Origin of the sequence: Bacillus luti, from assembly GCF_001884105.1 — a bacterium.
Taxonomy (GTDB): domain Bacteria; phylum Bacillota; class Bacilli; order Bacillales; family Bacillaceae_G; genus Bacillus_A; species Bacillus_A luti.
Genome location: NZ_MACI01000088.1, coordinates 1 through 56,919, shown reverse-complemented (window position 1 = coordinate 56,919; position 56,919 = coordinate 1). Strand labels below are relative to the sequence as shown.

Here is a 56,919-nt window from a genome sequence, read left to right as displayed (position 1 = left end):
ATAGATATCCGCACAGGGATTTTTCGTTGTGCAATCGGGTCAGATTGTTGAAAAAGAGATACAACAAATTATATAATTTGTTGTAAACTGCATGCAAACCATTATGATTATAAGGAAATGTAATTCGGAGGACTAATATGACAGAGAATAAAAATGTGCTACCGGTAGAACAACGTGAAGAACTAATAAAAGTATTACAAGCTCGTTTTGAGAAAAGCATGAATCGCCATGAAGGTCTTGAATGGGCTAAAGTTGAGGTAAAGCTGAATGCTAGCCCTGAAAAGTTATGGTCACTTAACGAAATGGAAGTAACGGGCGGTGAACCGGATGTTGTTGGTTACGATGAAGAGAAGGACGAGTATATTTTCTGCGATTGCTCAAAGGAGAGTCCTAAAGGCCGCAGAAGCCTTTGTTATGATCTTGAAGCGTTAGAATCAAGAAAGAAGCATAAACCAGAAAATAACGCTATTGATGTGGCAGCCGCTATGGGTATTGAACTATTAACTGAAGAACAATATCGGGAGTTACAACAACTTGGAGATTTTGATATGAAATCATCGAGTTGGGTACAAACACCTTCAGATATTAGAGAACTCGGTGGTGCTCTATTTTGCGATTACCGCTTCGGGCACGTTTTCGTGTACCACAATGGAGCAGACTCCTATTATGCTGCCAGAGGATTCCGTGGCTCGTTAAAAGTTTAAATTAGGATGAATAAGAAAAAGAGCCTATACTCAGGCTCTTTTTCTTATTTATATTTTAAGAGTAAACTGTTACTACGCAGTTTTACTTAATTTATATGTTCCGTGGTTGTTTTTACGGAAAATTTTAGGGAAAACATAGCCATCTAATCCAATACGTCCAGCGTTCTGCCCTGCAACTAAAATGAACATAGTCAAAATAAGCAGGTTTGGGTTTACACTAACAGTTCCGCTTAATAAAAATGAAAGATTCATTATGATTCCGAAAAATGCAGCTGTTTTTGTTAATCCGCCTAAAATTAAACCTAGACCTACTAAAATTTCTCCCCATTGAACTAAAAAGCTAAATAGGTCTGCGTTTGGAAGGACAAAATGTTGAAGAAAATCTGCCCACCAACTTTGTACTGCAGGGTGATCACCTGATGCTTGAGCGATAGCGCCCTTTAGAAAACCACTTGCGTCAAAAGATTGTCCGAAGACTTTGCCTATCCCAGCAGCGAGCCATGTATATCCTATGTAAAGCCGTAAAAGTAATAATATGAAAGTAGCACGTTTATCAGTTCTTAAAAAATTGATAACCATTGAAATCCCTCCAATATTGTATTTACAAGTTTATTATATATCCAATGTGAAAAAATTCACAATGGATATAATGTGAACAAGTTTATGATTTTTTATTTGTAAAATTGTACATAAAGCATTTTGAAATTTATTTTTGGAAGGTGAAGAATAAATGTGGTATGGGAGCTATCTATTTTAGTAGAGAGCTCCCAGAGTAAACAGATTCATGTAGTTTTTTTGTGTATCTGGGCATTACGTATTATTTCTCTGGTTTTATATAAGGAACAACTTGCGCAGTCACCCCTACAGAAGCACCGCGAATAAAATCTTGATTTTCTAATGCTTTAAAGTTTTCCGTTTTTCCTGTTAGCATAACACCTAAAATTTTCACTTGATCGAATGGTTTGTTTTTGTTTGCTTTTAAGAATTTCTGGATATCTTCGTCATGCCCACCGTCATCGTATTGGTTGAGTGAATCAACGAACTCTTTGTACGCTTCTTTAGGGGACGTGTCTGGATTGAATCCGTAAACTGGCATACCGGCAGGTCCTTTACTTTCATCTCCAATGGTTGAGGTCATATATAGCCATACGATATTTAAGTTATCTGGTATTTTTGTTTGAACTTCTTTTAATGTATAGGGTTGATTGAAAGAGATGGCAACTTCGGCAACATAGTTGTTCATTTGTGAAACTTCACCTAATTCATTTTGGACACCATCATGATAATCTTTAATATTCGGGTTATAAAATGTCGCAAATTTATTCTTTGTTTGTTTATCGTACTCATAAAATTCTGCATTGGACCTGGACCAATAGAAACCAGGAGTTAACTCATTGAAGTCAATATGAGTCAGGAACCAACCATAAGAGCTTGTTAATGTGTTCCATGGGACTACATAACCGTTAACATTTTTGGAACGGTTTGATATAATATTGCCGCCAAACATAGATGAATTACTCGTTACTTGAGAATCAATTTGCACATTCGGTTCTGCAATTGCGTTATGTAAAAAGAGATTTTCGTGAAGCTTCGTAGAGCTTTTCGCTGCGAAGTAATTGCCAACCTTGTACATTATAGGGATCAGCATGATTACAACGATAATAGAAGTAATGATGATTTTTAGTAACTGTTTTCTTTTAGCTTTTTTTAATGCATCTTTTAAAGAAGTATCCATTAAGGTTTTCCTCCTACTGTAGAATGAATTGTTTTACGTGCACGATGTAATTTTTGTTTAACACTGTTCACTTGAATATCTAGTATTAGGGCGATTTCTTCATATGAAAAATCATAATAATATTTTAAAAAGAAGGCTTCTTTATATTCTAGTTTTATATCTTTTAATAAATAGAAAATCTCATCTTTATTTAAAACAGCATCCAATTCTCGGTCTGTATATTGTAGTTTTGAATAAATTTCTTCAGTTAAATAGATATTTTGTTGCTCTTTTTTTCTCTTCAAGTCAATGTATTCATTTAATGCGACCCTAAAAAACCATGGTCGTATGCTACTCTCGGTTAGGTCATCTAGCAACGTATATACTTTATAGAAAGTATTTTGGATGATGTCTTCTGCATCTTCTTTTATAGCCCCTTTCGCTAATAATAGTTTGAACACTTCCTCTCCTAAATTGATAAGATAGGAGGTCAATATATTTTCTTTTCCCATCATTTTTCCTCCCTACACTTATACAACGAATAGATAATAGTAAATGTATACACTTAAATTCAAATTCGTTATTAACTACGGTTTATAGTACATGATACTTCATGAATAGGAGTAATTATTTCGTTTTTTGAAATATTAAATCTGTAATGTTAAAATAAAATTGGAGATATATGGAGAGGAGACAAGGACTTAATATGTGGATGAACTTGTAATGATTCGAAAGTAGATAGATGAATTTTTCTCTCATAAGTGAGGGTTTATTTAGTTATCTGTAAATCATGCAAGGACTGCATATTTAGCTTGTACATCCCTTTGTAAGGATAGATGCCTCTGTGGGAAAATTTTATATCTCTTATAGAAAATATGCGTCCTTTAAACTTGGAGGAGTATATGATGAACCAATTAAAACATAAAGTAGCAGTTGTTACAGGTGTAAGTCGTCTAGATGGTATAGGAGCAGCGATTTGTAAAGAATTAGCTGAGGCAGGATACGATATATTTTTTACGTATTGGACAGAGTATGATAAAGAGATGCCTTGGGGCGTTGAGCAAAACGAACAAATACAATTAAAAGAAGAGTTATTAAAAAATGGCATCAAAGTATCGAACATGGAGTTAGACTTAACTCGGAACGATGCACCCCAGCAGCTTATAAATAAAGTTACTGAACAACTAGGATACCCTCATATATTAATTAATAATGCAGCGTATTCTACGAATAATGATTTCTCTAATTTGACTGCCGAAGAACTAGATAAGCATTACATGGTAAATATTCGTGCGACTACATTGCTCAGTAGTCAATTTGCCCGAGGATTTGATAAAAAATCTGGTGGTAGAATTGTAAATATGACTTCGGGACAATTTCAAGGGCCTATGGTTGGAGAATTGGCGTATGCAACAACGAAGGGAGCTATTGACGCTCTTACTAGTTCGTTGTCAGCTGAGGTAGCTCATTTAGGAATAACAGTGAATGCAATTAATCCAGGTCCAACTAGTACAGGGTGGATGACTGAAGAGATAAAGCAAGGATTAAAACCAATGTTTCCTTTCGGTAGAATTGGTGAGCCGAAGGATGCAGCAAGGCTTATTAAGTTTTTAGTAAGCGAAGAAGCAGAGTGGATTACTGGACAAGTTATTCATTCAGAAGGTGGATTTAAAAGATAAAAAGAAGGTATCTCCCTCTAGTGAGATACCTTCTTTTTTAATCTTTTTTCAGTCTTCGTGCAACACCATTTCCTAAAGATTGTAATCCTTGAACGAGGATAATTAGAATAAAGACTGTTGCATACATTACTTCAGGTTCGTAGCGTAAATGCCCGAAGCGATATGCTAAGTCACCTAGCCCGCCAGCACCTACAAGACCAGCCATTGCTGTTGCGCCGATTAAGCCAATCGTTGCAATTGTTAACCCGAGTACAAGGGAGGGACGTGCTTCTTTCACCATAACGTGCCAAATGATTTTTATAGTAGAAACGCCCATCGCTTGGTAAGCTTCAATAACACCGCGATCTACTTCTAGTAAAGCTGTCTCCATTAAACGTGCGATATAAGGGGCTGTGAAGACGACAAGCGGTACGATAACACCTTGCACGCCAATGGATGTTCCCATTAGAAACTTTGTGAAAGGTAAAATAAAGAATAATAGAATGATAAATGGAAGAGAGCGAATGACATTAATAACCGTATTCAGAATAGGATAGATGATTTTATTTTCATGCTGTCCACCAGGTCTCGTTAAAACAAGTGTAACACCAAGTGGCAGTGCAATAAGGATCGAGATAAGTAATGAAATAGATGTCATTTGAAATGTTTGGATTGTTGCTTCCCATATGACTTTACCCCATTCATCCAAAAAGGACTTGTTTCCCATAGTCTGTTCTACCTCCTTCTACGATGATTCCTTGCTCTTGTAAAAATGATAAAGCACGGTTTACCTCATTTTTTTCACCCTGCATATGAACGACAAGTTTCCCATATGCCTCATGTTTTAACTGTGTAATATTACCGGACAAAATATTCGGATATACTTGGAAACGTTTCGTAGCGACAGCTAATGCTGGCTCACCTGAAGAATGTCCTATAAAAGAAAGTGTTACAATTTCACCAGTAGTTTGTAGTTCTTTTTGTACCTCTTCTGGAATTTTTGCTGCAAATGCGCTATTTACAAATTTCTTCGTTGTTACATGTTGTGGGTTTGTGAAAATATCTTTTACAGTTCCGCTTTCGACTACAGATCCATGTTCCATAACAGCAACGCGGTCACATATACGCTGGATAACATTCATTTCATGTGTAATGAGTAAAATCGTAATTCCGATTTCTTCGTTAATCTTTAATAGCAAATCAAGGATGGAATCGGTTGTTTCTGGATCTAATGCACTCGTTGCTTCATCACTTAATAACACTTCAGGTTCATGTGATAGTGCACGAGCAATCGCAACACGTTGTTTCTGGCCACCAGAAAGCTCACTTGGATATGCATCTTTTCGATTAAAAAGATCGACAATGCGTAAATACTTTTCTACTCTTTTTTCAATTTCCGCTTTTGGAATGCCAGCAAGGCGTAACGGTAATGCGATATTTTCATAAACGGTAACAGTTTTAAGTAAATTGAATCCTTGAAAAATCATCCCGATTTTTTGTCTTGCTTTTGCTAGTTCTTTTGCCGATAAAGTTGTTAAGTCTTGATTGTTTACAATGATATTTCCTGTTGTTGGTTTTTCTAATAAATTTACACAGCGGATTAATGTACTTTTACCAGCACCGCTATATCCGATGATTCCAAATACTTCGCCCTTTGCCACTTTAATAGAAGTTGACTTAAGAGCTTCGACATTCCCCTTTTTTGTTGAAAATACTTTGGAAATATTTTTTAATTCGATCATTATAGTCAGCTCCTACCAAGACGGTAAAACAGAACCATCAAATTTTTTCTCGATAAATTCTTTTACTTCTTTAGATTGATAAGCTTTCTTTAATTTATTTACAACAGCATCATCTTTATTTTCAGTACGAACAACGACCCAGTTCACATATGGTGAATCTTTTCCCTCACGGAAAATAGAATCTTTCGCTGGACTTAACTTTGCACCTAATGCAAAGTTTGTATTGATTGCAGCTGCTTTCACTTCACTTAGTTGTGTCGGTAATTGAGATGCCTCTAATTCAACAATCTTTAATTTTTTTGGATTTTCAATTACATCTTTCGCAGTTGCCTTTTCTGTGGCCTTTGGATCAACCTTTAAAACCCCTGCTTTTTCGAATAGTTTCAAAGCTCGAAGTTCATTCGTCGGATCGTTTGGTACAGCAATCGCATCGCCCTCTTTTAATTCTTTTATATCTTTTAAGCTTTTAGAATATACACCCATAGGGAATGTTACTGTTGAAAATACTTCAGTTAATTTCATATTGCGTTCGGCTTTAAATACATCCAAATAAGATTTCGTTTGATAGCTATTTACATCAAGGCTTTTTTCATCTAAAGATACGTTTGGTGCTACATAATCATTAAATACTTTTACCTCAATTTCGAGACCATCTTTTGCTGCAACTTCTTTTACCTTTTCAAAAATTTGTTCGTGCGGTCCACCTGTTACACCGACAGTAATCTTTTTCTCATCTAATGCTTTGACTTCTTTATCTGAACCTGCGCTACAGGCACCTAATAATAGTACAGCTCCACTTACAATGCTTAGTAATACTTTTTTCATCTATAATTCCCCCTTAATATACGTTCCAAAATAAAAAGCACCTCTCAAAATAAGAGAGGTGCCGAATAGACGAAATAGGTTCCTCTCTTATCTTCCAAAACGAAAACTCGTTTTGCAGGAATTAGCACCTTAGCTTATACGTTATAAGCTCGGTTGCCGGGCATCATCGGGCCAGTCCCTCCGCCACTCTTGATAAGAGTATGTGTATGTAGTTTTTTTAATATGGTACTAATAGTAAATCTTACAAAAAGAATTGTCAATGTTATTTTCAGAAAATATTTTATTTTATGGTAATCGAAACGTTCCCTTTTTTGCGCCCTGTCTCTACGTACATATGGGCTTCTGAAATTCCTTCTAACGGGTAAGTTCTATCAATAACGGGCTTTAAATTTTCTGTTTCAGTTAGTCTTTTTAGTAGAAACATATCTTCTTTACTTACTTTTGCCATCATGCCATTAACAGATACATATATACCATTAGGCGTTAATACCTTTTTTCCAAGGGATTTATTATGTTTTCCAACTGCATCAAATATAATATCATAGTTTATCCCCTGCTTAGTAAAATCCTCTTTCGTATAATCGATTACTTTATCCGCTCCTAAAGATTGCACTAGTTCAAAATTTGAATGACTACAAACAGCTGTAACGGTTGCGCCGAAATATTTAGCAAGTTGTACGGCAGCTGTTCCTACTGATCCAGATGCGCCGTATATTAGCACTTGTTGCCCCCTTTTTATCCGGGCCTTTCTTAGGAAGTGTAGTGCCGAAGTTCCGCCAAAGGGAATAACTGCTGCTTCCTCATACGTCACATTATTAGGTTTTAATGCTATTAATCCACTTTCATGTACACATGTATATTCTGCATAGCCACCGACATTAAGCTCTGTTAATGCAAAAACTTGGTCTCCTTTTTTAAATAGAGTTACATCCGTTCCAACTTCTTCGATTTCACCGGATAATTCTACGCCAAGTATAGGTTTTCTCGGTTTTTTTAAACCTAATATAATCCGCATAGGAATCCAAAATAAGGGTGGGCTATTAAAATCGCGTATTCTACAATCTCCAGTCGTTACACTTGTTGCATGAATTTTAACTAATACTTCGTTCTTTTTAGGTGTAGGTTTTTCTACATTTTGGAGCTTTAGAACATTAGGTGGTCCATACTTTGTGCAAATAATCGCTTTCATAATGACCTCCTGAAATTAGTTGTTTTCTTTACATCATATTTGAAATTTTCCTCAAACATGTTGTTATATAGCGAATAAATTTAAGGAGAAATATTACGAATTATATGGATTTCGTAAGAAAAGGGATGATATTATTTTGGGAAGGAGGGGACGTTATGAAGAAACTTATTTTAATTTCAAGCTTAGCACTTACAGTTGGTCTAGGAGTAGGGTGTAGTAATGAGAAAACGACAAAAACTGATGAACCGAAGAAAGAATCAGTTCAGAAAGAAAAGGAAGTAGCAGCAAAGGATGTTTTCAAGAAAGCGAATGATGCTTTTAAAAATGAAGAAAATGTAACGATGACATATGATGTGGGGATAAAAGCTGAAGGAACAGAGATGAATGTAATGAAGGCGAAAATGCAATTAGAGCCGAAGAAAAAGAATTCTCGTTCTGAAATGAATGTGTCTGGTACAGATATTGTAGTTTATACAGTGGATGGCAAAGTTGCTGGTCAGGTGAAAAATCCTAATACAGGAGAAGTTATATCTGTACCGGAGGAGCAATTAAATGCGGGCGGAATGAAAGCAACGCAAGATATTGTAGATAATTTAGAAGTGCCAGCAGTAGTTTTAGATAAAATGAAGATGGAGAAAAGCGGAGATAAATATAAACTGAAATTCACATTAAAAGGACAAGAAACAGAAAGTATGTTAACTAGCATGGATGAAACGCAGAAGAAAATGTTACAAGCACAAAATGCAAAGATAGCAGAAGTGGATGCAGAATATATTATTACAAAAGACTTTAAATATGAATCAGCAAAGATAGATATGGTTATGAGTAGTAATGGTGAGGATAAAGCACACATTATTACGGATGCAAAATTCACATCGTATGAGAAATTTGATCCAATACAGCTGCCAGCAGCAAAGTAAAGACTTGTAAGAGAGGTACCTGAAAGAAAGGGTATCTCTTTTTGTTGCCAATAAGGAGAGTGCCATTTGAAAAAAAGAAAGATAGTAGTTGTCGTTATAGCGTATACGGTGTTGTTAACAGCATCTATACATACGTATAAAAAACAGCTCAATCATCCTACTATGAGTGATGTAGGTAAATTACTTCCGACAAAAATAAAACGTGTTGAAAGTGCTACAGAGGAGCAGTCGTTAATAAATTTAGTGCGAGATGCAAAAGTTTCAGGAGAGAAGATCTCTATTGCAGGTATGCAACATAGCCAAGGCGGACAGACGTATTATCCGAACGGTACGATGCTTGATATGAAAGGATATAATGAAATATTAGAGTTTGATCCAGAGAAAAAGAGGATTAGGGTACAAAGCGGTGTTACATGGAATGATATTCAAAAGAAAATAAATCCATATGGTCTTGCGGTTCAGGTGATGCAGTCGCAAAATATTTTTACGGTTGGAGGTTCATTAAGTGTTAATGTACATGGTCGTGATATTCGTCATGAAGCATTGATTGATACAGTTGAATCATTTCGACTATTAATGGCAGATGGTACTGTACGCAATGTAAGTAGAGAAGAGAATGCGGAATTATTTCCTTATGTCATTGGCGGTTACGGGTTATTTGGTGTCATTTTAGATGTGACCTTGAAGTTAACAGATGATGAATTATATGAAATGCATACGAAAATGCTAGATTATAAAGAATACACGTCTTATTTCAAAGAGAAAGTGAAAAAAGATGAAAATGTTCGTATGCACTTAGCTCGTATTTCTGTTGCTCCAAATTCATTTTTAAAAGAAATGTATGTGACAGATTATGTATTGGCAGAAAGTCAGCAGAGGCTGGAAGAATACAGTGAGTTAAAAGAAGAAAATATTATAGCTGCACCGAAGTTTTTGCTTGGGTTATCACGTTATAGTGAGTGGGGAAAGAATACATTTTGGGATATACAAAGAAGTTATTTTGAACGTACAGACGGACAGTTTGAGACACGAAATAATGTTATGAGATCAGATAGTGCCTTTATGGAATATGAAAATCCGAACCGTACAGAAGTGTTACAAGAATACTTTGTTCCTGTAGATTCCTTCACAGAATATATAGATGATTTACGTACCATATTAAGTGAAGAAGAACTGAATTTGCTCAATATTACGATTCGTTACGTGGAAAAGAATGAAAATGCAGTTTTATCCTATGCGAAAGATGATATGTTTGCGTTAGTTCTTTTAATTAATCAAGGACGCTCTGAAAATGAGATAAAGAAAACAGAAGGTATCATTCGGAAGATGATCGATGTTACTTTAAAATATCACGGTAGTTACTATTTACCGTATTATTCTTATCCAATGAAAGATCAGTTAAAGAAGGCATATCCTCGTATAGAAGAATTTCTTCAGAAGAAAAAGGACATAGATCCAGAAGAGCGATTTGTGAATTTATTTTATAGGGAGTATACGAAATGACATATAGAAGATTTGTAGCCTCACAAAGCATCATTATGATGGCGGGAAGTATGGTATTTCCTTTTTACATTCTACTGCTTCGAAATGTTGGAAATAGCTTCTCGCAGTTTGGCTGGGCTTATGGCTTATTTGCTTTAACTGCAGCACTTGTATATCCACTAGTAGGAAAGGTGTCTGATAGAGTAGGAGATAGAAAATTATTAATCATATACGCTTGGTCCATGGCAATAGTAATGCTTTGTTTTCCTATTGCGAGTGAAGTTTGGCATGTATATATTCTTCAAATTGTGATGGGGGTTTTAGGTGCTGTGCAGCGTAATACAGAAAAAACGTCACTAGCACGAAAGGTTGCGCAGGAAAAGGCTGGTTATGAGATTGGAAAATACCATGTGTGGACATCGATTGGCGGGGCATTAGCGATTATTGCAACGGGATATTTAGTAGATTTCTTTACGATTGGTACGATTTTTTACATTGCATCTATCTTATATGTAGTGAGTGGCGTTGTATTAAGTAGTAAAAAAATATAATCATTCCCATTTTTACCTGATTAACCTTTATTTGTTATACTGAAAGGGAAAATAAAAGAAAAGGGGACATTGCCTTTGATGAAATTTTTAGTTTTAGCTATTCTCACTTTGTTTTTGATTCCATGGACACGAAGCGGTAGTAATAAACTTCGAGCGGTGGATCAGAAAGGGGATGAGAAGGTTGTAAAGGGTAAGAAATCATCCATTTTAGTTATCCCTATTTTATTTTGGATAGGTATAGCAATCTATGAATATCTTTGGTTAATTGATGATCGAGTAGATTCGATTCTTACTCATTATTCTGTTGCAGTAGCAATTTTAATTGGGCTTGTTTTATTTTCACAAGATAAGATAGGGAAATTAGAAGGCACGTTAAAAGGACTTCTAATGTTTATTTTACTAGCAAGTTACGGCTATTTTGGTTATTTGCATGATGTAGTAATTACGCAAACGAAATATGATTCGGTTGTTAAGATAGAGAAAGAGATTTCGGAACCATTTACTGAAAATGATCAGCCGTTTACAGTACCGCCAAAGACAGCGGAGAATAAGATGAAAAAAGTATTTGGGGATATTCCGAAAGTAGCTTATTTTGAGCTAGGAGAATTAACGCCACAAATGGTAAATGGTGAAGCTTTATATGTAGCGCCGATTGAAGTTTCAGGATTTTTTAAAGCGCGTAAAGCTGAAACAATCCCAGGGTACGTTACGATGTCAGGTACGAATCCTGATGCTGAAGCGAAACTACACCTTGGTTATAAAATGAAATATGTGCCAAGCATGTTCTTCGGTAATAATTTAGAGCGTGTTGTAAGGCAAGCGGAACCAAATTTAATCTTTAAAGGGAAACCTAAATTTGAAGTTGATGATAAAGGGAAACCGTATTATACAATGACGTATGGTGAATTTATTTCAGGAAGATCTGGATTTGAAGTAGAGGGCGTTGTAGTAGTAGACGCACAAACAGGCGAAGTGAAAAGATACGACAAAGGAAAGGCACCTAAATTTGTTGATGGCGTATTAAATCACGAGACCGCATCTACATTAAATACGTATTTCGGTAAATATATTCACGGATTTTGGAATACGAAATTCTCGCAAACTGATATGAAGATCCCGACTGAGTGGGGAACGAAAGAAGGAGTTACGCCAATCTTCGGTAAGGATGGAACATTATATTACTTTACTGATTTCACCTCTCCGAAAGAAGGAGTAGATTCTGCATTAGGTTACTCGCTTATTGATGCGCGTACAGGTAAGTTGTATTACTATAACGGAAAAGAAGTAAAGGGAATTATGGATGGTTCAGCTGCTTCGGAAGTAGTGGATAATTCCTTTAAGAGAGAGAAATGGCATGGAACGATGCCGGTTATTTATAACGTGTACGGTAAACCTTCTTGGATTGTACCTGTTATTGATGACGGCGGATTAGTACGTGCTCATACAGTTATCTATGCTTCTAATGCAAAAATATTTGCAACTGGTTCGACGCAAAAAGAGGCGCTGGAGAATTATAAAAATGCGCTGAGCGGAAGTGGAGATTCATTTAGACCGACTTCAAATGGAAAAGAAGCGCAAAAAGAAGGTATTGTACAACGAGTATATAAAGAAAAATCAGGTGAAAATACGATCGTATACGTACTGTTAGAAAATGAACAAAAAGTATTTATGATACCTGCGAAAAAATTCCCGTATGCTATGTTTACAGAAGTGGGAGATCCAATTCAAATCACATATTTAGATACAGGAGAGGCGATGTCTTCCGTATCTAAATTTACAAATAGTAATTTGAACAAGTAAAGTGATAGAGATTCTATCGCTTTTTTTTTACAGAATTAAACAGGAAAATGCGCTATACTTGACGTATGTTTATGTTGTAACTATAATTGTTACGATTCAGTATGTATAGGAAAGGGTGAACGGAAAAAGTGAATGGAGTTAATCAGGAAATATATAAGCCTGTAAAGACAAACAGGTTATGGATGATTCTTGTACTAGGGACACTTACGGCGATTGGGCCATTATCTATTGATATGTATTTGCCTTCGTTACCGAAATTAACGGATGACTTGCAAACAGGTGCATCCCTAGCGCAGCTTACATTGACGGCTTGTTTGCTTGGGCTTTCAGTAGGACAATTATTCATCGGTTCAATTAGTGATATTTACGGAAGGCGCAAACCTCTTATTATTGCTCTTATTATTTATGTAGCTTCTTCTTTACTTTGTGCTGTAGCGCCATCTATTTGGAGTTTAGTGCTTTTACGTTTCTTACAAGGCGCTTCAGGGTCTGCCGGTATCGTTATATCACGTGCAATGGTACGTGATATGTACTCAGGTTCTGAAATGACGAAGTTCTTCTCGCTGCTCATGTTAGTAAATGGAGCAGCACCTATTTTGGCGCCGATTATTGGAGGACAATTGTTACAGTTCACAACATGGCGCGGTGTCTTTATCGTTCTTGGAGCAATTAGTGTATTCATGTTAATATCAGCGACGTTCGTATTGCGTGAAACGTTACCTCCTGAAGAAAGAGAGACAGGTGGTTTGTCAGGGACATTGGCAACATACGGAAAGCTTCTGAAAGATCGCTTGTTTATGGGATATGCATTGTCACAGGGATTAGTAACGGCGGCAATGTTTGCGTACATTTCGGGCTCACCATTTGTGTTACAGAACATATACGGAGCATCACCACAGCAATTTAGTTTATTCTTTGCAATCAACGGTATCGGTATTATTATTGCTAGTCAGGTAACGGGTCGTTTAGCGGGGAAAGTGAATGAGAAGACATTATTTGTTGCTGGTATTATTATTGCAGCTGTTGGTGGTTTATCTTTACTACTGACAATCTTATTAGGAATAGGATTAATTGGTGTGTTATGCTCGTTATTCCTCGTTGTATCAAGTGTTGGGGTTGTATCAACAACTGGTTTCTCTTTAGCGATGAGAAATCAAAAACAAGCAGCAGGAACAGCATCGGCTTTATTAGGTTTATTACAGTTCATTTCAGGAGCACTTGTAGCGCCGCTAGTAGGTATTGGTGGAAGTGATACAGCATTGCCGATGGGAGTTGTGATAGCTCTTTGTGAAATTGGTGCTGTGCTATGTTATTTATTTATGGCAAGAAGAAGTGAAAAGCAGTTTGAACTGCAACAAAAACAAAATGTAGAAGCTTAATAAAAAGAGCTGATTCAAAGGGAATATTTGAATCAGCTCTTTTTTAATTTTTTTGAAATAACTCTTATCTATGTGCAAGTTGATAGAGTAAAGTGATGCAAAAGTTATTTGCATAAAGTGACGATACTGTGACAAAAATGTTGGTATATATATTACGATATCGTCTTAAGTGTAAAAAGTAGGATGTTCTCGGTATAATAACAAGTGGAGATAAAAGAAACTATAATGAGTAATAGTTGTAGATAAAAGGAGAATTAGAGATGAAGAAGGTTTTGGGTATTGCTGTAATGGGAAGTATGATCCTTCTAGCAGGATGTAATGGAAATAAAGATACGAAAGAACCAAAAGAAAAGGTGGAGCAGTCTACTGAACAAACAGAAGAGATGAAAGAATACCGTGCAGTACATGAAAAATACGATTTGAAAATGAATAAAGAAATTAATAAAGCACTGCAGTTATTTGAAGTGGCAAAAGAAAAGGGCGGTAAGGAAATAACGAATGCTACATATAAAGAAGACGTGCAAAAGGTAACAACGAGCATGTTAGAAGATATTGATAATATACGTAAAGAAATTCATGTTCCAAAATCGAAAGAGGAAGAACATGAGTTATATGTTGGCTTCTTAAAGGAATCGGAACAAGCGATGAAAAAATTACAAAAGTTAGCTAAAGAAGAAGATTCATCATTGATTCGTGATATAGAAATTAACTTTGCAACAGCATCGACATACTATAAACGTTTTCAAACAGAAGCGAAAAAATAACCTTGCGTGTGCAAGGTTATTTTTTCTTCTTGCCATCTCCGTCTTCATCCTCAGATACTAATACTTTCTGTTCTTCATGAAATTCTGAAATAGTTTGTCCAGTAATGTTATCGAAGGGTGTGTAAAAAGAGGTGATACTTTTCTTCTTAATGAAAAGTTTATAAAATCCAATGATAACAAGGATGACGATTGTTAACGGTAATCCTATAGTTGCCAGAAGTATCGGATCCATCGTATAACTCCTTTAATATAATTTCTTTTTATTATAAGTGAAAAACTGCGATTTAGATAAAGGGCTCTATCAAAAACTGATTTTTCTAAATATATCCAATTTGATTGACTTTTCATTTTTTCAGAATTATAATTCGAAATATACAATTTGAACCAAATAATAATATAGCAATTTACTTATCCAGAGAGGTAGAGGGACTGGCCCTATGACACCTCAGCAGCGGGTTCTGTAACAGGAACACCGTGCTAATTCCAGCAAGCAAGTCTTGAAAGATAAGTGATGGGCCTTTGTTTATTAAGCCTTGATCTTATTTTTTAAGATCAAGGCTTTTTGTATTCTAAAAAGAGAAAAGGGAGTAATGGGAAAAGCACATGAATAAAACAAAGTAAATTTATGAGTTTAGGGGGTTATTGGAGTGTATGTTGTTAAAAAACTATCAGTTATGGTATTTACACTATGGATTATTACAACAGTAACATTTTTGATTATGCACATTATTCCGGGGGATCCATTTTCATCAGATGCAAAGATCTTTCCAGCAGAAGTTGTGCAGAATATGAGAGCGAAGTATCACCTTGATGAACCGTTATGGAATCAATATGTTGCGTATTTAGACGGCGTAGTTCATTTTGATTTTGGTGAATCTGTTCAATCAACCGGGCAAGGTGTATCAGAAATTATAACAACTGGCTTTGGTCCATCAGCAATTATTGGTCTACAAGCACTTGTTATTTCGTTGCTAGTCGGAATTGCTGCAGGTACATTTGCTGCTCTCTATCATGGGAAGGTAATTGATTATGGTGTGAGTTTACTTGCAATCCTTGGTATTTCTATTCCGAGTTTTATTTTAGCACCACTATTTATACAAATACTCGCTATTCAATTTGAGCTCTTACCAGTAGCGTCTTGGGGGACATTCGAACATACGGTGTTGCCATCCTTTGCATTAGCGTTAGGGCCAATCGCGGTTATTACAAGGTTTGTTCGTTCTAATATGATCGAAGTACTACAGAGTGATTATATTAAGCTAGCAAGAGCAAAAGGTATACCGATTAAGAAGATTATTATGAGGCATGCCCTTCGAAATGCAATTGTTCCAGTACTTACATTTGTTGGACCGTTAATGGCTGGACTTTTAACAGGGACTTTCATTATTGAAAAGATCTTTGCAATTCCTGGTCTCGGAAAATATTTTGTAGACAGTATTTTTAACAGGGATTATCCGGTGATTATGGGAACGACAATTTTCTATAGTGCATTATTAATTTCTTGTATTTTCATTACAGATATTATTCATCGTATTGTTGATCCGCGTATTCGTTCTATTACGTAAGGAGGGGGGCATATTTAAATGGGAGCTTATGAAATTAATAAACAGTTATTAACGAATGAAGAGAAAAAAGAACTAACGATACATAAAGAGCAGCAAAAGATTAGCCAGAAAAAAGAAGTGTTTCGTAAATTTGTATCAAATCCAATCGCGGTTCTAGGGACGGTAACATTATTGCTCATTATTATTTTCTCTCTTATTGGTGAAAGTTTAACTCCTTTCACTGCAAGTGAACAAATAAAAGAGGCGACAAACTTACCACCTAGTAGTGAGCATTGGTTTGGAACAGATGATTTAGGTAGAGATATTTGGGCGCGTACTTGGGCTGGTGGGAAAATTTCACTAGTAGTTGGATTAGTAGCAGCTGTTCTTGATATAGGACTTGGTGTACTGATCGGAGGATTTAGTGGATATGTGAGAGGGCGTAATCGCCTTGGCACGTTAATTGATGAGTGGATTGTAAGAGGGATTGAAGTATTATACGGTATCCCATATTTATTAATTGTTATTTTACTATTAATCATTATGAAACCAGGACTTTTTACAATCATTATCGCTCTTGCATTAACAGGATGGATTGGTATGGCACGTCTTGTTAGGGCGCAAGTCTTATCTTTAAAGCAAAGAGAATTTGTTATTGCAGCGGAGCGATTAGGCACATCACATATGAAAATTATATACGGACATATCATTCCGAACCTAACTGGCATTATTATCGTGAATTTATCATTTACAATCCCAGCAGCAATTTTCTCGGAATCATTTTTAAGTTTTATCGGACTTGGGGTGCAATCACCGGCAGCGAGCTGGGGGACGATGACAAATGATGCGCTTGGGACATTATTGAGCGGGGAGTGGTGGCAACTATTTTTCCCATCGCTAATGATTGCTCTCATCATGTTCGCATTTAATGCAATTGGTGATGGTTTACAAGATGCAATTGATCCAAAAATCGTAAAACGGAATCGAAAGGAGAAAAAACATGGGACAGCTCTTATCTTTAGAAAACGTAACGTTAGCCGTTGAAAAAGAGAATAGTAAGCAAGCAATTGTGAAGCATGTTTCCTTTTCTATTAGCGAAGGTGAAATAGTTGCACTTGTAGGAGAAAGTGGTTCAGGGAAAAGTGTTACAGCACAATCCATTATCGGATTAAATCAAGAATCTATTCACATTGATGATGGAAATATATCTTTTGAATCAGAGGAATTAACTAATCTACAAGAATCAGAATGGAATCAAATTCGTGGGAAAGATATTTCTTTTATCTTTCAAGACCCACTTTCATCTTTAAATCCGACGATGAAGGTGGGACGGCAAATTACAGAAGTAATTTTGCAACATGAGAAAAAATCGAAAAGAGAAGCAAAGAAAATAGCGATTAACTTGTTAACAGATTTAGGGATACATGAACCGGAGAAACGCTTTGAACAGTACCCACATCAATTAAGCGGGGGTATGAGGCAACGTATTTGTTTAGCAATTGCATTTGCTTGCCACCCAAAGCTCGTTATTGCGGATGAACCTACGACAGCATTAGATGTAACGATTCAAAAACAAATTATGGAGTTATTAAAGGAAAGAAAGGAAAAGCAAAATACGAGTATTTTATTAATTACTCACGATTTGGCGCTTGTACGTGAAGTAGCGGATCGAGTAGTTGTGATGTACGGGGGACGTGTTGTTGAAAAAGGAACGATACAGGAAGTGATAGGTTCCCCTAAACATCCATACACGAAAAGCTTATTACAAGCAATTCCGAATATGGACGATTCCGAAAAAGTATTACGTGCAATCGAAGGAACGACACCTTCCATTGAAACATTAAATAGCTTTGGGTGTCCTTTTGTAAATCGTTGCCCGGTAGCAATAAAAGAATGTATTCATCGTTTCCCGGAGAGAACAACATATTCTGGGGAGCATAGCTCACATTGCTGGCAGCATATTCTGGAGCATGATAAAGCGAAATCAAAAGAGAAGGTGAATGCCTCATGACGACAGACTTAATTACTGTAGAGCAAGTAAGGAAAACGTATGGAAGTAAAAATAAAGAAATTACAGCGTTAAAAGATATATCACTTTCTATTCCTAAAGGAACAACACTTGGCATTATTGGCGAAAGTGGTTCAGGAAAAACAACACTTGGAAAGCTCATAGCTGGGATCGAGAGTCCAACGTCTGGTGAAATTGATTATAACGGTCAAGTTGTTCACAAGCTGAAGGCAGCTCATAAGCGTGATTTCTTGCAGAAAGTACAGTTTATTTTTCAAGATTCGACAGCTGCATTAAATCCACGCTGGAAAGTACGCGATAGCGTAACAGAAGGCTATATTTCATTCGGACTCGGTGATAAAGGATTGAAGGATAAAGTAGCAGGTGATGCGCTAGAGCGTGTTGGATTAGATAGACGATATATTGATCGCTATCCACATGAATTTAGTGGAGGACAACGCCAACGTATTGCTATTGCAAGAGCCTTATTATGTGAGCCGGAAGTATTGATCCTTGATGAACCAATTTCAGCATTAGATGTTTCACTGCAAATTCAAATTGTGCATTTGCTGCAAAAAATTCAAAAGGAGCAAGGCTATACATATTTATTTATCGCACATGATTTACCGATGGTTCACTATTTATGTGAAAAAGTGGCTGTCCTATATAAAGGAGAACTTGTTGAATTTGGAAATACGGACGAAGTATTCCGTAATCCACAACATTCTTATACAAAAACATTATTAGCATCAACACCAAAAATTTCAGGGTAAAGGGGAATGTAGGATGAAGAAGTTTTTATTATTTGTCATTATGACCGTATTAGCAATTACTTCTGTCGCTTGCGGCAAGAAAGACACTTCAAAAGCAAGTGCTAGTAAAGGAGAGCGTTTCGTAACGAATCTTGGTAGTGATCCTTATACGCTAGATTCAGCAATTTCAACAGATAATAACTCTAATTATGTAATTGAGCACTTATTTGCAACTTTGTATAGACAGACAAGTGATGGGAAATTTGAAAAGGATTTAGTAGAGAAAGAGGAAGCTGGGGCAGATGGAAAAGAGTATACGTTCTATTTGAAAAAAGGATTAAAATGGTCTGATGGTTCCCCATTAACAGCAAAAGATTTTGAATTTGCTTGGAAGAGAATATTAAACCCTAAAACGGGCTCTATGAATGCAACAGAACTATATTTCATTAAAGGTGGAGAAGCATTTAATACAGGGAAAGGTGAAGAAGATGCAGTAGGAATTCAAGCAGTAGATGATGTAACTCTAAAGTTACAATTTGAACACCCAGTGACATCTATTAAAAGAACATTATCCCAGTCGTTATATATTCCGCTGAATAAAAAATCTATTGATGAAAAAGGTAAATTAAAAGTAGATCCAAAAGAATTAATTACAAATGGTCCTTTCACATTGAAAGAATGGAAGCATAATCAAGCGATTATTCTAGAAAAAAACAAAGAGTTCCATGATAAAAAAGTAGCATCAAAAGAAATTGAATTCCGTATTATTCCAGAAGGTAAAACAGCGTATCAATTATACAAATCTGGAGAACTAGATTTATTATCTCACATACCAACGGATTTAGTTGAGAAGGAACAAAACAATAAAGAGTTTAAAAAAATGCAAGACTACTCAACTCATATTTACTCATTTAATTCAGAGAAACCACCATTTACAAATGCTAAAATTCGTAAAGCTTTTGCATTAGCTGTAGATCGTAAGTTTATCGTAGAGAAAATATTAAAGAATAATGCAAAAGAAGCATATGGCTTTGTTCCAGAAGGAGCAAAAACAGAAGGTGGCCGCGACTTCCGTAAAGAGAAAGGTGATTATTTTAAATATGATCCTGCAGTAGCTAAGAATCTATTAGAAGAAGGTATGAAGGAAGAAGGATGGGCTACTCTTCCAGAAGTAACAGTAAAATATTCAGATAAGAAGAAAATAGCTGAAACACTTCAAGAAATGTTTAAGAAAAATCTTGGTGTAGATGTGAAAATAGAAGGTAAAGAGTGGAAAAGTTATATTGATATGTACAAACAAAGTGACTTCCAAATTGCATACATGGGATGGGGAGGATCTACATTAGATCCAGCTGCTCAATTAGAAATTTATGCAGGTGATGGACCAAATAACTATGCGAAATGGTTTAACAAAGACTTCGATAATTTAATTAATCAAGCAAAATTAGAACAAGATGAAAATAAACGCTTTGATTTATTACATCAAGCAGAAGATATTATGTTTACAGAATATCCTTTAATCCCACTTGTATTCCCAACAGATTCTTATTTACAAAAGTCATCTGTATCTGGATTAGAATACTACGTAGGATCTCAACCAAGCTTACGATATGCTAAGAAATAAAATAAAGAAGTAGGCAATCGCCTACTTCTTTATTTTATTTCTCGTTTATATTCTTTTTTCGTTCCATCAGAGAAAACAACTTCTAAATCGAATTTTTGATAGTCCTTATCAAGTTTAAACACGTTTACTACTTGATCGATTACTTCTTGGTCAGGAGTATCTTTATCAAATTTTAATTCTTGTAGAAGGGGGCTTAATTTTGTAATAGCCTCGTCACCTGTGAACTTTGCATTTGTTTTATGGTCTTCAAGCTTTGCCTCCATTTTCTTATCAGCTGCTAAGTTTTTATAATCAGCCTCATAGTCTTTCTTCGTATCTTGATAGTCTGCATCTAAACTAAATTCATTAAAATTAAGTTTTAAATCTGCAGGAGCCTCATTTTTTGCTTCTTCCGTCGTTTTCTTATCAGAAGTTGTATCGTCTTTTGCAGGAGCTTTACATCCTGTTAATGCAGGTACTAGCATAAGAGCTAATAAAAGGGATAGTAGAGTTTTCATTATAAATTCCTCCTTATGTAAATTTGTTCTATACAAGTTTTTCCAAAAAACGTGTAATTATGTATGAGTTGAAAATAAATTATTATCCTGTAGCCACATGGGCTAATCAGCAATTTAAATCAAAAACAATTTGTATGTATATGGTAAATTTAAGTTGTGAGGAGGTACTAAAATGCATGAAGAATATAAAGAGATGATAAAAAAAGCAATTAAATATATAGAGGATCATTTAGATGAGGAGCTTACAACAGAAAAAGTGGCATCTCACAGTGCGGTGTCAATGTACCATTTTCATCGTATTTTTCAAAGTTATATTGGGATGAGTGTAACGGATTACATTCGAAAGAGAAGATTAACTCATGCTGCACAGGCTTTAGTATCGACTGAAAGAGCTGTTATTGATATTGCAATGCAATATGGTTTTTCCTCACAAGAGGCATTTACGAGAGCTTTTAAAAGAATGTTTCAATTGCCACCAAAAAAATATCGAAAGTACTTCCAGTCATTTTATATAGAAAGAGAGGGTGTTTCAATGCAAAAGGGTATACCGAAAGGATGGATCTTAAGTGGAAGCCATCCTGCTGAATATGAGATGGGTTTAGATTATGAAGTTGTCCATCAAGGGAAAGTATCTGCATACATAAAAGCAAAAGAGAATGTTACGCACGGAGGATTTTCAACATTAATGCAAATGTTCCGAGCGGATAAATATGTAGGGAAGAGGTTACGGTTTACAGCATTTGTTAAGAGTGAAAACGTAAGAGATTGGGCGGGATTGTGGATGCGAGTAGATGGAAAAGATACAGAACCCCTCGCTATGGATAATATGCAAAATCGTCCAATTAAAAGTACGAATAACTGGCAATCGTACTCGGTTGTATTAGATATAAAAGAAGAAGCACTTGGTATTGCATTTGGTGTTTTATTATCAGGAGAAGGTTGTGTGTGGCTAGATAGTATTCGATTTGATGAAGTAGATGAAAAAATTCCTTCAACAGATTTGGCAGAAAACTTTTATGAAACACTTTTAGAAGAGCCGGTGAATCTACAATTTGAAGAAGTAGAAAAATAAAAAACAAGGAGAAAAGATATGCTCAAATATGTAAAACTAATAAGTATTAGTTTAGTAATATCGTCTTGTATTATGGGAATTAACTATTTAGTTAGCTATCTTTGGCCAGGGCATATACCTTCTTTGACGTGGAGAACATATTTGATGTTTGTGTTTATATTTATGATGAGTTTTGGTTCAATGCAAAAGGAAGGTAAAGAGGATTATTGACGATAGTCTTCTTCGCCTTTCTTTCATTAACACAAATGTGCATAGCTGTTTTCGGAAATGCAGGTATGATCTTTAATATAATTTCGCTATCGTTACAACTCGTAAGTTCGGGTGTAATCGTACCACATGAGATGCTTTCTAAAACATATCAAACAATCGGCGAATTATTTCCCGCAACCTATGCAGCAAATGGCTATTATACAATAATATTTTGGGGAGTTAGTTTAGAGAAAAATATTATTTCATTATTAGTCATTATATTAGTCACGCAATTGGTAGCAGTCATTACTGTATCTATAAAAGGAATAGTGGAGAGAAGAAGTCATGTAGTTAAAGAAGTATAAAATAAAAAAGGTATCCTGTGATTGGATACCTTTTTTATTTATTATTTTGCAACTTCTGTCCACTTATAGTTAAATTCACCGCCGAAGTCAGTTGTTACAAGTCCTTTAATGAAAGAGCGTTGTAAGTAAGAACGACCTTGTTGGTATAAAGGAGCGACAGCACCGTCTTGTAATAAGATTTTTTCAGCTTGCTTCATTGCTTCAAAGCGTGCTTTTTCATCGCCAGCTAAATCTGTTTTCACTTTATGAATTAGCTCATCGTACTCTTTGTTAGAGTATTTATCAAAGTTATAAGCACTATCTGTTGTAAATAAATCTAAGAATGTAATTGGATCAGCGAAGTCAGGGCCCCAACCGTCAATACCGATTTCATAATCACCACTTAATAGTAGTTTCAACTGTTGTTTACGTGGTTGTGGTTTTAAATTCACTGTTAAGCCATCTAGATTCTTTTCGAGTTCACCTTTTAAATATTCACCAGTCTTTTTAGCTAAAGCATTATCACTAGTTAATAGTTCGATTGTTACTTTGTCAGTACCGAGTTCTTGTTTCGCTTTTTTCCAGTTTTCTTTTGCCGCTTTCACATCATCTTTGACTAGGTTTCCGTTTTCTTTACGGAAGTCATTGCCTTCTGGACTTTTTGCGAATTTCGCAGGAACCATTCCTTCAGCTGGAACAGCACCGTTATTTAAAATTGTTTCTACGTATGCCTTTTTATTCATTGCACCGTTAATAGCAAGGCGTGCATGTTGATTTTTTAACGTTTCATTCTTTTGATTTAGTCGTAAAAATTGAATGCCAACTTCAGCGCGTTCTTTGAAGTTTGGATCGCCCTTATATTTATCAACAAACTCCGCAGTTAAAGCAACACGATCAATTTGTCCTGAATCATATAAGTTCACTTCTGTAGACTTATCTTTAACGACATTAAAGTTGATTTCTTCTAATTTTACCGTTTTAGCATCCCAATAGTTAGGATTCTTCTTCAATTGGAAGCTTTGTTCGTGTTTCCAGTTATCTAATGTGAAAGCACCGTTGTAAATTAAATGATTTGTTTCTAAACCGTATTTATCACCTTGAGATTTTAAGTACGCTTCATTAACTGGTAAGAATGTCGAGAATGTCGTTAAGCTTAAGAAGTAGGGAACAGGACGGTCTAGTTGTACTTCTAACGTTTTATCATCAAGAGCTTTAACTCCTAGTTGATCAATTGGCAATTGTTTTTGGTTTATTTGTTTCGCATTCTGTATATCGAAGAATAAGAATGCATATTCAGCTGCTGTATCAGGATTTACGGCACGTTGCCAAGCGAAGACGAAGTCTTTTGCTGTAACAGGAGTACCGTTTGACCATTTTGAATCACGCAGGTGGAATGTATATTTTGTCTTATCGGGACTAACGTCAACCGACTCAGCGACACCAGGAATCGGTGTATTATCTTCTCCCATTGCATATAACCCTTCAAAAACATTGCGCATTACGTTCATGGATTCCCCATCCGTTGCTTTTGCAACATCCATTGTTGGAATTTCTGAAGCGAATGATAAGTTAATTGCCTGTTTATCAGGTGCTTTATCATTTGCTTTCGCTCCGCTTGCATTATCTTTATTTCCCCCACAAGCAGTTAGTAGTAGACTTGCCCCTAAAACAGATGCAACAACAGGTACGACTTTTTTCTTCATTGTTCTTTCCTCCCTAAATGTGTTGTTCGTAACGTCATAATGTCCATGTCTTGAAGTAGCTATAGAAGGAGATAAAACCTATTATGAATATTTGTTTATAGGTAATCAGGTGTTCTATATGTATATACATGTTGAACTATAATCTATCGTTATATGTTTCAACATAGAGACATTATATTTTGATGGTGAAATATTTCGTTTCTTTGATTATTTAGAATATTAACACTGGAAAGAACTATATGTCAATAATAAAAATAGAATGTTAATTTCTTGAAATAATATATTAAAAAAGTAGATTCCCGTGTATTAAGGAACCTACTTTTAATGCGTTTTGCGAAAAAATAATTAGTATGGTGGAATAACGTTGGTCAAAGTTACAGTTTATTTTTCAATTTTTGCCCATTTGAAGTTTAATTGACCTGCAAAGTCTACTTGCACAATTCCTTTCACATAAGAACGTTCTAAATAAGATTCTCCCTTTTGATAAAGAGGAGCGATAACAGAGTCTTTAAATAATATTTTCTCGGATGCTAGTAATGCTTCCCAGCGAGCTTTTTCATCACCAGCTAAAGTTGTTTTCACTTTTGCTATTGTTTCATCGAACTCCTTATTAGAGTAATGATCTAAGTTATAAGGGTTATTCGTTGTAAATAGCTCAAGGAATGTAATTGGATCCGCAAAGTCAGGGCTCCAGCCATCAATTCCGATTTCGTAGTCACCTTTTAATAAAAGCGAAACTTGTTGCTTACGCGGTTGCGGTTTTATATTTACTGTTAAGCCATCTAAATTCTTTTCTAGTTGTCCTTTTAAGAATTCACCAGTTTTCTTCTCAAGGTCACCATCACTTGTTAATAATTCTAACGTTATTTTTTCAGATCCAAGTTCTTGTTTTGCCTTTTTCCATAATTCTTGTGCCGATTTTGTATCAACCTTTGTTAAATCGCCGTTTGCAACGCGGAAGTCTGTTCCGTCAGGTCCTTTTGCAAAGTTTTTTGGAACGAGACTAAAGGTTGGTGTAGAGCCATCATTTAATAACGTATTTACAAAGGATTTTCGATCAATCGTTTGATCAATTGCTTGGCGTGCAGAAACGTTTTGCAGCACTTTGTTTTGCTGATTCATACGTAAAAATTGTACGCCTACGTTCGGACGTTCTTTAAAGTTACCATCCTTTTTATATTTATCAACAAAATCAGACGTTAATTTTATACGGTCTAATTGTTTAGATTCAAATAAATTTACTTCTGTTGATTTTTCTTTCACGACGTTAAAATTGATTTCTTCTAGTTTGACAGCATCTTTATCCCAATAGGTAGGGTTTTTCTTGAATTTAAAGCTTTGTTCGTGCTTCCAATCGCTTAGTGTAAAAGCTCCGTTGTACAAGATTGTATTATCTTCTAAAGCGTACTTATCACCTTGTGCTTTAAAGAATTCCTCGTTAATTGGTAGAAATGTTGGGAACGCTGTTAAGCTAATAAAATACGGAACAGGACGCTCTAATTCTACCTCAAACGTATGGTCATCAATTGCTTTTACACCAAGTTGATCGGCTGGAAGCTCTTTGTTGTTAATTTTTGTTGCATTTTTAATATCAAAGAATAGAAATGCATATTCAGAGGCTGTTGCTGGATCGACAGCTCTTTGCCAAGCGAAGACAAAATCTTTCGCGGTAACAGGAGTACCGTTTGACCATTTTGAATCTCGTAAATGGAATGTGTATTTCGTTTTATCGCTATTTACTTCATGGGATTTTGCAACGCCAGGGACAGGTTTGTTACCTTCACCAAGATTATACAAACCTTCAAATACGTTTCTCATTACTTGACCAGAATCAGTATCTGTAGCTCGAGCTGTATCCATTGTTCGTATTTCAGTAGGTGAAGATAAGTTTAAAACCTGTTTACTAGGTGCCTCGTCTTTTGCATTTGCTCCGCTTGCTTCGTTTTTATAACTACCGCAACCAGTTAATAAAATACTTACTCCTACAACTGATGCAATACCGGGTACAAACTTCTTTTTCATTTGATTTTCCTCCTAAATAATTAAGTTTGGATGATGATGAGGGAAATGAAAAATAAAAAATCCCTCTTTTCATATTGAGAAAGAGGGATTTTTACGTACAAGTTATGCACCCGTATATAAACGAATTCCCTCATTCTATCTTTCAAGCCATAAAGCTTGCAGGAAGTGGCACAGTATTCAAAATGAACCTGTTGCCGAGGTTTCAAAGGGCCAGTCCCTCCACCTCTCTTGATACAATGAGTAAACGAATAAATTTTATTAATTTTTGTGTTTCTTTGATAATTCAAAATCTTACACCTTGGATAATGAAGTGTCAACCTAATGAAATATAGTTTAAATTTTCAGTTTTCTTTAACGAAAAAACCACTGCATATGGCAGTGGTTTTTCTACTAGAAGTTAAAGTTATCTGGATCTGGACCAACGCGACGATCTTCATTGAGTGCTTGAATTGCTTTCATGTCATCAGTACTTAATTCAAAATCGAATATATTTGCATTTTCAATAATGCGATGTTCTTTAATAGATTTAGGGATTGTTACAACTTCGTTTTGTAAATCCCAGCGTAAAATAATTTGCGCAGTTGATTTATTATATTTCGTCGCAATTTCTTGTAACGTTGGATTATCAAGTAGTTGTCCTTGCATTAATGGTGACCAAGCTTCAAGTTGGATATTATGTTCTTTACAGAAAGTGTGTAATTCTTCTTGAGCTAAACGTGGATGGTATTCTACTTGGTTAACCATTGGTTTAATTTCAGCGATTTCAAATACATCTTGCAAATGGTGAATGTGGAAATTACTCACACCAATAGCGCGAACACGGCCGTCTTTATAAAGTTTTTCTAACGCTTTCCATGATTCAGTATATTTTCCTTTTACAGGCCAATGTACTAAATATAAATCTAAATATTCTAGGCCTAATTTTTCTAATGTAGTTTCAAATGCCTGAAGTGTTGTTTCATAGCCTTGATCGCTATTCCACACTTTTGATGTAATGAATAATTCTTCACGTGAAACACCTGATTCACGGATCGCTTGTCCAACGCCTTCTTCGTTTTGATAGATTGCAGCAGTATCGATGCTGCGGTAGCCATTTTTAATTGCTGCTTTTACAGAATCAATTACTTCTGAACCATCTTCTACTTTAAAAACACCTAAACCGAACCAAGGCATTTTTACACCGTTATGTAGTGTTGTATAGTCTTTTAAACTTGTTAAACTCATATTATTTCCCCCTAGCTTTTTTGTTTGTTGCTTCTACTGCTTTTTGAATTGCTTCTGAAAAATTATACTCATATAAAGTTTTGAGACCTTCAGCTGTGGAACCACCTGGTGTTGTTACTTGTTCGCGGAGGTTAGCTGGATCTTGCGTTTGTTCAAGCATAGAAGCAGAGCCAGAAATCATTTGAATGACAAGATGTTTTGCAGTTGCCTCATCGACTCCATAACTTATTGTTGCTTCAATTAAGCTTTCGGCAAAGTAATAAAGGAAGGCTGGTGCACTTCCAGTAACTGCAGTAAGTTGATGCACTTCTTCCTCAGTGCAAAGTTGCGAAGTACCAATTCCTCTTAAAAGCAGTTGCAGGGTTTCCAGATGCATCTCGGTTACTGATTGTCCCATTGTATATAAGGAGATAGACTTTCCAATTTCAGCAGCTGTATTTGGCATAATCCAAGCAACAGGCGTCCCCCCGGGAAGTCTCGCTTCTAAATAAGATGGACCAATGCCAGCAGCTACCGTTACGACAAGTTGATTCGATAGTAACGGAGATAACTCTGCTAATAATTCTTCATGTGCAGAAGGTGGCATTGCTAAAACAATCGTATCAACAGATGTAACATGCTGCTTCCAATCGGTTGTAATAGACACATCATATTGCCCTTGTAATTGTTCTAATTTTGCTACGTTGCTTCGGTTGGAAATGATAATTTCTTCGATGTATTCTTTACTTGTTTTCAGTAATCCGGAAAATATAGCTTCTGCCATACGACCAGCACCAATAAATAAAATTCGATGTTTAGTTAGCATATCCTTTATTCCTTTCTGATGAGAATATGTTATAAAAAACGATACCATTTTTAAGAGAATTTTGTAAAAAGAAAAGGCTTATCGCGAGAAGGATGAAAATGGAGGGAGGAGGGTTGATATAAATAAGGTTATAAAAGTTATTATATTTGAAAAATAGTTTTAATAAAAAATCCCTGAAGCAGTTATGCTTCAGGGATTAATAGATTATAAATTTATGCTTTTGTCATACCTAGTAATACAGCGCCGCCGATAATTAAAACACTACCTAGTGCAATAAAGATCAATTGACGTTTTGTTTTCTTTTCACCTAAGAAGACAATCGCACCGAATGTTGAGATAACGATTCCAGTTTGAGATAACGGGAAGCTTGTCGCAACTCCGACACGTGGTAAGGAAAGAAGTAAGAATAAGTTTCCTGTTCCCCATAGTAAACCAGATAGAGCATTACGGATTGCATATTTGTTAAATGGTTTATGTTTAGATGTCAGTACAACCGCACCAACAAACATACCAACTGCTTGTGGTAAAATAGCAGACCAACCGTCGATATTATACCAACGAATAATAATTACATATACAAGATAGCCAAAAGTAGAAACAATTAAAGTAAGAAGTCCTTTTTTCAATTGTCCTGGTGGCTGAGCATTTTCTTTATCATCTAATGATGTGAATACAACACCAACTACGATTAATAGGATTGCAATCGTTCCCAGAACAATCGTTGTTGTAGTAGTCCACTCACGGAAAGCGATAACCCCAAAGATAGAAGTTGCAACAAGTTGCATACCAGTAGAAATTGTTACGGTAGTTGAAACACCTAGTTTTTCAACTGTTTTTAATTGGTTTACTTGTCCTAAAGCCCAGAACAAACCTGAAATAAAACCAACAATCAAGACTGTCATTGTTAAAGCTGGTTGAGTAAATACATACATAATTGTTGCGAAGAATAGAGCACCGATTGTCATACCTACCGTTTGGCTATATGCACCACCGCCCATTTTTACGCTTACTAATAAGATGTTTCCCCATGCAATTGCAGGAAGAAGCGCTAATAAAATGTCCATTACAAGACTCCCTTCGATTTCCTATACCAATATAATTACATATCGTTCTAACGATCGGTAATGCCCCACTAATAGAGTAGAAGATTACCGATCGCTAAAACAGGATGAAGAATTCACAATATAAATGCGTTTTCATTTCTTCATTTTTTGAAACACCTCCATATAATAACAGGAAATTGCCTATTTTAGAAAGTGAATTCAAATAAAATGTATATTTTAATAAAAGGTAAAATTCAGTTATTTCCCGAAGGTATATTTTATTTCCTAAGAAATAAAGAAGCAGCTTCGAAAAAAGCTGCTTTAAGAGTGAGTAATTCTTTTGTTAATAAGCTGAATACATAGCAGAAATAGGAGTGACATACTAATAGTGATAACTACAAGCGTCCAGGCGAGCTGCATATTGCTTGCATCAATGGCCATGTAAATTGCAGTTGGGATAGTCTGTGTTTTACCAGGAATGTTTCCGGCAAACATGAGTGTAGCACCAAACTCACCGAGCGCACGAACAAAGCTCAAAATCATTCCGCTTAGTAAGGCAGGAAATGCAAGCGGAAGTGTGACGTGTAGAAAAACTTGATATTCACTTGCACCAAGATCGCGGGCGCTCTCTTCAATTTGTACATTCGCGATAGAAAATCCTGTCTTTGCCGATTGGTACATAAGCGGAAATGAAACAACTGTAGAAGCAATGATAGCAGCAGTAGATGTGAACATAATAGATTGCTGAAATATTGATTCTATCCAAGTTCCGATGGGACTGTTATTTCCAAAAATGATAATGAGAAAAAAGCCAATTACAGTTGGCGGAAGTACCATTGGTAATAAGAAAATAGTTTCTAATATTACTTTATATCTCCATGAGGAGCGTGCTAACGCTCGTCCGATAATCGTTCCTAAAATTGTAACGATTATGGTGGCACATGCAGCTACCCGTAAAGATAGAAAGATTGGTGACAAAATAGCATCAAAGCTCATAGCAATTATGACAGGACTGTAAATCCATATTTCTTAAAGATAGATTGTGCATCTTTTGACTGCAAATATTCATAAAATGAAGTCGCCTCTTTCTTATGCTTAGATTCCTTTATAACGCCTAAAGGATAGTGGATTGGCTCATGAGATGTAGCTGCTGCTGTTTCACCAATTTTTACTTTGTCTGAAATGAGAGCATCTGTTTTGTATACGATACCCGCATCGACATTACCTGTTTCTACATATGTTAACACTTGGCGAACGTCTTTTGTAAATACGATTTTATTTTGAACATCATTCCAAAGGTTTTCATGTGTTAGAGAAGCCTTCGCGTATTTTCCGGCAGGTACAGATTCAGGTGTACCAAGTGCGATTTTTTTGATTTCCTCATCTTTTAAATCTTGAAATTTTGTAAGAGAGCTATCCTTAGGGATGACTAGAACTAGTTCATTTCCAAGAAGATTTTTCCCTTCTTTTTCATTAATGAAGCCTTTTTTAACAAGAGTTTGGAATTTATCTTCGGCTGCTGAGAAGAATAAATCAGCAGGTGCACCTTGTTCAATTTGTTGTTGAAGTGCACCAGAAGCGCCGAAGTTAAAAGAAAGTTTAATATTAGGTTCTTTTTCTTTATATTTTGTTTCAATCTCCTTTAGCGCATCTTGTAAGCTTGCAGCTGCTGATATAGTAAGTTCAACTGCTTTTTCTTCTTTAGCGGTTGATTTCTCTTTCTTATCTCCGCTTGTACATGCAACACTAAAGATAAGAAGAAAAGAAAGTATAAGTGCCCCGATGGATCGTAATGTAAACTTATTCATAAAAAAATCCCCTTTCGTTTTGACATATTCAATTATAACTAATTATAACTAAATATAACTAGTTATAATTGGATATAATTTGAACATGTAGATGTTTTTAAAAAATAGGAGAAATATTCTTTTCTTTGTTACAATGAAGGGAGAAAGTGAGGAATCGTCTATGGATCATCATTCCTACACAACGGAAGAGGTAGCAAAGCGATTAAAAGTATCAAAACTAACTGTATACGACTTAATTAAAAAAGGAGAACTTCCTTCTTATAGAGTTGGTAGACAGATGCGTATTGATGCAGCAGATTTAGAACAATATATTAAGCAAATGAAAACAGGAAAGGTACAAGTTGCCCCTGTAAAGAATGACGGCAATAGTATCTCGAATACATGCATTATTAGCGGACAAGAACTAACGTTAGATATGTTGGCAAAGCGTATAGAAAATGGTTTGCCAAGTTCTAATATATTACGGGCATATCAAGGTAGTTTAACGAGTTTAGTAAAAATGTATCAAGGCGAAGGAAGCATCGTTAGCTTGCATTTATTTGATGGCGAAACTGGTACATATAATGTTCCTTACGTAAAACGTATTTTAGTTGGACAACCATGTATTATGATTAATTTATTATCAAGGAACGTTGGGTTTTATGTGCAAAAGGGGAATCCAAAAAATATAAAAACATGGGCTGATTTATCTCATTCATCTATACGATTTGTAAATCGAGAAAAAGGTTCTGGTATTAGGGTGCTGGTGGATGAGCAATTACGCATTCAAAAGTTAAATAAAGAACGTATTAGTGGATATGAATGGGAAGAATCGAATCATCTTGGTGTTGCCACGCAAGTCGCGAATGGAAAAGCTGACGTGGGAGTAGGATCAGAAAAGTTTTCACAGATTGTAAATGTAGACTTTATTCCAATTATGAAAGAACAGTATGATTTAGTGATTTTGAAGAATAAAGAAAATGAAGAGCTGATCGAAGTTGTGAAAGATATTCTGCAATCGGAAGAATTTCATAATGAATTAAAAGCGATTGGAGGATACGATATGACGAAAACAGGTCAAATTATATATGAAACAAACTAAAAAGCTGCTTGTCCATAAGACAAGCAGCTTTTTCTATATATAAAGGGGTTTGGGGAAACAAAGTGTTAAACAAGACCTTGGGCAAGTGTGTAAATGAACGCTGTAAGAAGAGTAGCTCCACTTGCAAGTCCGATAAAGTCTGATTTGTTGAAAGTAATGTTGTTCATTATAATCTCTCCTTATTTGTTTAATGTAGTTGCAACTGCTTTTGCATCGACAAGTGCGGATAGCACCATGCCCATTGTATTTAAAAAATTATTTGATTTCATTTTGTTCATCATGCGTATCCGCTCCTTTTCGAATAGTTGTTGCCCTGCTTTATGTCTTAATTATAGGAAATATGCTCGCCTGCAACTATCGAATTAGCTTACGAAAGACTTACACTTTTGTAAGAAAAAAAGACATTCGTGTAAGAATGTCTTTTAAAGCATATTGATATGATGATGCTCTTCAATTGTTTTTAAAAAGCTACGCATCGAATTCGTCATATAGCTATCTTTACGGCGTATGAAGACTGTTGAAATACTACCATATTTTTCAGGGATTGCATGGCAATGCACCTTGCCAGCCTTAGAAAGATGGTGGACAGCAGACTGTGGTACGAGTGTAATTCCAAGGCCGAGTGCAACGCTGTTTAATATTGTTTCTAATATATTAAATTCCATAATTCTTTTTGGTAGCAAACCTTCGTCTTTCAGCCATCGTTCTAGTTTGGAACGGTATCCACATCCTTGGTTAAAAACGAGTAGAGGCGTTGTTGTAAATTCCTCTATATGAAAAGCTTTATTTTGTGTTACGAGCATTAATTTTTCTGTACTAACATCGTATTGTTCAATAAGTGGATGTTTTATTGGCCCTGATATAAAAGCACCATCTAATTGATGATCGAGTACTTCTCTAATTAATTCTTCTGTTAGCCCCGCTTGTAATGACAAATCGACGTTCGGATAGCTTTTATAGTAAGAAGATAAAATGGTAGGTAATGTACTTACTGTTTCGACGGTACCGATTTTTAATATACCGGAGGGTGTTTCACTATCTAAAAATACTTGTTTTAGCTCATCGACATCTTGCAAAATTTTATGAACATAAACGAGCATTTTTCTTCCTTCAGCTGTTAAAGTCATGCCTCGTTTATGACGATAAAAGAGCGGTGTTTTTAGCTCGTTTTCTAGTTGTTTAATACGTGCAGTTACATTTGATTGTACGTAATTTAATTCCTTTGCTGCGCTACTTACACTACCTTGTTCGGCAACGCTCTGGAAGATTTGTAAATCTCTTAATTCCATAATACGATCCTCCTTGATGTTAACTATCATTATAAATGATAGTTAACATCATTTTGAATCATTTTACGTGATATATTTTTTCTTTTACAATTCTCTTTGTGCAAATAGAAAGAAGCGGGGGATTGTGGTGAGAAGAGGTCAAATGATAATAGGGGCTTTAGCGTGTTTAATTGCAAGTATGTCATGGGGAGCAATGTTTCCAGTTGCTGATCATGCGCTAGAATACATAGATCCGTTTTATTTTTCGCTTATTCGCTATGGAGCGGTGGCGATCGTACTGATTGTATTGTTGTTAATGAAAGAAGGGAAACAGGCATTTCGTTTAGAAGGAAGGGGGAAGTTACTCGTCTTTTTCGGAACGATGGCGTTTACTGTATATAATGTACTTATATTTTTAGGTCAAATGTTAATGGGGAAATCAGGCGTGATGGTAGCCTCTATTATGGAAGCACTTATGCCGATGATTTCGATTTGTATTCTATGGGGATATAAGCATGTGAAACCGAAAAAATATATGATAACGAGTATGGTTATTGCTTTTGTAGGAGCTGTATTTGTTATTACGAAAGGTGATATGAGTTTCTTTTTAACATTGAAAGATAACATATTTTCACTAGCATTTATATTTGTTGGGGTTGTAGGTTGGGTTATTTATACGATGGGTGGTCAAACGTGTAGCGATTGGTCAACATTACGTTATTCTACATTGACTTGTGTATTCGGTACGACTGTTACAGGAATTATAACGGTAATTATTACGGCACTGGGATATGTTTCAGTTCCTAGTATGGAAACGATTTCTATTGTGAAATATGATTTGTTATTTATGATGACATTACCAGGGATTATAGCATTACTCGCTTGGAACTACGGTGTGAAAATTTTATCATCTATTAATGGTATTTTATTTATTAACTTTGTACCTATTACGACTTTAGTTATTATGATGATGCAAGGGTATCAAATAACGATGTTTGATATTATGGGAACCTTACTTGTTATTGCAGCACTTATTCGCAATAACGTTTGTCAGAGAAAAGAAGAAAATATAAATAAGAAGATTTTACAAGAAGAGCAATTACGTCAAGCGGTTTAATCGGCAATTGGAGGATTTAACATGTTAGAAAGTTTATTGTTTTTCTTCGCCGTTGGAGTTGCTTGCGAGCTTGCAGCGATTAATCGAAATGGTCGTAAGAAGGTAAAACAACAAGCTGAACTGATACAGCTTTTAAAAGAATTAAAGGAAAGAAAAAATTAAAAAGACGACCGGGCATAGACGGTCGTCTTTTTCTATATAAAGGGGAAAGGGGACACAAAGTTATACAAGCGTAGCAGCGTAAATAAAAGCAGTAAGAAGAATCGAGCCGCTAGCTAATTCTAAAAAATCTAATTTGTTAAAAGTGCTGTTATTCATAATGTATTCTCCTTACTTGTTTCTTTCTTTCTGACTTAATTGTATGACATATCGTAAGAAGTAACTATCGAATTAGCTTACAAGAAAATTACACTTTTGTAAGAATTGAAATTTAACAATTAATACTTAAATTTATTACTAACTCCTAAAACTTAGTGTTATAATTGTTGTAAGAAAATGATTATACTTCGGATGTTCAGAAAGGAACGAAACAAATGTATAAACCAATTACATTTTTGTTGAAATATATATTTAAAACAGCTGGGAAAGTAGAAGTGCAAGGGAGAGAAAGGTTACCAGAAGGTGGTCCGTATGTTGTTGCATGCACGCATACAAGTTTTATGGATGTACTAATGTTAGCGACAGGGATGTATCCGACCCAAATCCATTACATGGCAAAAAAAGAGTTATTTGAAGGGAAATTCAAAAATTGGTTCTTTAAAAATGTAAATGCATTCCCTGTAGATCGTGCAAATCCAGGACCGAGTACACTTAAAATTCCATCACGCTTATTAAAAGAAGGAAAGGTTGTAGGGATTTTTCCGAGTGGTACGAGATCAACAGAAGATGTTTCATTAAAAGCTGGGGCTGTTACGATTGCGCTACGTTCTAAAGTTCCATTAGTGCCAGCAGCTTATGTTGGTCCATCAAGTGTAAAAGAATTAATAAAAGGGAAAAAGGCGCAATTAATTTTTGGTGATCCAATTCAAATTGATGCTGGAGAACAAATAGATCGGAAAACGGCTATGAATATGATGACGGATCAATTAAATGAGAAGTTTGAGGAGCTAAAGGAAGTTTTGCAGTCGAATCAAAAATAAGAAAAGACGACCGGGCATAGGCGGTCGTCTTTTTCTATATAAAGGGGAAAGGGGACACAAAGTTATACAAGCGTAGCAGCGTAAATAAAAGTAGTAAGAAGAATCGAGCCGCTAGCTAGTCCTAAAAAATCTAATTTGTTAAAATTGATGTTATTCATAATACATTCTCCTTACTTGTTTAATGTAGAAGCAACAGACTTTGCATCGATAAGAGCGGATAATACCATGCCCATTGTATTTAAGAAATTGTTTGTTTTCATTTTGTTCATCATATGAATCCGCTCCTTTTCGAATAGTTGTTGCCCTGTTTCTGACTTAATTGTATGAAATATTGCGGAGAGTCACTATCGAATTAGCTTACAGGGAAATTACACTTTTGTAAGAAAAACGAATGAAGGTGTAATGATAAGAAGAATTGACATATGTTCATTGCATTCATTAAGTTAGGAGTAGAGGTGAGTGTATGGCTAATATTAAAGATATCGCAAAGATGGCTGGGGTTTCAGTTACAACTGTTTCGAGGGTGCTAAATGATCATCCATACGTAAGTGAAGAAAAAAGAAGAGTTGTTTTAGAAATAGTTGAGAAATTGAATTACTCACAAAACGCAAATGCTGTTCATTTATCAAAAGGGAAGACGAATATTGTGGGTGTGATTTTACCGTATATTAATCATCCGTGTTTTGATGCGATGGTGGGCGGAATGATGGAGGTTGCGTTAGCTCATAACTATAAGGTGTTACTTTGCCAAACAAACTATAATAAAAAAGAAGAAATGAAAAGTTTACATATGTTAAAAACAAAGCAATTGGATGGCCTTATTATTTGTTCTCGTGCGAATGATTGGGAAACGATAGAGCCATATGCTTCCTACGGGACGATTGTTGCTTGTGAAGATAATGATATTTCAAATATCTCAAGTGTATATACGAATCATTCGGCGGCCTTTCAATTAGGAATGGATTATTTGATTGAGAAAGGTTATAAAAAAATTGGTTATTGTACGGGAAGGAAATTAGGGCCGAGTAGTCAAAAGCGTTTTGATGTTTATAAACAGCAATTGCAATCTATAGATGAAGAAGTTAATGAGGAATGGATTTTTACAGAATGTTTTACGTTAGAAGATGGTGTGAGAACTGCTCATAAGTTAAAGGGGATGCAGGATCTTCCTGAAGCGTTAATAGTAGCGGGAGATGAAGTTGCGATTGGGGTTATGACAGAAGCTGAAAAATTAGGTATTCAAGTTCCTGAGGATTTAGCGATTATTGGCTTTGATAATCAACCTATTTCGCAAGTGTTACAACTTACAACCATTGATCAAAATTTAAAGGAGATAGGTAAAAAGGCCTTTGAAATGTTTTATAGGCAAATAAGTGATGAAAGTTCTAAACAAGAAAAGGTGGAAATTCCATATGAACTTGTGGAACGTTCTACCGTTTAGTTTTAATCCGTTATGTGTATAATCGCATAACGGATTATTTTTTTGAAATATCTTTGACAGGAAACGCGTTTCATACTTTATAAAGGAATTAAACCGGTCTGTAATAATCCATGGATTCTTTTCAAGTGTTAAAGCGATGAATAGTATTTGGAGTGATATGCATGAATGAACTTTTATTGAGTATGAAAAAGTATGTAGAGGACGATGAAAAGGTTTTGGCTTTTGTAGTAGGGATATTTGAGAAGGATAATTTTACGTTATCGTATCAATATGGGATTTTTGTTGCCACTACTAGACGTCTCCTGTTTTACGGGAAATTTCCGTACTATCCTTCAACATTTAAAGAGTACTCATATTTGCATATAGATAGCATAGATTTTCATCCGTACTTTGAGTTTACGTGTAATCATGAAATGGTTAGAGCTAAGCATATTCAGAAAGGGAATGTGGAGCGATTTGTCCGTATAGTTAGAGCAAATATGAATAATTAATCACCCCTTTGTTTAAACATAATATCTTGATCTTTATGAGGAAAAATGCGGAATAAAAACCACTTCTAAACCTCTAGGAGATAGTGATACAATGTCAAATGGGGGGAGGGTATGAACTATGGTTAATCAACGTATAAAGGAAATAACACTAATTACAATTGGTTCATTATTATTCGCAATTGGTATTAATTATTTTGCAATTCCAAACCGTTTATCAGAGGGTGGCATTATTGGTGTAACGGTTGTTACGTATTATTTATTTGGTTGGTCGCCGGGGGTTGTGAATTTTGCTATAAATGCAATCTTACTGGCTATTGGGTATAAATTTTTTGATAAGAAAACGATGGTTTATACAATTTTAGGGATTGTAGAAACATCTTTGTTTTTATATGTTACGGAACATATTGAGTATCATGTAAATAGTGATACGTTATTGGCGGCACTATTTGCTGGTGTATTTGTCGGTGTTGGATTAGGTTGTATGTTCAAGGCCGGAGGTACATCAGGAGGATCGGCAATTTTAGCACAGTTAGCAAATCAATATTTAGGATGGAGCGTCGGAAAAGGCGTACTTATTATTGATATCGTTGTAATTGCTGGTTCTGTATTTATAATAGGGCAAGAAAAGGCAATGTATACGCTTGTAGCTGTATTCATCGGAGCGAAAGTGATTGATTTCATCGTAGAAGGGATGGATACAAAAACGGCTGTTACGATTATTTCGAATCAACCAGACTTGATTCGCGAGGCTATTACGAAAAGCATGACACGTGGCGTTACTGTATTGGAAGGGCGCGGCGGATATACGGGTAGAAATAAAGAAGTGTTATATGTTGTTATAAATAAACAAGAACTTGTTAGGTTAAAACAAGTCATTAGTCGAGTAGATGAAGATGCTTTCGTTGTTATCCACGACGTACGTGATGTACTTGGTGGTGGCTTTAAAGCAAGCTAAAAGATGAACGAATAAATTCGTTCATCTTTTTTTATTACAAAAATGTAAGGGTAGTGTAATAGGATTCAATGGTAGATTGTATTCCTTCTTTTTAAAATAGATGTATAGATATCCTGCAGAGGAGGAAGGTTTATTATGAAGCAAAAAATGATCACTACTGTAATAGCGATAGTAGTAATAGTAGTAATGTTACTGCCTACGAAACTTGGACCGGTTATCGATAAATATAATCCACTTTATAAGACGAAAGAATATTATACGGTTGTGAATACAATTGGTCAGCATATCGGTGATGAGTGGTATGAATATGAATTTATTGCATTTGACGAACGTGGAAGAGAGCAAAAAATAAAGAAGACTGTTAAGCATATGTTAAAGAGAGATGAAGCATTAAAGGTATACGCAAAAGGACGCTATGGAGAGGCGATTGAAGAAATTGAATCTGTAAATATTCCTATTAATGCGAAGAGTAAACTTTTAGCGATGAGATAGCGAATTATACCCCCGCCTATTTTTTGTCGAAAATAAAAATACTAGGTAGGGGTATTTCGTGTTTCGCGAAAAAGCCTTAGTCCATATGGACTAAGGCTTTTTTTATTATATGAAGGGGAAGGGGGTACATTGTAGTAGCGTGAGTGAAAGGTATAAGAAGAGTAGCTACTAGCAATGTAATTTGGTTATGTGAGTGTTCTTCTTATTTAGCTTACTTTCTAAACTTATTGTACGAAATATAGGTAAGGAGAACTATCGAATTACATTACACATAGCTTACAAACATGTAAGACTTCTGTAATGCAATTCGATAGTTAAAAGATAGTAAATTTAATATAGTATAAGTAGAAAGTCTTAATATATTACTTTCTGTTTGTAATGTAATGAAGAATGAAAAACCAACTAATTTGTAATAGACCTCATCTTTATTTAGATGAGGCCATTTTTTTAAACCTTACAATATTGTAAGGTTTACGTAAGTTAATTCGATAGTAAATTTGTCATATTTTTTGCATAATAGATACAAATAGATAAAAATAATTAGGGATTTAGTAAGAAGGGAGAAAAGTGGGATGTTTAAAGAAGAAGTAGTGAAGTTTCCAATTAAAGATTTCTGTAGCTACTTTACTGTTGTCGTAGTGTGTATTGGATTATTTGATATCATAACAAATTTAATTGTTAAATAATATAGATGATAAAAAAAGAAGGGGGTTCCTTTCTTTTTTTTTATGGGGGCATAAATATGAAATGGATTGATAGCCATATACATGTTGATCAATATGAGGGTGAAGAGAAACATAGATTACTTATAGATGTGGAAAATGGCAAAGAGATACAAGGGCTTATTGCAGTATCTATGAATTATCAATCATGTCTAGAAACTTTATCTTTAGCAAAGCGATATTCTTTTGTACATCCAGCAATAGGTTTTCATCCGGAGCAACCGATTCATAAAGAAGAATGTGAGAAAATTTATAAACTAATTGAAGATCATGTAGAGGAAATAGTTGCGATTGGTGAAGTAGGCTTACCATATTATTTAAGAAAAGAAGATGAGCACGTTGCTATCAATTCGTATATATCAGTGTTACAACAGTTTGTTGAACTAGCTAGTAAATATGATTTACCAATTATATTGCATGCAGTGTATGAAGATGCTGATATTGTATGTGATTTATTGGAGAAATATAAAGTTTCGCGTGCACACTTTCATTGGTTTAAAGGAAGTGAAGCAACAATGAAACGGATGATGAGGAATGGCTATTATATCTCTATCACACCGGATGTTTTATATAAGGAGAAAATTAAAAAAGTTGTTTCATATTATCCGCTTGAATATATGATGGTAGAAACTGATGGACCGTGGGAATTTCAAGACGATGTTATGACGCATCCAAGCATGATCCGAGAGGTACTTAAAGAAATCAGTGTCATAAAAAACATATCTGTTGATAAGGTTGCAGAAACAATATATGAAAATACAATTCAGTTTTATTTGAAAGGGTAGAAGCGTTATTCTGGTCCTTTTTATTATGGAGAAATAGGAATTGAATTTATTTATGAAAATAATCAATGGGGCGTTAATAACATGCTGTGTTTTGATTTAGGTTAAAAAACCACCAAGCATTTCGCTTAGTGGTTTTGTATTAGGACTCTAATTTTTTACCGCGTCTTAATAATAAAAGAAAGACAATGACAAGGAACCCAAGTATAAGAAGGAAACCATATTGTTTTACATAATCCATTATGTCATCTGTACTTGTTGGTTTTTCTACGTGAATGCCATCTTTATTCGTAGTAATATGAATATCTTTCATTTTTACTTCATTTGTTTCTTTTTGTAAATCAATCCATTCCATGTTTGGAATGCTTTCTAGATTTTTTAAAACTTCTTTTAAGGGTTTCACACCTAAGTAAGGGTGATAGAATGCACCAATAACTCCATCGGACAGTTTAGCAACAGACAAAGCACGTTCTTTCATTTTAGCAAAAGCCTGTGGTTTATCTTCTTCAATAAATCCAACTGTTTCAGGCATTAATTTCATTCCATGTAAAAATGATGGTGTACTTCTGTATGCTGGCGAATGCATCGATTTCCAAGTTGTATCACTTAACTGTAGTTGTCCTACATAAGTTGAGAAGTACCTTGATAATATTTCATACCCTTTTTGAGACATTGTGTAATGAGGTGCTTCAAATGCGACAGGATATAGCTTAGCATCTACAAGTTCTTGAATGCCTTTTTCGATATGATCTGTCGTATATTTTTCTTCGAATGCTTCCCCTTTTTCTATGTATTGATTATAGGCTTCTATATTTGGAAAATCGTTTTGTGTTTTCGGTTTTTCATGATTAGGTTGGCGAATTGGTTGATCAGTTTTTACATCCCAAAATTCAAAGCCTTCACCAGTTTCCGTATCATAAAATTGGTGAGTATAACCATGCATAATAATTGCGGCCCCATCGTCTTGCATAGAACGTAAAAGATCAACTAATTCTGGTTTGTCTTTTAATTGTATATTTTTTCCTGTGTGTGGATCTTTATATACTGGAATGACTGTAACCATATAAGGAATTTGTTTCTCTTTTAGTAATTCAGCAATTTCTTTTAATTGATTTATATCTGCAGCGGGATGAACGTCTTCAAGCCGTAAATACGCTGAAACTTTATCAGTTTTTGGTTTTTGTCCAAAGTAAGAAAATAACATTTCACCAACATAATGAGACATCCAATCAAAGAGATTTGGCGTTGCAACGTAATAAGATGTTCCGTGTTGAATGATTAGTGGATTGGTGTTATTTGAGCTTGAAGCGTTAGCGAGAACCGTCCCTTTTGTATCAATGGATTGAATTAATCGCTCTCCTTCTAAAGTATTTTCTAGTTTCTTACTTGGATATTTAATTTTGTTAACACGTACATCATCGCTCTTCAATGTAATGAAAGAAAAACGGCTAGATAATTGGTCAACGTTTTGTCCTAGTGCTAATACAGGACCTGAGAAGTTTTCTAGAAATTGTTTCGTTTCAGTAGAAAATTCTTCTTTTTTTTCACCGATGTAAACAACATGTGTAAAAGAAGAGGAGTTAGTAGTTGTAGTTGCTTCTTTCAAACTTTTCACAGTTATATCATTTGTAAAATGCCCTAATTGAGTATTAAGGATTTGGATATTATTTGTAACAGTATCTTCTTTTGTACTATATAGAACAAGTACCTTTGGTTGTGATGATGTTTGTGCAGAGGCATGTATAGGAATGAGTAGTACAATGCTGAACAAGAGTAGTAGGTATTTTTTCATTTTGTGTTCTCCTATTATATATATGGAATTCAATTTACAATTATATAGAAGAAGTAAGCTGTAGTCCAATTATGTTACATTTTTACACGTATTTACCATTGTTTTATTCGCAAAATCAGTCTAAAGCATGATGATAATATGTATAGTTATTTGCTATGATGAAAGAGTAAGAGAATGATAGAATGTAGGTAATTGTAAAGGGAAGAAGGCTGAAAGGGGACAAATTTCAGCGGAGAAAGAGGTAGAGATAGTGAAGAAATTCTTTGTAGGATTTTTAGTTGTTCTTGGAGTATATTTATATTTCCAAGGAAAGTCTGAAGGAATGGATAAGCTAATGAATGAGACAAGTTATGTTGATTCAGAAGAAGCGAAACAGATGAAACAAATTATTATAGAGGAAGCAAAGAAAGTAAATCTTCCGGAATGGATACCTCTTACAATTGCCGAACATGAAAGTCGGTTAAATCCAAGAAGTGTTGGAGATAATGGAACTTCATTCGGATTGTTTCAATTGCACCGCGGTGGCGGACTTGCGCCGGATCATTTAACTGATGATGAGCTGAAAGATCCACGTACAAATGCACAAATTGCAATGCCACATTTAGTGAAAGGATATAAGCGCGGGGTGCAAAAAGGTTTAACTGATTTTGCATTACTAAAATATGTAGCGAATACATCTGGATGGCCAGGGAATTTAGGACCAGAGTGGACGGATAATAACATGAAGTATAACGTTGGATTAGAGGACGTATACTATCGAAATAAAGGTGTAATAAAGTAAGGCTTTAATCAGCGGGGAGTATGCTCATCCATCGCCGATTATTAGCCTTTATCAATCGGGCTACTGCCCCAAAATAGCGGTAAAACAGAGTAGGTTTTCTATACCTACTCTGTTTTTTTATGAATCATTTCATCCTTTTCTTTCGTGAAGTACTGCGCTAGTTGTATTTTCACCTCTTCTAGTTTTGTAGAAACTTGTGGTATTTTATATCCTACATACAATGGTGAAACGACAAAGCGCGGAACAACCTTACAAATGATTTTTCCATTTAAGTGATAGAAGAATAAGTTATAGCTACTGCATCCTTTATGGAAATCTGTTAGTATGTAGCGTACAGTTTGCTGAATATAATTTGCCATTTCATCTATAAATGCAATATCTTCAATGACTATGTTAAATTCAGTAAAGCCAATAATAGGACGCTCTGAAATATTAAGTTCAATGCGTTCATTTTTTTGAACAAGTACCCCTTGGAAATTTTCTTCTTCAATATTTTCGAGATAGTTTACATGTTTCATTCCGATAATTTGCATGTGTGCATGGTGCAAACTCCCACCTGAGAATGGACCGTGATTTTTATATAAAATCACAGATGTAAATTCTTCGTTACTCTGTAAGCTTAACCAATGGTGAATAGAGAAACGAATTAGTTTTCTCATATGTTCTTCTGTATATGTTCCGATATGATCTTCACAATTATCCGTTTCGATTAATACGGTTTGAAATGTGTCTTTTAATGTAGGGAATTTATTTTTTAACCAAATAATTGAGCCCTCAGTTGCTAAAATATCCGTTAAATTTTCTTGATCGCAAAATGGACAGGCGGCGTTTCTATTCCGAATGCTTTCTGGTTTTTGTTTACCGATATCGTTTAAAAAATATAGTTGTTGTGTATCCATTTGTCTATATACCCCTTTAAAATATGTGTAAAAATCCCGCTTAATACATTCGGGACAAGGAGGAGGAAATCCTTTAAAGAGGGTAGGGAAAAATAAAAGACAAGATATCCTCATTATAATAGGGTACCTTGTCTTTTATTTTTTCTTTAATAATGTGTATGGATAATATAGAGTATTTTCATTACGCTTCTTTTTTCTATTTTTCATTGTGTATAAGGCAATTGCTGTACTTGCGATTACAATAATGGCTTTCTTCATATTCATATACCCCTTTTTATTGTTGGTTTAATTCTTGGCTAACTGCTTTTGCATCAACTAAAGCGTGCAAAATCATTTTTACCATGTTCATCATATTTCTTCACTCCTTTTTATAGTTCGTTGAGTTCTTTTACAACTGCTTGTCCGTTCACTAATACCTCAAAGATTGTTTTTACGATTTCTTTCATCATGATTGTTTCCTCCTTTTGTTTGTCTCTCTTGTTTACATCTTTATTGTATAGGGAGGCATCTTTTCGTACTATCGCTTTCCATTACGTGAACATAACAGTTTTGTAAGATTTGATGTCACTTATTGAAATGTTTAGTCTATCTTCATTATTTTCAGAAAAATGACTATTCAAACATGAAATGGGAAAGTATAATAAAGAAGTAAGTATTAAATTCCGTACGAAAGGAGTGAATGAGATGAAACGTTCTTTAGCTGCACGTGCCAAATTTTTAGATTTTATCTATTATTGTCGTGCGATTTTTCATGATGTAGTTGTTAACGGGATACGTCTGTCCTTTTTTAACAATTGCATAGTAGCTATTGAACGATAGAAATCTCTTCACCCATTTTTTATAAACGTGTGAAAAGGGAGCTATTTGGCTTCCTTTTTCTATGCCGAAAACCATGGGGAATGTTTCTTTCCCATGGTTTTTTATATTGAAAGGAGTACGGAAAATGACAATTTGTAGTGTAAATAATGTAACGAAATCTTTTGGTGGAAACATCATATTTGAAAATATATCGCTTGAAATAAAGAACGGTGAACGTGTTGGATTAGTTGGTCGTAACGGTAGCGGGAAGACAACGATCTTTCAGCTTCTAACAGGAATGGAGAGTTTGGATGCAGGAGCCATTCATATGAAGAAAGGTACACGTATTGGTCATGTGGCACAAATCCCAAAATTTGATGAGGATATGACTGTATATGATGTATTGAGTTCCGCTTTTAAAGTGGAAAAGGAATTAGAAAAGGAAATGCATGCTTTAGAAAAAAATATGGTGGAAGAACGGGAACCATCTGCATTACAAAAATTAATGGAGAGGTACGGAGTAATTCAAGAAAACTTTGCGTTTCTTGGTGGTTATGAAATAGAAGCGAATATTATGAAGGTAGCAAATGGCCTACAGGTGACAGAACTATTTCCTCGATCGTTTTTGGAGTTAAGTGGTGGGGAACAAACAAAAGTAAGCCTTGCATACATGCTATTGCAGAAACCAGATTTACTTCTGCTAGATGAGCCAACCAATCATCTAGATTTGTTCGCCGTAGAATGGCTAGAGCAATTTTTAAAAGAATACACTGGAACAGTTGTAGTTATTTCACATGATCGCTATTTCCTTGATGAAGTTGTAACGAAGATTTTTGATTTAGAAGATGGAGAGATTCACGTGTATCATACAAACTATTCTCAGTTTGTTGAGGAAAAGGAAGAACGGTTGCTTCAGGAGTTTCAGGCTTATCAAGAACAGCAAAAGAAAATAAAGAAAATGAAAGAAGCCATTAAGCGTCTACGTGAATGGGCAAACCAAGCGAATCCGCCGAACGAAGGATTGCATAAGAGAGCGAGAAATATGGAACGTGCGCTAGAGCGCATGGAGAAATTAAAGAGACCGATTTTGGAAAGAAAACAAATGGGGTTAGAGTTTGAAGGGCAAGAGAGAAGCGGGAAAGATGTTGTTATCATGAAAGAAGTGAGTAAAGGTTTTGCAGACCAACCTTTATTTGAGCAAGCGAATCTACATGTTCGTTTTCAAGAGCGTGCGGCTATCGTTGGTCGTAATGGTACGGGAAAAACAACGCTACTAAAGTTATTATTAGAAGAAATAGAACCAGATGCTGGTGAAATTCGTATTGGTAGTAGTGTTAAAATCGGTTATTTATCGCAGCACGCGTACGGAAATATGAAGAGTAATGTATTGGAAGCATTCAGAGAGTGTGTAGCTGTAACAGAGGGAGACGCAAGGCATATATTAGCTAAGTTTTTATTTTATGGCCCAGCGGTGTTTAAGAAAGTAACGCAACTGAGCGGTGGAGAAAAAATGAGGTTAAGACTTGCGCAACTTATGTATCAAGATATCAATTTTTTAATTTTAGATGAGCCGACAAACCATCTCGACATTGAATCAAGAGAAGTTTTAGAGGAGGCCCTTGAACAATATAATGGAACGATTCTAGCTGTTTCACATGATCGTTACTTTTTAAATAAGTTATTTGAAAAGACGTATTGGATTGATGAGCGTAAATTATTTGAGTTTGCTGGGAACTATGCATGGGCGCGTCAAAAGTGGGAAGAAAAACTTGAGAAACAAGTAATAAAGCAAAAACGCCAAGGAAGAAAAAGCGTTGAAATATCCCCTATAAAAAAGAAAGTCTCTAGAAGTTTTGAGGAAATTGAAACCGAGTTAATGCATATAGAAGAAAGTATATATGCGATAGAATGTGAAATGGAACATGTAGCTGATGTTGAAAGGCTTGAAAAATTATATGAGGAAAAAACGAAGAAAGAGTTGTTACGAGTAGAGTTATATAACGAATTAGAGAATATTGTGGAGTAAAGGATAGAAAGTTAATTCTTTCAGTTTTGCTGAAGGAATTAACTTTCTTTTTTTATAACGATATTTTAAGTGGTAAATAAAAATTGTGTTTCACGTGAAACAGTAAATTCGATAAATATTTGTCACGCCATTTGTATGGGGCGTGGAATATGTGAAATGGTAAGGGGAATTACAAAATATAGTTTAATTATTTCCCAAGGCATAACTATATGTAACAGAGAGTTAAGATTGAAAAAAAGCAGAGTTACAGCTTTACGCGCTGAACTCTGCTTTCTTTTTTTGTGGTATCTTCCCTTGTTGAAATGATAATAGCGATCCCGAGCATAATAAAAAAAGCTAAAAAGAGGACGAACTTGGGGAAGAACGGGAATAGTAATAGTGCCCCGACTATCATAATTGTTAACAGTACATAGTGCAGGACATATTGGAATAGGTTGTCCATATTTTCGCCCCCTTTTTGGTAATTGGTTATTAGTATTCTATGTTCTATGATGAACAAATAGAATCAGTTTTTTATGATTTTTATAAGGAAATAAAGGAGAACGATTGACATGTGCAAGGAAAAGGAATAATCTTGAAATTAATTCATACTATTTTTATAGGAAAAATAAAGATAGTTACAGGGAGGAGGTCCATGTTGCTACATTATTAAACATTAGGAGAGCAAAGGTGATTGAACGATGAAAAACGCTTTTAAAGGAGTACTTGCTACGTTTTTTAGTGTTTCAGTATTATTAGCCGGATGTGGGCAAGAAGAAGCAAGTACAAATGAAGCAACAAAATTACCAAAGGTGAAGGATGAATTTATTAAAGCAAGTGACAAAGCAAAAATTCCAGCAAAGGCAAAAGAAAGAAAAGATACTTTCGTAGTTGGCATGCCGAGTCCTGGAGGGATATTTCTTCCGCATTTTATGGAGAATGGATGGGATGGTAATATAACGCAAGCTATCTTTGCACCTCTTGTTGGACTCGATAAGGAAGGAAAACCAATTCCTATTTTGGCGAAGAAGTGGGATATTTCGGAGGATCAGCTTACATACACGTTCCATTTGAAAGATGATGTAAAGTTTAGTGATGGTTCACCGTTAACTGCAGATGATGTAGCATTTACATTAACGCTATTACACGATCCAACTTATAGTGGTGCGACTGATATAAGCCAAACAGCAATAAAAGGTGGGCAAGCATATAAAGAAGGAAAAGCAACATCTATTGAGGGAATACAGGTCGTTGATCCGAAAACAATTACAATTACAACTGAAAAGGTAAATGCCCAAACATTATCGTTAATTGGCGGAGAAGTAATTTCAAAGGCGTATTACGGTAAAGAGTATAAGCAAGGTCATTTAGAATATTTAAAAGATTTATATGGTAAGCCAATGGGAGCCGGTGCTTATAAGTTAGATAAATATATTCCAGGACAAGAAGTTCGATTTGTAGCGAATGAAAATTATTTTGAAGGAAAACCGAAGATTGAGCATTTTATTTATAAGATTTCAAAAGGCGATACGAAGTTGCAGCAATTCCAAGCTGGTGAAGTAGATTACGATGGATTTTCTACAAATGCAGAAACGATTGAGCAATTAAAAGAGTTAGGCTTTGCTAATGTGAATGTATATACAGGAAGTTCTTACGGCTATATTAAAATGAATTATAAAAAACCATACTTTAAAGATAAACGTGTTCGCCAAGCATTTATTTATGGATTAGAGCGTCAAAAGGTCATTGATACGTATTTCCAAGGTTATGCGTCACTTGTTAATGTGCCGATTACGCCAGTTTCTTGGGCGTATACAGAGGATGGTATTAATAAATATGAGTATAATTTAGAGAAGGCGAAGAAATTACTGGATGAGGCTGGATGGAAAGCTGGTTCGGATGGAGTTCGTGAAAAAGACGGCCAAAAATTGAAAGTAAGTTATTTTGCTTCATCGGCAAGTAAAATAAATGATGTAATGATTCCTGTGATGAAAGAAGATTATAAAAATCTTGGTGTAGAGTTTAGCCCAGAATATATGGACTTTAATACGATGATTTCAAAAGTGATAAAAGGTGATTATGATTTAGCGATGGTATCTACGCCAATGATTGATGATCCAAGTGGAACAATTGAGGAGTTTGTTTCGACAAGTAAACGAAACTATGATGGATATTATAATCCGAAAGTAGATGAATTAGCTAAGCAAGCATTAGAAACGTTGGATATTGAAAACCGAAAAGAAATCTATAAAAAGCTATATCAAGAGTTAAGCGAAGACCCACCTGTAATCTTCTTGAATAATAGCAAAGTTGTGTCTGCACATCATGCACGAATCCAAGGATTACAAGAAGATAACTATAACGGTATTTTATTAAGCTTACCTAAATTAAAGATAGAACAATAACTTTGAAGGAATTATCAAAATATTTTTTTAGAAAGAATTGACAAAATATAGCGGACGATATAAGCTAATAACCATAAAGTCTACCGGAAAGGTCGGAATAGGATTGTTACCCCTCAAAAAACATCTATTTTTTTACGATTAAAACCGACTTTTCCGATTGGCTATAAATGTTGCTGTGGGAGGCATACATAAGGTAAGTAGTTCAGAGGGTATAATCATAAAAAAGTTAGGGTGGGGACAATGAAGACAAAGACGAAAAAATGGGCTGGTGTATTTTCGGTATTACTGAGTAGTTCGCTTGTGTTATCCGCTTGTGGGGGACAGGAGGAGACGGCTTCTACAGAACCGGTTAAACAACAAGATTTAAAAAATATAAAAATTGAAAAGATCGCTGCGACAGATAAAACGAAAGTGCCAGATAAAGCGAAGAATAGAAAAGATACGTTAGTAGTTGGGATTAATAAACCAGGGGGCGTATTTTTACCATATTTCCAACAAAATGGTTGGGATGGAAACGTAACTTCAGTTATTTTTGCATCTCTCATATCAACCGATAAACAAGGGAAACCAATTCCAGAATTAGCTGAGAAGTGGGACGTTTCTTCTGATCAGTTAACATATACATTCCATTTACGTAAAGATTTGAAATTTAGCGATGGCTCGCCATTAACAGCGGATGATGTAGCGTTCACGTTGACACTTTTACACGATAAGGCATATGAAGGCGAAGTGGACATCTCTCAATATGCAGTTAAAGGTGGTAAAGAATATAAAGAAGGAAAAGCAACTTCAATTGAAGGTATTCAAGTTGTCGATCCACAAACAATAAAAATTACGACTGAAAAGGTTAATTCACAAGCTATATTTGTTTTTGGTAGCACAGTACTATCAAAAGCTTATTACGGAAAAGATTACAAACAAAATACAAGTTTAGATTACTTAAAAGATTTATATGGCAAACCACTAGCTGCGGGTCCATATAAATTTGAAAAGTATATTCCAGGTCAAGAAGTTCGTTTTGTAGCAAATGAAAATTACTATGCGGGTAAACCAAAAATTCAAAACTTCATTTATAAAATTACTTCTGGCGATACGAAGCTTCAGTTATTCCAAACAGGTGAGGTTGACCACACTGGCTTAGGTACTGGTGACGAAGTTCTTGAACAGGCTAAGGCTTTAGAATTCGCAAATATCCAAATCGAAACAGCACCATCATTTAGTTATGTTTATATGAATCATAATAAGCCGTACTTAAAGGATAAAAAGGTTCGCCAAGCGCTTATCTACGGATTAGATCGTAAAAAATATGTTGATACAGCATACAAAGGATACGGTACGGTAGCGAATGTACCAATTCATCCGACTTCTTGGGCTTACACAGAAGAAGGCGTTAATAAATATGAGTATGACAAAGAAAAAGCGAAAAAGTTACTAGATGAAGCAGGGTGGAAAGTTGGTTCGGATGGAATCCGGGAAAAAGATGGTCAAAAATTAAAACTTTCTTATTTCGGTCCAAGTTCGGCTAAAGATAGTGATTTATTAATTCCAATTGCGAAAGAGAATTATAAAGAGATAGGTGTAGAATTTAACCCTGAATTCATGGACTTTAATACAATGCTTTCAAAAGTTAACAAAGGTGATTATGATTTGGCTTCTGTTTCGACACCAATTACAAGTGACCCGAGTGAAACAGCTGGTGAATATTTATCTAGTGCCAATGAGAAGAGTCTTGGCTATAAAAATTCAAAAGTAGATGAGTTAATTCAAAAAGGTATTGAAACGGTAGATATTGAAAAACGTAAACCAATCTATAAAGAACTTTATAAAGAGTTAAGTGATGATCCGCCAGTAATTCTATTAAACTATCGCAGAACAATTACTGTTTATAACGGGAATATAAAAGGAATTGACCCTGAAAAATACAATAGTATTAGCTCAAACTTACCAGTATTATCATTTGAAAAATAACGAGAAGAATGTATAAACAGAAGACATTTTTTCATTCGGTTAGAAATGTGCCGATTTGAAAAAATGTTCTTCTATTTTAAGCATTAGATTGGAGAGAAAAAGGGTGAAAACATATATTGTTCGTAGGTTGCTACAAATGATTCCTACACTGTTTGGAACATCAATTGTTATTTTCTTCCTGTTCGCACTTCTTCCGGGTGATTATATTGATTCAAATCCAAAGATTACACCGGAAAGAGCAGCTGAGCTTAGGGAATTGTATGGATTGAACAAACCAATTGTTGAGCGTTATTTTCATTGGTTAGGTAATGCATTGCAAGGGGATTTTGGTTTTTCGCTGCAGTATCAAGAACCTGTAACGTCATTATTAAATAAGTTTATTTGGAATTCGTTTAGTGTAGCCATTATTGCATTGTTTTTTATTTGGTTAATTGCACTTATTATCGGTGTATTTTCAGCGACAAAGCAACATTCTTTATTCGATAAGCTTGTAACAATTGGTGTCTTTGCAGCGATGTCATTCCCTTCCTTCTTTATCGGTTTGTTTTTAATTAAAGTGTTCGCGGTTGACTTTAAGTTATTACCGATAGGTGGAATGATTGATGTTGGTAGTAATTCCACTGGGGTTGCTTATGTGATAGAAGTTGCAAAACATATGGTTTTACCAGTATTTATTTTGACTCTTCTTGGAGTAGGTTCATTGACTCGTTATTTTAGAACGAGCATGTTAGAGGTTGTGAGACAAGATTACATACGAACAGCACGAGCAAAAGGTTTAAAGGAAAAGACTGTTATTTATAAGCATGCATTAAAAAACGCAATTTTACCGGCAATTACTTTATTAGCATTTGAATTACCCGGTTTATTTTCAGGAGCCATTATTATTGAACAAATTTTTAATTGGCCAGGTATCGGTAATGTTCAATTAGAAGCACTTAATTTCCGTGATTATACAGTGTTAATGGCATTTACGATGTTTCTTTCTTGTTTAACAATCGTATCGAACTTTTTCGCAGACATTGTATATGCAGTTGTTGATCCACGTATTCGGTTGAAGTAAGGGGGGAATGAGATGGAAACTGTTACAGAGATTACAGAGAGAAAAGGAAAAAAGAGAAAAAATGAATCATCACCATGGCGACAAGCTCTTAAAAAGATAAAGAAAAATAAGATGGCACTAGTAGGGTTGTATGCATTAATTTTTATGTTTGTATTTTGTTTTATCGGACCGTTTTTTTCGCCATATGCATCAGGAAAAATACAAGTTGCACTAATTAACAAACCACCTAGTTTCTCTCATTGGCTTGGTACAGACCAGTTAGGAAGAGATATTTTAACGAGGCTCATGCAAGCGGGACGGATTTCATTAACGATTGGATTAGCTTCAATGGTTTTATCAGTGATACTAGGAGCTGTATTAGGGGCTATTGCAGGGTTTTATCGTGGTATCGTTGATAATATTATTATGCGTCTTGCAGATATTTTAATGTCGATGCCAGGATTACCGTTACTTATTATAATGGGGGCGATTTTATCGGAGTGGAAAGTACCGTCTGATTATCGTCTGTATGTCATTATGATTATTTTAAGTTTGGTAGGTTGGCCAGGGCTTGCACGTCTTGTAAGAGGTCAAATTTTATCACTTAGGGAGCAAGCGTTTATGCAAGCTGCTGATGTGCTAGGAATAAAAGATTACCGGAAAATTATATATCACTTAATCCCTAATGTTTTACCAATTTTAATTGTTGTATCTACATTAGGTGTTGCCGGTTCAATTCTAGGGGAGTCCGCACTAAGTTACTTAGGTCTCGGCGTTGTCCCGCCTACACCATCATGGGGAAATATGATTAGCGCAGCTAACTCATTAATCGATTTCCAAAAGCGTCCGTGGCTATGGATTCCGCCCGGTTTTGCAATCTTTATAACAGTTGTATCAATTAACTTACTTGGTGATGCACTTCGTGATGCGTTAGATCCAAAGATGAGACGGTAGGTGAGAAGATATGAGCAAGGCAGTAGTAGAGCTGAAAGATTTACAAACACACTTTCAAACGGAGGAAGGGACAGTAAAGGCTGTAAACCATGTTAGCTTTGCAGTTCGAGAAGGTGAAACGGTTTGTGTTGTAGGTGAATCAGGGTGCGGGAAGAGTGTAACGGCTTTATCTATTATGGGACTTATTGCTGAATCGGGCAGTGTAGTAGGCGGTGATATTCTATATGAAGGAAAAAGTCTTTTAGGAATGAAAGAGAAAGAACTTCGTAGTTTACGAGGGAATGATATTGCGATGATTTTCCAAGAGCCGATGACATCGCTAAATCCAGTCTTCACTGTAGGAGAACAAATCGTAGAAACGTTAAGAGAGCATGAATTACTTAGTAAAAATGAAGCGTATAAGAAGGCAATCGAATTAATTCGTAAAGTTGGTATAGCTCGTGCAGATGAAATTGTCCATTCTTATCCGCATGAACTAAGCGGCGGGATGTTACAACGTATTATGATTGCTGTTGCACTTAGTTGTAATCCGAAGTTATTAATTGCGGATGAGCCAACGACGGCCCTTGATGTTACGATTCAAGCACAAATATTAGATTTATTAAGGCAAATAAAAGAGGAATTTAAAACATCTATCTTATTAATTACACATGATTTAGGTGTTGTAGCAGAAATGGCTGATTACGTTGTTGTTATGTATGGCGGAAAAGTTATCGAAGAAGCACCAGTACTAGAAATATTCCAAAATCCGAAACATCCATATACGAAAGGATTGCTAAAATCAAAACCAGTAATGGGGAAACGAATAGATAAACTTTATTCCATTCCAGGGCAAGTTCCTAATTTAGTTGGCCTAGGAGAATTTTGCTACTTTAGCGGTCGTTGTGAGCATTGTATGGAAATATGTAAAGAAGAAGCACCGAATCTGAATGTACATGATGAGAATCATAAAGTAGCCTGCTGGTTATATGAGGAGCGTGCGAAACAATGAACGAACCATTATTAGAAGTACAAAACTTGAAGACGTATTTCCCGATTAAAGGCGGCATATTTAGTAGAACAATTGGACATGTAAAAGCAGTTGATGGAGTAAGCTTTACTATTAATAAAGGTGAAGTATTTGGCCTTGTTGGCGAATCAGGAAGCGGAAAAACAACGATAGGAAAAACAATTTTACGTCTCGTTCAAAAAACGGAAGGGGAAGTTAAGTTTAAAGGAAAGGATGTTTATTCTCTATCCAAGGAGGAATTGAGAAAACATCGTCCTAACATGCAGCTTGTGTTCCAAGATCCATTTAGCTCGTTAAATCCAAGAATGAGAATTGGAGAAGCGCTTGGTGAACCGATGTTGGCTCATGGGCTAGCGACGAAAGAAAATGTTCGTGAAAAAGTGATAGAAGTATTGGAGTTATGCGGCTTAGCTCCATATCATATTGATCGGTACCCTCATGAGTTTTCTGGTGGACAACGTCAGCGTATCGTTATTGCAAGAGCTATGGTATTAAATCCAGAATTTATTGTAGCTGACGAACCTGTGGCAGCACTAGATGTATCTATTCAAGCACAAATCATTAATTTATTTAGTGAGTTACAGGAGAAGAAGGGATTATCTTATTTATTTATTTCGCATGATTTAAGTGTGGTAGAACATTTATGTACGAAAATCGGGATTATGTATTTAGGAACGATTGTAGAGACTGCACCGCGCGATGAGTTATTTACGAATCCACTTCATCCGTATACAAAAGCATTGTTATCAGCTGTGCCAATACCAGATCCAACAGTGAAGCGAGAGCGAATTATATTAGAGGGGGATATTCCAAGTCCAGCGAATCCACCTTCAGGTTGTCGTTTTCATACACGCTGCCCGTTTGCTACAGAGGTTTGTAAAAAAACGGTACCGGAATTTCGTAATGTTGGTGAAGAGCACTTTGTTGCTTGCCATCACGTATAAAAGAAAAGGACCCTTTCAAAATATGAAAGAGTCCTTTTTTTATTTACTAGATGAAGTTTGTTTCAATACAAATTGTTCAATTGCGTGAGCAACACCATGCTCATTATTCGTTAATGTTACAACATCACATAATTTCTTTACATCATCTTCAGCATTACCCATTGCAACAGATAAACCAGCAACCTCTAACATTGGTACATCATTAAAATTGTCACCGATAGCAACTGTATCTTCCATTGGAATGTTAAAATGAGCAGCCATCTGCTTTAGGCCATTCCCTTTATGCCCATTTTTATCCATAATTTCTACATTAGTAGGAGCTGATGCTGTAACTGAAATAGCAGTGTCTTCTTGTAACATACTTAATAGCTGTGCACGATGCTCTGCGTTAAATGTCAAAATGAAGAATTTAGATATTTCTAATTCTGAATTATTCACAACGTCTTCAATTTTTTGGAAATCAGTGATTAAGTTTGATTTCTTTTGTTTTTCTGTAATTCTTTCAAGTTCCTCAAGTGTAACATCTAGTGCATGCTTGTTCTCTTCGAACGCTTGCATGACTTGATCTTGCCATGTATATGGAGAATAAACTCCTTTATTCGTATATAGCTTATAAGGAAAACCTTCAGATTCTAGTAATTTTGCAAGCTTGTATACTTTATCGTTTTGTAAACAACGCGAGTTAATTACTTTTCCATCCACATAAACAATTGCCCCATTGCTTGCTCCAACTGGAAGAGATAATTGGTATTCTTCCAATAGTTTTAAAGCATCCTCTTTTGCGCGGCCAGAACAAATCATTACAATGTGCCCAGCTTCTTTTGCATTTTGGATTGCTTGTAAGTTCTCTTTGGAGATTTCAAGATTAGATGACAGTAGTGTACCATCCATATCTAATGCGATTAATTTCAAAATGACCACCTCTTTGTTTTTATTATACATAGTTATATAGAGGAAACATATAAACTTATCTTGGAAAGATGGTATTTTATCTCGTAGCAACTGTTAGTGAAAAATTCAATAGGTTCACCGTTATTTAGTAGGGTTTTGCTTTGATTTGTAATAGAAGTAGGTAGGGAGAGGATTATATTTCGTTTTATGACTGTAATATTACATGAATGTTACAAACATGAATCTAGTAGAAAGTGCATTAAAACAGGGTTTTTTGAGGATGTTATAAAAAAACGTAAAAAAAGTGTAATAAAATTTACGTAATTATATTGCAACGTAATAATAGTTATGTTACATTAATGTTACAAACGTTACGTTATTAAATTCAATGTAACGTTAATATAAAAACTATGAAATAAACATTTCTTAGAAATTACATATAGATAACTTATTAAAAGGGAGGATACATGATATGAAAGAGCAAGTATTACAAGTAACAAAAGGTGACTTTGTAGGATCAGCAAGTGGAGCAGTAGTATTAACAGCATTAATCGTATTTCTATCAAGTGTATTAGTATAATAG

The 56,919-nt window shown here is 35.3% G+C and carries 61 protein-coding genes and 3 riboswitches (1 of these 64 only partly in view); of the genes, 36 read left to right on the top strand and 25 right to left on the bottom strand.

All coding sequences use genetic code 11. From position 1 onward, the window contains the following. Both BAQ48_RS21900 and BAQ48_RS21895 read left to right on the top strand, forming a co-directional pair. On the top strand, position 1 holds a 1-nt sliver of the coding sequence (locus BAQ48_RS21900; protein ID WP_071712822.1) for a S9 family peptidase. It extends 1,955 nt beyond the left edge of the window; just 1 of its 1,956 coding nucleotides falls inside the window; the start codon falls outside the window, past its left edge; only part of the stop codon is in view: it crosses the left edge, with 1 base visible at position 1. A 136-nt stretch (positions 2-137) separates the two neighbouring features. Further along, positions 138-704: a DUF4256 domain-containing protein gene (locus tag BAQ48_RS21895; protein WP_071712821.1), complete on the top strand. Its 567-nt coding sequence runs from the start codon at positions 138-140 to the stop codon at positions 702-704. A 72-nt stretch (positions 705-776) separates the two neighbouring features. On the opposite strand, the gene BAQ48_RS21890 is transcribed toward BAQ48_RS21895, so the two are convergent. The 3 genes from BAQ48_RS21890 to BAQ48_RS21880 all read right to left on the bottom strand — a co-directional run bounded on the left by BAQ48_RS21890 (position 777) and on the right by BAQ48_RS21880 (position 2,930). After that, positions 777-1,283: a DoxX family membrane protein gene (locus BAQ48_RS21890; protein WP_071712820.1), complete on the bottom strand. Its 507-nt coding sequence runs from the start codon at positions 1,281-1,283 to the stop codon at positions 777-779. Positions 1,284-1,521: 238 nt separating this feature from the next. Beyond that, on the bottom strand, positions 1,522-2,439 hold the full coding sequence (locus tag BAQ48_RS21885; protein WP_071712819.1) for a sigma factor regulator N-terminal domain-containing protein: 918 nt from the start codon (positions 2,437-2,439) through the stop codon (positions 1,522-1,524). Next, positions 2,439-2,930, bottom strand: a complete 492-nt coding sequence (locus BAQ48_RS21880; RefSeq protein ID WP_071712818.1) for an RNA polymerase sigma factor — start codon at positions 2,928-2,930, stop codon at positions 2,439-2,441. The genes BAQ48_RS21885 and BAQ48_RS21880 overlap by 1 nt, the downstream gene beginning before the upstream one ends. Before the next feature lie 390 nt (positions 2,931-3,320). On the opposite strand from BAQ48_RS21880, the gene BAQ48_RS21875 reads away from it, so the two are divergent. Then, positions 3,321-4,097 carry an SDR family oxidoreductase gene (locus BAQ48_RS21875; protein ID WP_071712817.1) on the top strand — a complete coding sequence of 259 codons (777 nt, stop codon included), beginning with the start codon at positions 3,321-3,323 and terminating at the stop codon, positions 4,095-4,097. A 37-nt stretch (positions 4,098-4,134) separates the two neighbouring features. Here the strand turns inward: BAQ48_RS21875 and BAQ48_RS21870 are convergent, their stop codons facing one another. The 4 genes from BAQ48_RS21870 to BAQ48_RS21855 all read right to left on the bottom strand — a co-directional run bounded on the left by BAQ48_RS21870 (position 4,135) and on the right by BAQ48_RS21855 (position 7,832). Beyond that, the gene (locus BAQ48_RS21870) at positions 4,135-4,803 is read right to left on the bottom strand and encodes a methionine ABC transporter permease (RefSeq protein WP_048534860.1); all 669 of its coding nucleotides are present in this window, start codon (positions 4,801-4,803) and stop codon (positions 4,135-4,137) included. Then, on the bottom strand, positions 4,778-5,818 hold the full coding sequence (locus BAQ48_RS21865; protein WP_071712816.1) for a methionine ABC transporter ATP-binding protein: 1,041 nt from the start codon (positions 5,816-5,818) through the stop codon (positions 4,778-4,780). Before BAQ48_RS21865 ends, BAQ48_RS21870 begins: the two co-directional genes overlap by 26 nt. 12 nt (positions 5,819-5,830) lie before the next feature. Next, the gene (locus BAQ48_RS21860; RefSeq protein ID WP_071712815.1) at positions 5,831-6,643 is read right to left on the bottom strand and encodes a MetQ/NlpA family ABC transporter substrate-binding protein; all 813 of its coding nucleotides are present in this window, start codon (positions 6,641-6,643) and stop codon (positions 5,831-5,833) included. Between the two features lie 84 nt (positions 6,644-6,727). After that, positions 6,728-6,842, bottom strand: a riboswitch (SAM riboswitch). Positions 6,843-6,923: 81 nt separating this feature from the next. Next, a complete protein-coding gene (locus BAQ48_RS21855) occupies positions 6,924-7,832 on the bottom strand; it encodes an NAD(P)-dependent alcohol dehydrogenase (RefSeq protein ID WP_071712814.1) in 909 nt (302 codons plus the stop codon). Positions 7,833-7,987: 155 nt separating this feature from the next. Here BAQ48_RS21855 and BAQ48_RS21850 point away from each other — a divergent pair, with 155 nt between their 5' ends. From BAQ48_RS21850 to BAQ48_RS21825, 6 genes are all read left to right on the top strand, one after another. Next, positions 7,988-8,752 carry a hypothetical protein gene (locus BAQ48_RS21850; RefSeq protein WP_033665394.1) on the top strand — a complete coding sequence of 255 codons (765 nt, stop codon included), beginning with the start codon at positions 7,988-7,990 and terminating at the stop codon, positions 8,750-8,752. Positions 8,753-8,818: 66 nt separating this feature from the next. After that, positions 8,819-10,255, top strand: a complete 1,437-nt coding sequence (locus tag BAQ48_RS21845) for an FAD-binding oxidoreductase (RefSeq protein ID WP_071712813.1) — start codon at positions 8,819-8,821, stop codon at positions 10,253-10,255. Next, positions 10,252-10,785, top strand: coding sequence for an MFS transporter (locus BAQ48_RS21840; protein ID WP_000222353.1), 534 nt, complete (start codon positions 10,252-10,254; stop codon positions 10,783-10,785). Before BAQ48_RS21845 ends, BAQ48_RS21840 begins: the two co-directional genes overlap by 4 nt. Positions 10,786-10,863: 78 nt before the next feature. After that, positions 10,864-12,585: a DUF3981 domain-containing protein gene (locus tag BAQ48_RS21835; RefSeq protein WP_071712812.1), complete on the top strand. Its 1,722-nt coding sequence runs from the start codon at positions 10,864-10,866 to the stop codon at positions 12,583-12,585. A 128-nt stretch (positions 12,586-12,713) separates the two neighbouring features. Further along, positions 12,714-13,964, top strand: coding sequence for a multidrug effflux MFS transporter (locus BAQ48_RS21830; protein WP_084064994.1), 1,251 nt, complete (start codon positions 12,714-12,716; stop codon positions 13,962-13,964). 260 nt (positions 13,965-14,224) lie between these two features. Further along, positions 14,225-14,728, top strand: coding sequence for a hypothetical protein (locus tag BAQ48_RS21825; RefSeq protein ID WP_071712811.1), 504 nt, complete (start codon positions 14,225-14,227; stop codon positions 14,726-14,728). A 16-nt stretch (positions 14,729-14,744) separates the two neighbouring features. On the opposite strand, the gene BAQ48_RS21820 is transcribed toward BAQ48_RS21825, so the two are convergent. Beyond that, complete coding sequence (locus BAQ48_RS21820; protein WP_071712810.1) at positions 14,745-14,960, bottom strand: DUF3951 domain-containing protein; 216 nt, start codon at positions 14,958-14,960, stop codon at positions 14,745-14,747. A gap of 173 nt (positions 14,961-15,133) precedes the next feature. Further along, a riboswitch (SAM riboswitch) is annotated at positions 15,134-15,239 on the top strand. A gap of 136 nt (positions 15,240-15,375) precedes the next feature. Here BAQ48_RS21820 and BAQ48_RS21815 point away from each other — a divergent pair. From BAQ48_RS21815 to BAQ48_RS21795, 5 genes are read left to right on the top strand one after another with little or no spacing between them, the layout of a single operon-like run. After that, the gene (locus BAQ48_RS21815) at positions 15,376-16,293 is read left to right on the top strand and encodes an ABC transporter permease (RefSeq protein ID WP_071712809.1); all 918 of its coding nucleotides are present in this window, start codon (positions 15,376-15,378) and stop codon (positions 16,291-16,293) included. An 18-nt stretch (positions 16,294-16,311) separates the two neighbouring features. Further along, entirely contained in the window at positions 16,312-17,316 is a 1,005-nt protein-coding gene (locus BAQ48_RS21810; RefSeq protein ID WP_071712808.1) for an ABC transporter permease, read from the top strand. Beyond that, a complete protein-coding gene (locus BAQ48_RS21805) occupies positions 17,273-18,283 on the top strand; it encodes an ABC transporter ATP-binding protein (protein WP_071712807.1) in 1,011 nt (336 codons plus the stop codon). Before BAQ48_RS21810 ends, BAQ48_RS21805 begins: the two co-directional genes overlap by 44 nt. Then, positions 18,280-19,053 carry an ABC transporter ATP-binding protein gene (locus BAQ48_RS21800; protein ID WP_071712806.1) on the top strand — a complete coding sequence of 258 codons (774 nt, stop codon included), beginning with the start codon at positions 18,280-18,282 and terminating at the stop codon, positions 19,051-19,053. Before BAQ48_RS21805 ends, BAQ48_RS21800 begins: the two co-directional genes overlap by 4 nt. Before the next feature lie 13 nt (positions 19,054-19,066). Then, positions 19,067-20,656: a peptide ABC transporter substrate-binding protein gene (locus BAQ48_RS21795; RefSeq protein ID WP_071712805.1), complete on the top strand. Its 1,590-nt coding sequence runs from the start codon at positions 19,067-19,069 to the stop codon at positions 20,654-20,656. Between the two features lie 29 nt (positions 20,657-20,685). Here BAQ48_RS21795 and BAQ48_RS21790 read toward each other — a convergent pair whose 3' ends face one another. Further along, complete coding sequence (locus BAQ48_RS21790) at positions 20,686-21,153, bottom strand: YusW family protein (RefSeq protein ID WP_071712804.1); 468 nt, start codon at positions 21,151-21,153, stop codon at positions 20,686-20,688. A 172-nt stretch (positions 21,154-21,325) separates the two neighbouring features. Between BAQ48_RS21790 and BAQ48_RS21785 the strand changes: the two genes are divergently transcribed. The 3 genes from BAQ48_RS21785 to BAQ48_RS21775 are packed head-to-tail and all read left to right on the top strand — an operon-like array spanning position 21,326 to position 22,779. Continuing rightward, positions 21,326-22,225 (top strand): helix-turn-helix transcriptional regulator, encoded by a 900-nt coding sequence (locus tag BAQ48_RS21785; protein ID WP_071712803.1) that lies wholly within the window; start codon positions 21,326-21,328, stop codon positions 22,223-22,225. A gap of 18 nt (positions 22,226-22,243) precedes the next feature. Next, the gene (locus BAQ48_RS21780) at positions 22,244-22,435 is read left to right on the top strand and encodes a hypothetical protein (protein WP_071712802.1); all 192 of its coding nucleotides are present in this window, start codon (positions 22,244-22,246) and stop codon (positions 22,433-22,435) included. Further along, on the top strand, positions 22,432-22,779 hold the full coding sequence (locus BAQ48_RS21775; protein ID WP_071712801.1) for an ABC-2 transporter permease: 348 nt from the start codon (positions 22,432-22,434) through the stop codon (positions 22,777-22,779). The genes BAQ48_RS21780 and BAQ48_RS21775 overlap by 4 nt, the downstream gene beginning before the upstream one ends. Before the next feature lie 41 nt (positions 22,780-22,820). Here the strand turns inward: BAQ48_RS21775 and BAQ48_RS21770 are convergent, their stop codons facing one another. From BAQ48_RS21770 to modA, 7 genes are all read right to left on the bottom strand, one after another. Next, the gene (locus tag BAQ48_RS21770; RefSeq protein WP_071712800.1) at positions 22,821-24,461 is read right to left on the bottom strand and encodes a peptide ABC transporter substrate-binding protein; all 1,641 of its coding nucleotides are present in this window, start codon (positions 24,459-24,461) and stop codon (positions 22,821-22,823) included. Positions 24,462-24,842: 381 nt separating this feature from the next. Continuing rightward, positions 24,843-26,483, bottom strand: a complete 1,641-nt coding sequence (locus BAQ48_RS21765; protein WP_071712799.1) for a peptide ABC transporter substrate-binding protein — start codon at positions 26,481-26,483, stop codon at positions 24,843-24,845. 132 nt (positions 26,484-26,615) lie between these two features. Further along, positions 26,616-26,721, bottom strand: a riboswitch (SAM riboswitch). 152 nt (positions 26,722-26,873) lie between these two features. Continuing rightward, positions 26,874-27,707 (bottom strand): aldo/keto reductase, encoded by an 834-nt coding sequence (locus BAQ48_RS21760; protein ID WP_071712798.1) that lies wholly within the window; start codon positions 27,705-27,707, stop codon positions 26,874-26,876. 1 nt (position 27,708) lies between these two features. Then, positions 27,709-28,512, bottom strand: coding sequence for a pyrroline-5-carboxylate reductase (gene proC, locus BAQ48_RS21755; protein WP_071712797.1), 804 nt, complete (start codon positions 28,510-28,512; stop codon positions 27,709-27,711). Between the two features lie 212 nt (positions 28,513-28,724). Further along, positions 28,725-29,576 (bottom strand): GRP family sugar transporter, encoded by an 852-nt coding sequence (locus BAQ48_RS21750; RefSeq protein ID WP_000353549.1) that lies wholly within the window; start codon positions 29,574-29,576, stop codon positions 28,725-28,727. A 300-nt stretch (positions 29,577-29,876) separates the two neighbouring features. After that, on the bottom strand, positions 29,877-30,551 hold the full coding sequence (modB, locus tag BAQ48_RS21745) for a molybdate ABC transporter permease subunit (RefSeq protein ID WP_000006671.1): 675 nt from the start codon (positions 30,549-30,551) through the stop codon (positions 29,877-29,879). Positions 30,552-30,556: 5 nt separating this feature from the next. After that, complete coding sequence (modA, locus tag BAQ48_RS21740; protein ID WP_071712796.1) at positions 30,557-31,363, bottom strand: molybdate ABC transporter substrate-binding protein; 807 nt, start codon at positions 31,361-31,363, stop codon at positions 30,557-30,559. A 133-nt stretch (positions 31,364-31,496) separates the two neighbouring features. On the opposite strand from modA, the gene BAQ48_RS21735 reads away from it, so the two are divergent. Next, positions 31,497-32,444 (top strand): substrate-binding domain-containing protein, encoded by a 948-nt coding sequence (locus BAQ48_RS21735; RefSeq protein WP_084064992.1) that lies wholly within the window; start codon positions 31,497-31,499, stop codon positions 32,442-32,444. Between the two features lie 65 nt (positions 32,445-32,509). Here the strand turns inward: BAQ48_RS21735 and BAQ48_RS21730 are convergent, their stop codons facing one another. Then, positions 32,510-32,611, bottom strand: coding sequence for a DUF3948 family protein (locus BAQ48_RS21730; RefSeq protein WP_001060018.1), 102 nt, complete (start codon positions 32,609-32,611; stop codon positions 32,510-32,512). 255 nt (positions 32,612-32,866) lie between these two features. Beyond that, the gene (locus BAQ48_RS21725; protein ID WP_071712795.1) at positions 32,867-33,733 is read right to left on the bottom strand and encodes a LysR family transcriptional regulator; all 867 of its coding nucleotides are present in this window, start codon (positions 33,731-33,733) and stop codon (positions 32,867-32,869) included. A 127-nt stretch (positions 33,734-33,860) separates the two neighbouring features. Here BAQ48_RS21725 and BAQ48_RS21720 point away from each other — a divergent pair, with 127 nt between their 5' ends. Further along, positions 33,861-34,829: a DMT family transporter gene (locus tag BAQ48_RS21720; RefSeq protein WP_001252502.1), complete on the top strand. Its 969-nt coding sequence runs from the start codon at positions 33,861-33,863 to the stop codon at positions 34,827-34,829. Between the two features lie 21 nt (positions 34,830-34,850). Beyond that, complete coding sequence (locus BAQ48_RS21715) at positions 34,851-34,991, top strand: YrzO family protein (protein ID WP_071712794.1); 141 nt, start codon at positions 34,851-34,853, stop codon at positions 34,989-34,991. 60 nt (positions 34,992-35,051) lie between these two features. Here BAQ48_RS21715 and BAQ48_RS21710 read toward each other — a convergent pair whose 3' ends face one another. Beyond that, positions 35,052-35,147 carry a DUF3948 family protein gene (locus BAQ48_RS21710; RefSeq protein ID WP_071712793.1) on the bottom strand — a complete coding sequence of 32 codons (96 nt, stop codon included), beginning with the start codon at positions 35,145-35,147 and terminating at the stop codon, positions 35,052-35,054. Positions 35,148-35,362: 215 nt separating this feature from the next. On the opposite strand from BAQ48_RS21710, the gene BAQ48_RS21705 reads away from it, so the two are divergent. Further along, positions 35,363-35,968, top strand: a complete 606-nt coding sequence (locus BAQ48_RS21705) for a lysophospholipid acyltransferase family protein (RefSeq protein WP_071712792.1) — start codon at positions 35,363-35,365, stop codon at positions 35,966-35,968. A 62-nt stretch (positions 35,969-36,030) separates the two neighbouring features. Here BAQ48_RS21705 and BAQ48_RS21700 read toward each other — a convergent pair whose 3' ends face one another. Beyond that, positions 36,031-36,126: a DUF3948 family protein gene (locus BAQ48_RS21700; protein ID WP_071712791.1), complete on the bottom strand. Its 96-nt coding sequence runs from the start codon at positions 36,124-36,126 to the stop codon at positions 36,031-36,033. Positions 36,127-36,431: 305 nt separating this feature from the next. Between BAQ48_RS21700 and BAQ48_RS21695 the strand changes: the two genes are divergently transcribed. The 5 genes from BAQ48_RS21695 to BAQ48_RS21670 all read left to right on the top strand — a co-directional run bounded on the left by BAQ48_RS21695 (position 36,432) and on the right by BAQ48_RS21670 (position 40,854). Beyond that, on the top strand, positions 36,432-37,409 hold the full coding sequence (locus BAQ48_RS21695) for a LacI family DNA-binding transcriptional regulator (RefSeq protein ID WP_001273928.1): 978 nt from the start codon (positions 36,432-36,434) through the stop codon (positions 37,407-37,409). Positions 37,410-37,570: 161 nt separating this feature from the next. Beyond that, positions 37,571-37,900: a PH domain-containing protein gene (locus BAQ48_RS21690; protein WP_071712790.1), complete on the top strand. Its 330-nt coding sequence runs from the start codon at positions 37,571-37,573 to the stop codon at positions 37,898-37,900. 118 nt (positions 37,901-38,018) lie between these two features. Then, complete coding sequence (locus BAQ48_RS21685; RefSeq protein WP_000248058.1) at positions 38,019-38,855, top strand: YitT family protein; 837 nt, start codon at positions 38,019-38,021, stop codon at positions 38,853-38,855. Between the two features lie 135 nt (positions 38,856-38,990). Next, the gene (locus BAQ48_RS21680) at positions 38,991-39,347 is read left to right on the top strand and encodes a YxeA family protein (protein WP_071712789.1); all 357 of its coding nucleotides are present in this window, start codon (positions 38,991-38,993) and stop codon (positions 39,345-39,347) included. Between the two features lie 742 nt (positions 39,348-40,089). Continuing rightward, on the top strand, positions 40,090-40,854 hold the full coding sequence (locus BAQ48_RS21670; protein ID WP_071712788.1) for a TatD family hydrolase: 765 nt from the start codon (positions 40,090-40,092) through the stop codon (positions 40,852-40,854). Positions 40,855-40,993: 139 nt separating this feature from the next. Here BAQ48_RS21670 and BAQ48_RS21665 read toward each other — a convergent pair whose 3' ends face one another. Continuing rightward, entirely contained in the window at positions 40,994-42,643 is a 1,650-nt protein-coding gene (locus BAQ48_RS21665; protein WP_071712787.1) for a DUF2334 domain-containing protein, read from the bottom strand. A gap of 250 nt (positions 42,644-42,893) precedes the next feature. Here BAQ48_RS21665 and BAQ48_RS21660 point away from each other — a divergent pair, with 250 nt between their 5' ends. Further along, positions 42,894-43,424 (top strand): transglycosylase SLT domain-containing protein, encoded by a 531-nt coding sequence (locus tag BAQ48_RS21660; RefSeq protein ID WP_071712786.1) that lies wholly within the window; start codon positions 42,894-42,896, stop codon positions 43,422-43,424. Between the two features lie 104 nt (positions 43,425-43,528). On the opposite strand, the gene BAQ48_RS21655 is transcribed toward BAQ48_RS21660, so the two are convergent. Continuing rightward, entirely contained in the window at positions 43,529-44,323 is a 795-nt protein-coding gene (locus BAQ48_RS21655; protein WP_071712785.1) for a DUF4931 domain-containing protein, read from the bottom strand. Between the two features lie 135 nt (positions 44,324-44,458). Beyond that, the gene (locus BAQ48_RS27710) at positions 44,459-44,587 is read right to left on the bottom strand and encodes a hypothetical protein (RefSeq protein WP_002017273.1); all 129 of its coding nucleotides are present in this window, start codon (positions 44,585-44,587) and stop codon (positions 44,459-44,461) included. Between the two features lie 420 nt (positions 44,588-45,007). Between BAQ48_RS27710 and BAQ48_RS28040 the strand changes: the two genes are divergently transcribed. Both BAQ48_RS28040 and abc-f read left to right on the top strand, forming a co-directional pair. Continuing rightward, positions 45,008-45,142, top strand: coding sequence for an RAxF-45 family protein (locus BAQ48_RS28040; RefSeq protein WP_278248848.1), 135 nt, complete (start codon positions 45,008-45,010; stop codon positions 45,140-45,142). A gap of 73 nt (positions 45,143-45,215) precedes the next feature. Then, on the top strand, positions 45,216-47,147 hold the full coding sequence (gene abc-f / locus BAQ48_RS21640) for a ribosomal protection-like ABC-F family protein (protein WP_116758548.1): 1,932 nt from the start codon (positions 45,216-45,218) through the stop codon (positions 47,145-47,147). A gap of 244 nt (positions 47,148-47,391) precedes the next feature. Here abc-f and BAQ48_RS21635 read toward each other — a convergent pair whose 3' ends face one another. Continuing rightward, on the bottom strand, positions 47,392-47,589 hold the full coding sequence (locus BAQ48_RS21635) for a hypothetical protein (RefSeq protein WP_000369257.1): 198 nt from the start codon (positions 47,587-47,589) through the stop codon (positions 47,392-47,394). A 238-nt stretch (positions 47,590-47,827) separates the two neighbouring features. Here BAQ48_RS21635 and BAQ48_RS21630 point away from each other — a divergent pair, with 238 nt between their 5' ends. The 6 genes from BAQ48_RS21630 (at position 47,828) to BAQ48_RS21605 (ending at position 55,445) form a co-directional block, all read left to right on the top strand. Continuing rightward, complete coding sequence (locus BAQ48_RS21630; protein WP_071712782.1) at positions 47,828-49,531, top strand: ABC transporter substrate-binding protein; 1,704 nt, start codon at positions 47,828-47,830, stop codon at positions 49,529-49,531. A gap of 240 nt (positions 49,532-49,771) precedes the next feature. After that, positions 49,772-51,499, top strand: coding sequence for an ABC transporter substrate-binding protein (locus tag BAQ48_RS21625; RefSeq protein WP_071712781.1), 1,728 nt, complete (start codon positions 49,772-49,774; stop codon positions 51,497-51,499). A gap of 103 nt (positions 51,500-51,602) precedes the next feature. Next, positions 51,603-52,559, top strand: a complete 957-nt coding sequence (locus BAQ48_RS21620) for an ABC transporter permease (protein WP_071712780.1) — start codon at positions 51,603-51,605, stop codon at positions 52,557-52,559. A gap of 12 nt (positions 52,560-52,571) precedes the next feature. After that, positions 52,572-53,492 carry an oligopeptide ABC transporter permease gene (gene opp4C / locus BAQ48_RS21615; protein ID WP_071712779.1) on the top strand — a complete coding sequence of 307 codons (921 nt, stop codon included), beginning with the start codon at positions 52,572-52,574 and terminating at the stop codon, positions 53,490-53,492. Between the two features lie 10 nt (positions 53,493-53,502). Beyond that, positions 53,503-54,483, top strand: a complete 981-nt coding sequence (locus tag BAQ48_RS21610; protein ID WP_071712778.1) for an ABC transporter ATP-binding protein — start codon at positions 53,503-53,505, stop codon at positions 54,481-54,483. Then, the gene (locus tag BAQ48_RS21605) at positions 54,480-55,445 is read left to right on the top strand and encodes an ABC transporter ATP-binding protein (RefSeq protein WP_071712777.1); all 966 of its coding nucleotides are present in this window, start codon (positions 54,480-54,482) and stop codon (positions 55,443-55,445) included. Before BAQ48_RS21610 ends, BAQ48_RS21605 begins: the two co-directional genes overlap by 4 nt. A 39-nt stretch (positions 55,446-55,484) precedes the next feature. Here BAQ48_RS21605 and BAQ48_RS21600 read toward each other — a convergent pair whose 3' ends face one another. Beyond that, positions 55,485-56,357: a Cof-type HAD-IIB family hydrolase gene (locus BAQ48_RS21600; RefSeq protein ID WP_071712776.1), complete on the bottom strand. Its 873-nt coding sequence runs from the start codon at positions 56,355-56,357 to the stop codon at positions 55,485-55,487. Positions 56,358-56,808: 451 nt separating this feature from the next. On the opposite strand from BAQ48_RS21600, the gene BAQ48_RS21595 reads away from it, so the two are divergent. Further along, entirely contained in the window at positions 56,809-56,916 is a 108-nt protein-coding gene (locus tag BAQ48_RS21595; RefSeq protein ID WP_000664237.1) for a DUF3948 family protein, read from the top strand. Positions 56,917-56,919: the final 3 nt, after the last annotated feature.

Bases quoted from the DNA above. Each gene is read 5' to 3' on its own strand.
- BAQ48_RS21895 (WP_071712821.1), top strand. From the start codon at position 138: ATGACAGAGAATAAAAATGTGCTACCGGTAGAACAACGTGAAGAACTA.
- BAQ48_RS21890 (WP_071712820.1), bottom strand. From the start codon at position 1,283: ATGGTTATCAATTTTTTAAGAACTGATAAACGTGCTACTTTCATATTA.
- BAQ48_RS21885 (WP_071712819.1), bottom strand. From the start codon at position 2,439: ATGGATACTTCTTTAAAAGATGCATTAAAAAAAGCTAAAAGAAAACAG.
- BAQ48_RS21880 (WP_071712818.1), bottom strand. From the start codon at position 2,930: ATGGGAAAAGAAAATATATTGACCTCCTATCTTATCAATTTAGGAGAG.
- BAQ48_RS21875 (WP_071712817.1), top strand. From the start codon at position 3,321: ATGATGAACCAATTAAAACATAAAGTAGCAGTTGTTACAGGTGTAAGT.
- BAQ48_RS21870 (WP_048534860.1), bottom strand. From the start codon at position 4,803: ATGGGAAACAAGTCCTTTTTGGATGAATGGGGTAAAGTCATATGGGAA.
- BAQ48_RS21865 (WP_071712816.1), bottom strand. From the start codon at position 5,818: ATGATCGAATTAAAAAATATTTCCAAAGTATTTTCAACAAAAAAGGGG.
- BAQ48_RS21860 (WP_071712815.1), bottom strand. From the start codon at position 6,643: ATGAAAAAAGTATTACTAAGCATTGTAAGTGGAGCTGTACTATTATTA.
- BAQ48_RS21855 (WP_071712814.1), bottom strand. From the start codon at position 7,832: ATGAAAGCGATTATTTGCACAAAGTATGGACCACCTAATGTTCTAAAG.
- BAQ48_RS21850 (WP_033665394.1), top strand. From the start codon at position 7,988: ATGAAGAAACTTATTTTAATTTCAAGCTTAGCACTTACAGTTGGTCTA.
- BAQ48_RS21840 (WP_000222353.1), top strand. From the start codon at position 10,252: ATGACATATAGAAGATTTGTAGCCTCACAAAGCATCATTATGATGGCG.
- BAQ48_RS21835 (WP_071712812.1), top strand. From the start codon at position 10,864: ATGAAATTTTTAGTTTTAGCTATTCTCACTTTGTTTTTGATTCCATGG.
- BAQ48_RS21825 (WP_071712811.1), top strand. From the start codon at position 14,225: ATGAAGAAGGTTTTGGGTATTGCTGTAATGGGAAGTATGATCCTTCTA.
- BAQ48_RS21820 (WP_071712810.1), bottom strand. From the start codon at position 14,960: ATGGATCCGATACTTCTGGCAACTATAGGATTACCGTTAACAATCGTC.
- BAQ48_RS21810 (WP_071712808.1), top strand. From the start codon at position 16,312: ATGGGAGCTTATGAAATTAATAAACAGTTATTAACGAATGAAGAGAAA.
- BAQ48_RS21805 (WP_071712807.1), top strand. From the start codon at position 17,273: ATGGGACAGCTCTTATCTTTAGAAAACGTAACGTTAGCCGTTGAAAAA.
- BAQ48_RS21800 (WP_071712806.1), top strand. From the start codon at position 18,280: ATGACGACAGACTTAATTACTGTAGAGCAAGTAAGGAAAACGTATGGA.
- BAQ48_RS21795 (WP_071712805.1), top strand. From the start codon at position 19,067: ATGAAGAAGTTTTTATTATTTGTCATTATGACCGTATTAGCAATTACT.
- BAQ48_RS21790 (WP_071712804.1), bottom strand. From the start codon at position 21,153: ATGAAAACTCTACTATCCCTTTTATTAGCTCTTATGCTAGTACCTGCA.
- BAQ48_RS21785 (WP_071712803.1), top strand. From the start codon at position 21,326: ATGCATGAAGAATATAAAGAGATGATAAAAAAAGCAATTAAATATATA.
- BAQ48_RS21780 (WP_071712802.1), top strand. From the start codon at position 22,244: ATGCTCAAATATGTAAAACTAATAAGTATTAGTTTAGTAATATCGTCT.
- BAQ48_RS21770 (WP_071712800.1), bottom strand. From the start codon at position 24,461: ATGAAGAAAAAAGTCGTACCTGTTGTTGCATCTGTTTTAGGGGCAAGT.
- BAQ48_RS21765 (WP_071712799.1), bottom strand. From the start codon at position 26,483: ATGAAAAAGAAGTTTGTACCCGGTATTGCATCAGTTGTAGGAGTAAGT.
- BAQ48_RS21760 (WP_071712798.1), bottom strand. From the start codon at position 27,707: ATGAGTTTAACAAGTTTAAAAGACTATACAACACTACATAACGGTGTA.
- proC (WP_071712797.1), bottom strand. From the start codon at position 28,512: ATGCTAACTAAACATCGAATTTTATTTATTGGTGCTGGTCGTATGGCA.
- BAQ48_RS21750 (WP_000353549.1), bottom strand. From the start codon at position 29,576: ATGGACATTTTATTAGCGCTTCTTCCTGCAATTGCATGGGGAAACATC.
- modB (WP_000006671.1), bottom strand. From the start codon at position 30,551: ATGAGCTTTGATGCTATTTTGTCACCAATCTTTCTATCTTTACGGGTA.
- modA (WP_071712796.1), bottom strand. From the start codon at position 31,363: ATGAATAAGTTTACATTACGATCCATCGGGGCACTTATACTTTCTTTT.
- BAQ48_RS21735 (WP_084064992.1), top strand. From the start codon at position 31,497: ATGAAGGGAGAAAGTGAGGAATCGTCTATGGATCATCATTCCTACACA.
- BAQ48_RS21730 (WP_001060018.1), bottom strand. From the start codon at position 32,611: ATGAACAACATTACTTTCAACAAATCAGACTTTATCGGACTTGCAAGT.
- BAQ48_RS21725 (WP_071712795.1), bottom strand. From the start codon at position 33,733: ATGGAATTAAGAGATTTACAAATCTTCCAGAGCGTTGCCGAACAAGGT.
- BAQ48_RS21715 (WP_071712794.1), top strand. From the start codon at position 34,851: ATGTTAGAAAGTTTATTGTTTTTCTTCGCCGTTGGAGTTGCTTGCGAG.
- BAQ48_RS21710 (WP_071712793.1), bottom strand. From the start codon at position 35,147: ATGAATAACAGCACTTTTAACAAATTAGATTTTTTAGAATTAGCTAGC.
- BAQ48_RS21705 (WP_071712792.1), top strand. From the start codon at position 35,363: ATGTATAAACCAATTACATTTTTGTTGAAATATATATTTAAAACAGCT.
- BAQ48_RS21700 (WP_071712791.1), bottom strand. From the start codon at position 36,126: ATGAATAACATCAATTTTAACAAATTAGATTTTTTAGGACTAGCTAGC.
- BAQ48_RS21695 (WP_001273928.1), top strand. From the start codon at position 36,432: ATGGCTAATATTAAAGATATCGCAAAGATGGCTGGGGTTTCAGTTACA.
- BAQ48_RS21690 (WP_071712790.1), top strand. From the start codon at position 37,571: ATGAATGAACTTTTATTGAGTATGAAAAAGTATGTAGAGGACGATGAA.
- BAQ48_RS21685 (WP_000248058.1), top strand. From the start codon at position 38,019: ATGGTTAATCAACGTATAAAGGAAATAACACTAATTACAATTGGTTCA.
- BAQ48_RS21680 (WP_071712789.1), top strand. From the start codon at position 38,991: ATGAAGCAAAAAATGATCACTACTGTAATAGCGATAGTAGTAATAGTA.
- BAQ48_RS21670 (WP_071712788.1), top strand. From the start codon at position 40,090: ATGAAATGGATTGATAGCCATATACATGTTGATCAATATGAGGGTGAA.
- BAQ48_RS21665 (WP_071712787.1), bottom strand. From the start codon at position 42,643: ATGAAAAAATACCTACTACTCTTGTTCAGCATTGTACTACTCATTCCT.
- BAQ48_RS21655 (WP_071712785.1), bottom strand. From the start codon at position 44,323: ATGGATACACAACAACTATATTTTTTAAACGATATCGGTAAACAAAAA.
- BAQ48_RS27710 (WP_002017273.1), bottom strand. From the start codon at position 44,587: ATGAATATGAAGAAAGCCATTATTGTAATCGCAAGTACAGCAATTGCC.
- BAQ48_RS28040 (WP_278248848.1), top strand. From the start codon at position 45,008: ATGAAACGTTCTTTAGCTGCACGTGCCAAATTTTTAGATTTTATCTAT.
- abc-f (WP_116758548.1), top strand. From the start codon at position 45,216: ATGGGGAATGTTTCTTTCCCATGGTTTTTTATATTGAAAGGAGTACGG.
- BAQ48_RS21635 (WP_000369257.1), bottom strand. From the start codon at position 47,589: ATGGACAACCTATTCCAATATGTCCTGCACTATGTACTGTTAACAATT.
- BAQ48_RS21630 (WP_071712782.1), top strand. From the start codon at position 47,828: ATGAAAAACGCTTTTAAAGGAGTACTTGCTACGTTTTTTAGTGTTTCA.
- BAQ48_RS21625 (WP_071712781.1), top strand. From the start codon at position 49,772: ATGAAGACAAAGACGAAAAAATGGGCTGGTGTATTTTCGGTATTACTG.
- opp4C (WP_071712779.1), top strand. From the start codon at position 52,572: ATGGAAACTGTTACAGAGATTACAGAGAGAAAAGGAAAAAAGAGAAAA.
- BAQ48_RS21610 (WP_071712778.1), top strand. From the start codon at position 53,503: ATGAGCAAGGCAGTAGTAGAGCTGAAAGATTTACAAACACACTTTCAA.
- BAQ48_RS21605 (WP_071712777.1), top strand. From the start codon at position 54,480: ATGAACGAACCATTATTAGAAGTACAAAACTTGAAGACGTATTTCCCG.
- BAQ48_RS21595 (WP_000664237.1), top strand. From the start codon at position 56,809: ATGAAAGAGCAAGTATTACAAGTAACAAAAGGTGACTTTGTAGGATCA.